Raw genomic sequence first — 53,939 nt, 5'->3', positions numbered from 1 at the left:
GACGCCCTCGGCCGCGTCGACGGCCTCCTCGACCGCGCGCGGATCGGTCAGGGAGCCCCGCGCCTCCTCGACGCCCACGACCCCGGAGGGCCGACGCTGGAAGGTGCGGACCTCGTGCCCCTGGGCGACGAGGCCCGCGGCCACCGCACCGCCGAGCAGGCCGCTCGCGCCGGTGACCAGGACCCTCACGGAGCCACCATCGGGCCGCCGGCGAGCACGCCCTCGGCCCAGCGCGAGAGCGCGGCCCGGTCGATCTTGGAGTTGTGGCGGATGTCGGTGGGCAGCGCCGGGACGACGAGCACCGCGGCGACGGGCCGGCCGACGGCCGCGCGCACCTCGGCGGCGAGGGCCTCCTCGGCCAGCACCACGCGGCGCGCGCCCGAGCGCAGCTCGACCACGGCGACCAGCTGCGCGACTCCGCGCGGGCCGGCTCCGACGATCGCGGCGCGGGCGATCGAGGCCACGCGCGCCTCGATCCGCTGCTCCGGTCCGACCGGCGTGACCACACCGTCGGGCGTGACGACGACGTGCGGCATCCTGCCCTCGACCCAGAGGCGGCCGGCGGAGTCGATCCGCCCGACATCCCCGGTGCGGTGCCAGCGCTCGCCCGGGACGGCGCCGACGCGGGCGGCGCGGTCGGTGAGCCAGAGGCGCTCGTAGTGGTCCTCGACGTGACCGGCCGAGACGACGATCTCGCCGGTCGTGCCGGTGATCTCCTCCGGCTCGTCCGCGGCGCGGCCGTCGGCGTCGAGCGGGGCGATCCGCAGCCGGACGCCCGCGGCGGGCACGCCCACGCAGACGCCTCCGCGCGGATCGTCGTCGGAAGCGGCCTCGCGGATGCCCTCCAGCGACGCGTCGGTGAGCAGCAGCCCCTCGGTCATGCCGTAGGGAGTGCGGGCGGAGGCGTTCGGCATGAGCGCCTGCGCCTCGCCGAGCAGTCCCGCCGAGACGGGGGCGCCGGCCGAGAGGAAGGTGCGCACGCCGGCGAGGGCCCGGTGGTCGTCGGCGTCGAGCGCGCCGGCGGTGGCCACGACGTTGGCCAGTGCGGCCGGCGAGAGGAACAGCACGGTCGCGTCGACCCGGGCGGCGGCCGCGGCGACGGCGGCCGCGGTGAGCGTCCGGGGCGCGGTGACGTCCATGTCCGGAGTCGCGGAGCGCGTGCCCAGCGCGGGGCCCAGCAGGGCGAACGGCGCGAAGCCCGCGACGAGGCCGGTGCCCGGTCCGATCCCGTACTGGCGGGCGAGCGCGTCGCGGACGCCGGCGAGCTGGCGGTGCGTGTAGACGACGCCCTTGGCGGGGCCGGTCGAGCCGGAGGTGAACAGGATCGCGGCCACGGCGTCGGCGGCGGGCGCCTCGCCCAGCGCCTCCGGGTCGGCGGCCAGCTCGGCGCGGCCGAGCTCGATCAGCTGCCCGAGCGAGGTGTCGACCCCGAGAGCCGAGGCGGAGGCGCGGGGCAGTGTCTGCGTCGAGACCCGGCCGCCGGGCCAGCGGAGGGCCCGCGCGACGGCGAGGCCGGGCAGGGCGCCGACCACCAGATCCGGCCAGGCGCCGCGGACCGCGCGGGTGAGACCGCGCAGGCCCAGGCCCGCGTCGGCCACGACCACGACGGCTCCGATGCGCAGGCACGCGTAGAGCAGCGCCGTCAGGTCGGCGCCGGGCGGCACGAGGAGCGAGACGCGGTCGCCCGGGGAGACGCCGGAGGCGCGGAGCCCGGCGGCGAGCTCGCGGACCCGCTGCGAGAGCAGGCGCCACGAGACCGAGCGGGGCCCGCCGCCTCCGGGAGGCGCCATCTCGACCAGGGCGAGCGAGTCGTCCTGCGCGTTGCGGTCGAGGTGCGCCCAGAGCGGCTCGACCGGCGCGGTCGGGCGGCGGACGTCGGGGGCGGGGTCGCCGCCGAACGGCTCCTCGCCGTCGGAGAGGTCGCCCAGCCAGGTGAGGACGGCGGACGCGTAGTCGACGTCCTCGGCCACCAGGTGGCCCGCTCCCTCGTAGCGGTGGACCTGCGCGTGCGGGAGGCGGTCGACGAGGTCGTCGAGGTAGCGGTCGGAGAAGATCGGGTCCAGCGGGCCCCAGAGCATCAGGGCCGGCGTCGTCAGGGCGCTGACGCCCTCGGCGATGCGCTGCAGCTCCGGGTCGCTCGCGTGCGCGGAGTCGACCGGGATGTCGGCGACGAAGCCGCCCACTCCGCCGCGGCGCGACGCGGACCGGTAGGGCGCGCGGTACCCCTCCTTCACCGCGGAGGGCAGCGCCGGGTGCCCCAGCGCGAGGGTCGTCTCGAGGAAGGCCGGCGTGCCGACCGTCGAGGCGCCGAGCACACCCGAGGCGAGCGCGAGCCGGAGCGGGGCCGGGATCGGCTCGTCGGCGCTCTGGTGGATCGCGGTGTTCAGGAGCATCGTGGCGCGCAGCTGCTCCGGGTGGTCGACCGCCCAGCCCAGCGAGACGACTCCACCCCAGTCGTGGCCGAGGGTGACCACGTCGTCGAGGCCGAGCACGTCGGTGAGGTTGGAGAGCTCGCGAACACGGTCCGCGAGCGTGTGCAGGGCGCCGGTCCGCTCGGAGAAGCCCATCTCGAGCTGGTCGACAGCGACCACCCGCCAGGCGGGGCCTCCGTGGCGGGCCGACTCGAGCGTGGCGGCCGCGAGGCGGCGCCAGAGGTACGACCAGGTGGGGTTGCCGTGCACGCAGAGGACGGTGCCGACGGGCTCCGTGCCGAGGGCCCCACCCGTGTCGAGCAGGTGCCAGCGACGCGGCACGCCCTGGGCGTCCGGAGCGTCGACGAGGCGCGACCACGCGGGATCGAGCCCGTCGAGCCCGGCCGGGGGCAGCTGCGCCGCGGCCGTGGAGCCGAGCGCTCCGCGGATCCGCTCAGCCGGGTGGGGCGCGGTCACCAGGCGATCTCGAGCATCGCGGTGTTGATGCCCGAGCCCACTCCGATGAGCAGCACCCGGTTGCCCGGCTGCAGGGTCTCGGCCTCCTGGGCCAGGGTGATCGGGATCGACGCCGGGCCGACGTTGCCGAGGGTGGGGTAGGTCGTGGGGACGCGGCTGCGGTCGATGCCGACGGCCTTCACCAGGGCGTCGGTGTGGACGTCCGACACCTGGTGCGTGATGTAGCGGTCCATCCCGCTCCAGTTCCAGTCGCGGGTGGCCTCCTTCCACGCCGAGAGGACGAGCTCCATGCCGCCCTTGAGCAGCGCCTTCGCGTCCGTGAACATGCCGTCGACGCTGCCGACGCAGAGCTCGTTGAACTGCGTGGCCGCGCGGGTGATGCCGCCGAGGATGCGGTGGCCCTTGGGGTGCTCGTCGGCCGGGCCGAGGACGGCCGCGGCGGCGCCGGAGCCGAGAGTCAGGCTCGCGAACTCGCTCATGAAGTCCTTGCGCTTGACGCCCTCGCGGCTCAGGCGCTCGATGGTGTTGACCTGGATCTCGTCGGCGTCCTCGCCGTCGATGATGAGCGCGTAGCGGATCTGGCCGGAGTCGATCAGCTGCGCGGCGAGGGTCATGCCGTTGACGAAGCCGAGGCACGCGTTCGCGATGTCGAAGTTGATGGCCGACGAGGGCAGGCCGAGCCCGTGGTGCAGGCGCACGGCGACCGAGGGCTCGAGGTGCTTGCGGGTCACCGACGTGTTGATGATCAGGCCGATCTGGTCGGCGCGGACGCCGGCCTCGGCGAGAGCGCGCTTGCCCGCGTCGATCGCCGCTCCGTCGAAGCCCTGCTCGGAGCCCCAGTTGCGGCGCTCGTGCACTCCGGCGACGCGCTGGAGGAGCCCGGTGGGGAGCCGCAGGCGCTTGAGCGCCGGAGCGAGCCGGGCCTCGATCTCGGCCGAGGTGGTCACGCGCGGAGCCAGCGTGGTCGCGACGGACAGCAATGCGACGTTGCGGTGCGTGGTCGTTGCGTTTCCGTCCAACGGAACTCCCTGTCGAGTTGTCGATCCTGGCATGTGCCTCCGTGATTTTACGCTGTCGTTCAGGCTGCGCTTCCTGGACGCCCGCTGGGCGGTCGCGGAACGCGTCCTCGGCGGCCCGGAGGGGGCTCCTCACCCGGAACGACGGGCGAGGAGCCGCCGAGGCCACACGCGACGCGCGGTGTCAACCCACCCGCAGGGGCGTCAGGTCCCCATCGCCCACGGCTCGCGATCGCCGCGGAGGCGGGCGGCGAGCGCCATCGCCTGCTCGTCGGTCAGGGTCGCGACGTAGTCGACCACACCGCGCCCCCGGCCGAGCCGCTGCAGCGCGGCCGGGTCGGAGGTCGGCCGGCCGCGCTCGTCCGCCGGGAGCCAGTCGGGGTGGTCGGCGCGCAGGCGGAAGTAGCCGTCGGTCGCGAGCTCGATCAGGTCGAGCAGCTTCTGCGGAGCCCGCGAGCCGTCGCGCGGGTCCTCGAGCCAGGCGTCGAGGTGGGTCACCAGCGTCTCGAGCACCTGCGACTGGCCGCGCTGGTAGGTGGCGAAGTCCGGCCGGTCGATCACGAAGCGGGTGTGCACGAACTTCAGCACGGCCACGTCGTGCCAGGCGTCGGGGAGGAGGGAGAGGTGGCCCGAGCGGACGTTCGGCTCGGCGAGCACCACCACGGAGCGCTGCAGACGGCCGATCCAGGAGGAGACGAACGCCTCGATCGCGCGCTCGGTGCGCGTCGATCCGTCGAACGGGAGCGCGAGGAGCCCCTCGACCAGCTCGGTCGACACCCGCTCCACGGAGGCGCGGAAGTGCTCGTCGCTCGCGATCCACGGGTCGCGGGCCACGAGCCTCCGGCGGAGCATCTCGAGCGAGTGCCCGGGGGCCCGCGCCCACAGCTCCTCGGCGTCGAGGGCGGCGAGCGCGTTCTGCTCGCGGAGGAACGCGCGGAACTCCACGGCGACGGCCGCCTGCTGCAGCACCCCCGCGCGGTAGAAGTCGTCGAGGTCGTGCAGCGAGTAGGCGATGTCGTCGGCGACGTCCATCACCGAGCACTCGAGGGTCTGCTGCCAGGGGGCGATCGCGGCGAAGCCGGAGCGGGCGTCGAGCAGGTCGTCGAGGTCGAGCGTGTACGCCGAGAACTTCGGCGGAGCGGTCTCCCACCGGCTGGCGGTCGAGCCGCGGGGCAGCTCGGTCGGGTCGGCGGAGTCGATGCCGGGGCGGTGGACCGTCCGCCCCCACGGGTACTTGAGCACGGCGGCACGGGAGGCGGCGGTGAGGTTCAGCCCCACCTCCACCGTCTCGCAGACGTCGAGCTCGGAGAGGATCCGGAACGACTGCGCGTTGCCCTCGAAGCCCTCCGCGAGCCCCAGCCGCTCGCGCGCGAGCCGGTCGAGCGCCTGCTCGCCGAGGTGGCCGAACGGAGGGTGGCCGAGGTCGTGCGCGCTGGCCGCGGCCTGCACGACCACCGGGTCGCAGCCGCCGAGCCGCTCGACCAGCTCGCGCTGGGCGGGATCGGTGGTGGTCAGCTGCATCGCGATCGCGCGGGCGACCGCGGTGACCTTGATCGAGTGCGTGAGCCGGTTGTGCACGACCTGGCCGACGCCCGAGGGCGAGATGACCTGGGTCACCGCGGAGAGTCGGGCGAAGTACGGCGAGAAGCGGATCCGCTCCAGGTCGACGCGGTACTCGGGGTACTCCTCGCCGGTGGCGAACCGGTCGACCGGCTCGGGGATGCGCCGGTCGCGGCGGTGGTCGTGCGGGGCCGAGGCCCGCGGGGCCGTCGTCTCGGGGAGTGCCGGCTCGCTCATGGCTTCACCCTAATCAGGGGCGCGGGGACGGAGGGACCGCGCCGCTCCGGCGGCCGGCGTCGCTCCTCCGCCGAGACACCGCGTCCGCCGGCGAGGCACCGCGTCCGCCGGCGAGGCACCGCGGGGACGGCGGCGCCTCGGGGAGCGCACGAACACCTCGGCGGTCCGGTGGGCGAGGCCGGCGCCTCGGCGGACGCCGGGACGCCCCGCGGCAGCCCGGCCGACGGGCGAACAGAAGACGGGGGGGCGCGGCCTCCCGTCAGGCGGACTGCTCGCGCGGAGCGACGGCGAGGTGCACGGCCGCGGCGACGACCGCGCCGAGGACGTAGGCCGCGATGTCGAGCCAGGAGAAGGTGGTGCCGACGACGAGGCGGAGCGGCGCCCACAGCTCGACCAGGCGCGCCGCGACTCCGATCGCCTGCAGCTGCTCCATCGCGATCGACCAGGCCAGCGCGATCCCGGCAGCCGTCACGCCCGGTATGCGCGGCAGGAGCACCGCGATCAGCAGCGCCACCAGCACGACGTAGGCCACTCCGCCGGCGAGGTCGGCGAGCAGCCCCGTGAGCACGAACCGCAGCGCCAGGCCCAGGCCGAGCACGGCGACGGCCGCGAGGGCGAAGCGGAGCCGCGCCCTCACCGGGCACGCTCCTCGAGGGCGCGCTGCAGGCGGTCGAGAGCGAGGAGGAACGTGCGGTCGTCGGCCACGCGCCAGCCGAGAGCGGCCGGGGCGGCGACGACCAGGGGCACGAGGACGGTGCGCGGGCGCCGCCTCGCCGCACGCAGGACGGCGGAGGCGGGCGGCGGCGCGAGGACCGCCAGGACCAGCGCGCGGACCCGGTGGGCACCCGAGGGCGAGGTGCCGACGCCCACCGAGACGATCCGATCCCACTCGGCGATGCGCAGGGCGTCCGCGCGCTCGGCGGCGAGTTCGAGTCCGTCGCGGCCGAGGGCCAGCACTGCGGCGGCGGCGGCCGGAGCGGCGGAGGCGGGTGCCGCGATCCGGCGCAGCGCCCGGGCGAGCTCGGGAGTGCGCAGGACGGTGAACCCCTCGGTGACCGCGGCGAGCGCCGCCAGCCGGCGCTGCCGCTCCGGGGCGGCCTGACGGACCCGGGCCCGGACGGCGGCCGGGGCGGGCAGGGGCGCGGCGAGCAGCGCGGTCGGCTCGAACCGCGTGCGCGGGGGCAGCGGGACCGCCGGCGGCGTGCGCGGCGGGGGCTCGCCCCAGTGCGGCGTCGATGCGGGATCCATGCGCCCCTCCCTCCTCGCGCGGCTCCGAGCCGCCCCTGAGATCATCCCTCCTCCGCCCTCCCGCCTTGCCGAGAGGGCTCGGCGGGCTTACCATGGAGTACCCCCCGGGGGTATGCCGCGACCGGCGTGCCGACCGGACGCCCACCGGGCCGATCGACCGGATCGGACCGGACGCACCACACAGGAGGACCCATGAGCACCAGGATCGACCTCGGCCTGACCGCGAGCGGATCGACGGGCGGCTGCGGCGGAGGCGGCGCCTGCGCGTGCGGCGGCCACGGCGGCGCCGGCCGCTCCGACGCCGGCCACGCGGCGCAGGGCTCCCTGTCGGCCGCGTCCGTGCAGAGCTTCGGCGTCGCGGGCATGACCTGCGAGCACTGCGTCCGCAGCGTCACCGAGGAGCTCGCCGCCTACCCCGAGGTCTCGGCGGTCGATGTGTCCCTCGCCCCCGACGGGGTCTCGACCGTCACGGTCGGCTCCTCCCGGCCGCTCGGCCGCGAGGAGATCGCCGCCGCCGTCGCCGACGCGGGCTACCGCCTCGCTCCCCTGAGCTGACGTGACCGAGACCACCGGCACCCCGCTCGAGCTCGCCATCGGAGGGATGACCTGCGCCTCCTGCGTCGCGCGGGTCGAGAAGCGCCTCGACGCGCTCCCCGGCGTCCACGCGACCGTCAACCTCGCCCTCGAGCGCGCGACGCTGACCCTCCCGCCCGGCACGACTCCGGCCGACGCGATCGCCGCCGTCGAGGCCGCGGGCTACAGCGCGTCGGTCCCCTCCATCGGCGAGGCGGCTCCCACGGAGGAGCAGGAGGAGCAGAGCGACGACGACCGCGAGCGGCGCGCCCTGCGCACCCGGCTCCGCGTCTCCGCGCTGCTCGCCGTGCCGGTGGTCCTGCTCTCGATGATCCCGCCGCTGCAGTTCGCGAACTGGCAGTGGCTGTGCCTCGCCCTCGCCTCACCGGTCGCGGTCTGGGGCGCGCTCCCCTTCCACCGCAACGCCTGGCGGGCGCTGCGGCACGGCTCCACCACCATGGACACCCTGATCAGCCTCGGTGTCAGCGTCTCCTTCGCCTGGTCGGTCTGGGCTCTGTTCCTCGGCGACGCCGGGCGGCCGGGCATGAGCATGCCGTTCGAGCTGCTGGGCAGCCGCTCCGGCCACGACGAGATCTACCTCGAGGTCGCCGCCGCCGTCCCCGTCCTCGTGCTGGCCGGCCGCTACCTGGAGGCGCGGTCGAAGCGCGACGCCGGTGCGGCGCTCCGGGCGCTCCTCCGCCTCGGCGCGAAGGACGCCGTGCGCGTCGCCGCCGACGGGCAGGAGGAGCGCGTGCCCGCGTCCTCGCTCGCCGTCGGCGACCTCCTCCGCGTGCGCCCCGGCGAGACCGTCGCCGCCGACGGCACCGTGCTCGAGGGCTCGAGCGCGATCGACGCGAGCATGCTCACCGGCGAGAGCGTGCCGGTCGAGGTCGGCCCGGGCTCGACCGTGACCGGCGGAGTGCTCAACGCCCACGGCCTGCTCACCGTCCGCGTCGACCGCGTCGGCTCCGAGACCACGCTCGCGCGGATGGGCCGCCTCGTCTCGGACGCGCAGGCCGGCAAGGCGCGCGTCCAGCGGCTCGCCGACCGCGTCTCCTCCGTCTTCGTGCCGGTCGTGGTGGTGCTCGCCCTGGCCACCCTCGCCGGCTGGCTGATCGCCGGCGCCGACCTCGCCGCCGCCGTCTCTCCCGCCGTCGCCGTCCTCGTCGTCGCCTGCCCGTGCGCGCTGGGCCTGGCCACCCCGACCGCCGTCCTCGTCGGCACCGGCCGCGGCTCCCAGCTCGGGATCCTCCTCCGCGGGCCGGAGGTGCTCGAGGCCGGGCGCCGGATCGACACGGTCGTGCTCGACAAGACCGGCACGCTCACCACCGGCGCCTTCCAGGTCGTCGAGTCCAGCGACGACGAGAGCCTGCGGATGCTCGCCGCCGTCGAGCGCGGGTCGGAGCATCCGCTCGCCGCAGCGATCGTGGCCGGGGCCGCGCACCTCGACGTCCCCGAGGCGACCGGATTCCGCTCCAGCACCGGGTTCGGCGTGCGCGCCCGGGTCGAGGGCCGCCTGGTCGTCGCCGGCCGGCTGCGCTGGCTGGAGGAGCAGTGGGGCTTCGCGCCGGGCGGTCTCGCCGAGCGCGCCGAGCGAGCGACCGCCGAGGGCGGCACCGTCGTCGGCGTCGGCTGGGAGGGGGCGCTGCGCGGCTTCGCGGTCCTCCGCGACGAGCCGAGGCCGGAGGCGTCCCGCACCGTCCGCGCCCTGCGCGAGCGGGGCCTGCGGGTGATGGTGCTGACCGGCGACAACCCGCGGGCGGCGCAGGCCGTCGCCTCGGCCGTCGGCATCGACGAGGTCGTCGCCGAGGTGCTGCCGGAGGAGAAGCTCGCGGTGATCGAGCGCCTCCGTGCGGAGGGCCGCCACGTCGCCTTCGTCGGCGACGGTGTGAACGACGCCGCCGCGCTGGCCGCCGCGGACGTGGGGATCGCGATGGGCGCCGGATCGGACGCGGCGATCGAGGCGAGCGACATCACCCTCGTCGGCGACGACCTCGGCCGGGTGCCCGACGCCCTGCGCCTCGGGCGCCGCACCCTCGCGGTCATCCGGGGCAACCTCTTCTGGGCCTTCGCCTACAACGTGGCCGCGATCCCGCTCGCGATGGCCGGACTCCTGGGGCCGCTCGTGGCCGGCGCCGCGATGGCGTTCTCGAGCGTCTTCGTCGTGCTGAACAGCCTGCGGCTGCGGTCGTTCCGCTGAGTCCCGGCGGGCCGTCCGGAGTTCCCTCGCGGAGCTCTTGACGGCCCGCCCGCAGGTGGCGAGGGTGAGCGCATGAGCCTCTTCATCACCTGCCCGGTCGACGACGTCGAGCGCGCCACCGCCTTCTACACCGCGCTCGGCTGGACCCTGAACGCCGAGATGTCCCGCGAGGACGTCTCCTGCTTCGGGATCGGTCCCGACACGTCCGTCATGCTGGCGAGCCGCGCGATGTACGAGAGCGTCGGCGCCACCGAGGAGCTGATCGGCGCCCCCGGCACCCCCTCGAAGGTGACCGTCTCGTTCGACCTCGACAGCCGCGAGGCCGTCGACGAGCTCGTCGAGCGGGCCGCCGCCGCGGGAGGCCGGATCGGCGACACCGACGACTACTCCTTCATGTACCAGCGCCAGTTCGACGACCTCGACGGCTACCACTACTCCCCGTTCTGGATGAAGCCGGGCGGCGACGCGGCGGAGTGACGGGGCCGCGCGGACTCACTCCGCGTGCCGCAGGCGGTGCCGCCGGACCGCGGCCCGGTTCGCGCAGCGGACGGAGCAGTACCGCTGCCGGCCGTTCCGCGTCACGTCGACGACGACGTTCCTGCAGTGGTCGCCCGGCGCCCGACCGGCCTCGCACCGCAGGAGGCGGCTCATCCCCCGGGTCGTCAGGTGCAGCGCCGTGCCGACCGCGATGACGGCGTGGAGGACGTGCGCCAGGGACTGGTCCTGGTCGCGGTAGTGCAGGTGCCAGCCCTCGTCGTCGTGGTCGGTCAGACGCGGATACGCGGCGATCGCGGCCATCTGGCGGTTCAGCGACGTCGCCCGGCCGCTCGGAGTCGGCGCGTCGACCACTTCCAGCCACTCGTCGATCACGTCGCGCGTCCGGGCGTGGTCGTCCGGGCCGGACTCGAAGGCCATCGTCATGCCGAACTCGCGCGTGCGCGCCTCGATGCCCGCGCGGTCGGACGGCCAGTCGTTCGCGAGGGAGGCGGCGAGCAGGACCGCGTACTCGCCGTAAGGGTTGAGCTGCATAAGACCATGACAGCACAGTGGCTCCCATGCGCACCTCCACCCCCTCCCCGCACCCCTCCGAGCCGCTCGCCCCCGCCGTCGATCCGCACGAGCACGGCTGGACGACCGAGTCGGCCCACCGGACCAGCGAGGGCGTCGTCGTGTACGTCCGCTGCGACGACTGCGGGACGCGGCGCGTGGACGTGCGGACCGGACGCCAGGATCCCCCTGCCGCTCTCAGCCGCGTCCTGCCCGCCTCCGACCACCGCTCGCGGGGTGGAGCAGCGAGCGGCCGCGGGAGGATGAGGGCATGATCGCCGACCTGACCCTCCCCTGCGACGCCGGCCCCGGGGAGAGGAGCCTCCTCCTCCGGCGTGCGGTGCTCGACGACCTCCCCGCGATCGTCCGGCTCCTCTCCGACGACCCGATCAGCGCCGGGCGCGGAGACGTCGCCGCCGAGGAGGACGGGGCCGCCTACGAGGCCGCCTTCCGGAGCATCGCGCACGACCCGGGCAACGATCTCGTGGTCGCGGTGGACGGCGCCGGAGCCGTGGTCGGCACGCTGCAGCTGACCGTGATCCCCGGGATGGCGCGCCGCGGCAGCTCCCGCCTGCTCGTCGAAGCGGTCCGGGTGGCGAGCGCCGAGCGGTCGGCGGGGATCGGCACGGCCCTGATGCGCTGGGTGCTGGACGTCGCTGCGATCGAGCTCCGCACGCCGCTCGTCCAGCTGACCTCGGACGCCGCCCGCACCGACGCCCACCGCTTCTACCTGCGCCTGGGCTTCGTCGACTCGCACGTGGGCTTCAAGCGCCGCGTCGAGCTGCCGGGCTCGTAGCGGCGGTGCGGGCAGCCCGTCCGGACGCCTGATCGGCGTGTCCCCGCAAGCACGACCGGCGCAGGAGGGGACGCCCCGAGCGGAGGCCCGGACGGCACTGCTCGCCTCTCCCCGGCCGACGTGATTGGCTGGCCCGATGAGAACCGAGACCCGTCAGGGCGTCCCCCTCCTGCTCGTCGACGACGACGGAGGCGCGCTCTCGACCCCGGACGACGCGATCGCGCTGATCGGCGAGACCTACGGCGGCGACGTCGAGACGATCGTGGTGCCCGTCGGCCGGCTCGACCCCGAGTTCCTCCGCCTGCGCTCCGGCATCGCCGGCGAGTTCGTGCAGAAGTTCGTCTCGTACGGCAAGCGGCTGGTGATCCTCGGCGACGTCAGCGGGCCGGTGGCGGAGTCGAGCGCGCTGCAGGCCTTCGTCGTCGAGTCGAACCGCGGCGACCACCTCTGGTTCGCCGCCGACCTCGAGGCGCTCGACGCCCGCCTCCGCAGCTCCGGGACCGCGACCGAGCCCGGTGCCGACGGCGGAGTGGAGCCGACGCCCGGCCCCGCCCGCTGATGCCCCTGCTCCAGCCCGGCCCCGACGGCTCTCCACCCGAGGTCGACGGTCCGGTCCGCCTCCTCCTGCTCGCCGACACGCACCTCCCGAAGCGGGCGAAGGCCCTCCCGGACGAGGTGTGGCGCGCGGTCGACGAGGCAGACCTGGTCGTGCACGCGGGCGACTGGGTCGACGAGGCGACGCTGGACGCGCTGGAGGAGCGGGCGGCGCTCCTGCTGGCCGTGTGGGGCAACAACGATCCGGAGCCGCTGCGCGCCCGCCTGCCCGAGGTCGCGCGCGCCCGCGTCGCCGGCCTCGACGTCCGCGTGGTGCACGAGACCGGAGCGGCGACCGGCCGCGAGACCCGCGCCGACGCCGCCCATCCGGGTGCCGACGTGCTCGTCTTCGGGCACAGCCACATCCCCTGGGACACCGTCTCCCCGGCGGGTCTCCGCCTGCTCAATCCGGGCTCCCCGACGGATCGGAGGCGCCAGCCGGCCTGCACCTTCCTGACCGCCGTCGCCGACGACGGAGCGCTCCGCGACGTGCACCTGACCGCCCTGCCGCTCCGGGCACGAACCATTCCCGGCGGCGGCGCAAGGGGGTCACAGAGCATTTAGGTCGGCCTAAGCTCACCTGGATGAGCAGCTCACACGACCACCCCGACTCCGCGCACCTGCGCCCGGAGGGTCTCGACGACGCCACCGTGGCGGCGCTCGGGAAGCTCTCGGAGGCGCTCGAGACGGTCGAGCACGCCCGCGGTCTGCTCTACGGCTTCCACCGGCTCACCGGCGCGGCCGACCTCGCTCTGGGCGAGGCCGTCGACGCGCTGCGCGAGGCCGGCCACGCCGCGACCGCCGAGCGGATCGAGGCCGAGCTCGTCGGCCGCAACGTCATCGAGGGGCGCTGGACCTTCCAGATCGTCGAGGACTACGACGACACCTACTACGCCGCGTTCCGGGAGCAGGAGCGCGCCGCGCGCGACGAGCTCGCCGGCGGACGCCGCCACCTCTTCGAGTCCGAGATGAAGGAGGACCGCCGCTCCGGCGGCCGCCGCCATCACGAGTCGCGCCCGGAGGCGGGCTCGTGAACGCCGTCATCCGGATGCACGCATCGTCGCTGCGGGTCAAGGCGGTCACGCCGGGCCGCGGCGGACGCGGCACGCCTCCCGAGCCCGAGGCGACGATGCGGCGCACCACGCTCAGCATCGACGGCCGCCGCTTCCTCCTCGCCGTCTCCCTCGACACCGAGGAGCTCGAGAAGCGCCTGGTCGAGGCCGTGCGCAACCGCGGCGACATGGTGAGCTTCACGGTCGCAGGCGAGCGCGAGGTCTGCGTGCTGGTCTCCCCGGGCGTCGCGGTCATCCTCGAGCACGAGGACGTCCCGGTCGAGGATCCGGACGCCGAGGACGCGCCGATCCTGTACGACGACGTCGAGTACCTGACCTGATCCGTCGGCGGCCGGTCCCGGCCGCCGGTCCGGGCGCGGCCTCTCGACTCGGGTCGTCCACCCGCTCAGACCGCTCCGGTGCTCGCCCACAGGTGGAACGCCGCGTGCGCCCGATGCGGCCGCCACGCCTGCGACGCCGCCTCCGCCTCCGCCGTGCTCACCCGGCCGAGCGCCTTCCGCAGCACCAGGTCGCCGGCGGGGAAGGCGTCCGGATCGCCGAGGAACCGGAGCGCGAGGTAGTCGGCCGTCCACGGCCCGATGCCGGGGATCGCGAGGAGCGCGCGCCGCTGCTCCGGCAGGTCGCCCGCGCGGTCGAGCACGGGTCCGGCGGCGAAGGCCTCGGCGACGGCCCGGACCGTCCGCGCCCGGGCGTTGGTGATCCCGATCGCCGAGCGCAGCGCCTCGAACTCCGGCGCGAGCAGGGCGGCGGGTGCCGGGAACGCCAGCAGACCGCGCTCCCCCGGGGCGCCGAAGGCCGCGGCGGTGCGTCCGCCGAAGGTCCGGGCCGCGGCGACGGACACCTGCTGGCCGAGGACCGCCATCACCGCCGCCTCGAACGCCTCCGGGTACTGCGTCGCGCGCAGCCCCGGCCGGGCCGCGACGGAGCGGGCGAGCAGCGGGTCCCGCGAGAGCTCGGCGCCGATCGCCACCACGTCGGAGTCGAGGTCGAACCAGGCACGGACGACCGCGGCCGCCGGCGTCAGCACGTCCGGCTCCGCCTCCACCCGCAGCCCGGTCTCCGTCACCTCGAGCGCGATCGGCCGCGGCGCCCCGTCGAGGGTGAGCAGGCGATCCAGGCGCCGGCCGTCGGCCGAGACCCGCTCCACTCCGGGGAGGGCGTGGTTGCGGAGGAGGCTCGCGGCGCCGGCTGAGTCGAAGGGCCCGAGGGCCGGCAGGTCGAGGGAGGACGTCTCGTTCAGGGGAGCAGGACCGTCTTGCCGCGCGCGCGGCCCGACTCGACGAGGGCGAGCGCGGCGGCCGCCTCGGTCAGCGGGAAGGAGGGCCCGAGCACGACCTCGAGCTCCCCGCGACCGGCGCGGTCGAGCAGGCCCGGCCGGGCGGCGTCGCGGAGCGCGGTGCCGGGATCGGCTCCCGGTCCGCCGCCGAGCATCAGGATCCCGCCGAGGCGGGCGGCGTGCTCGAAGCCGGCGACGGTGGCGATGTGCGAGCGGTCGGCGACCAGAGCCACCGAGGCGTCCAGCGCCTCGTCGGTGCCCGCCGTGTCCAGCGCGACGTCGACGCCGCCGGGGGCCAGGGCGCGCACGCGCTCCTCCAGCCCGGCGCCGTAGCGGACCGGCTCCGCGCCGAAGCGGCGGACGGCCTCCTCGCCGCGCTCGCTCGTGGTGCCCAGCACCCGTGCTCCGCGGGCGACCGCGAGCTGCACCGCGAGCGAGCCGACGGCCCCGCTCGCCCCGTGCACCAGGACGGTCTCCCCGGAGGAGACGCGGGTGGCCTCGACGAGGTGGTCGGCGGTCGTCCCGGCCAGCAGCAGGCCCGCGGCCGCCGCCCAGCCGAGCCCGGCGGGCTTGGGCAGGACCGCGCTCGCGGGCGCGACCAGCTCGGCGGAGTAGCCGCCGGAGACCCGGAACGCCACGACCTCGTCGCCCACTCTGATCGGGCCGAGCGGCCCCTCGGCCCCCTCGCCGACCGCGGTCACGACTCCGGAGACCTCGCTGCCCGGCCGGACCGGCACCCGTCCGCGCCCGAACATCCCGCGCAGGAGCTTCGCGTCGGCCGGGTTCACGCCCGCTGCGCGCACCGCGATCCGCACCCTGCCGGGCGCCGGCTCCCCTGGATCGACCTCGACGGCGCGCAGCGCCTCCGGCCCGTCGAATCCCTCGGCCTGCATCGCGACGACCATGCGTCCGCCTCCCGTTCCCGGGCGCCCGCGCACCCGAGCGCGACGCTAGCAGCAGCGTCCGACCCCCGGATCCCCTGCGGAGAGCGCGGCAGCCGACCGAGAACGCCCGTTCTGGTACCGCCTACCATGGAGGGATGTCCCCGATCCTCGACGAGCGCCCTCCCCGCGAGGCGATCCTCGCGGCCGCCGACCGGCTCTACTACGAGCGCGGCATCCAGTCCGTCGGGATGGACGAGCTCCGCACGGCCGCGGGCGTCTCGTTGAAGCGCCTCTACTCGGAGTTCCCGAGCAAGGAGTCGGTGGTGGTCGCCGTCCTGCACGGCCGGCACGAGCAGTGGACCCTCGGCGTGACCACCCGGGTCGCCGCGGCGGACGGACCTCGCGGCAAGCTGCTCGCGATCTACGACTTCCTCTTCGACTGGTTCTCCGAGGACTCGTTCCGCGGCTGCGGCTTCATCAACGCCTTCGGGGAGCTCGGCTCGTCGAACCCGATGGTCGCCGAGATGGCGCGCGACCACAAGGAGACGTTCCAGCGCTTCCTCGCGACCCTCGCCGAGGAGGCGGGTGGCGGCGCCGAGCTCGCCGCGCAGCTCGCGATCCTCGCCGAGGGCGCCCAGACCACCGCGGCCATCGCCGGAACCCCGGAGGCCGCCCTGCACGCGCGTCGCGCCGCCGAGATCCTCATCGACGCGGAGACGCGCCCCGTCTGAGGCACGCCGCGCGCGGGATCAGGCCTCGCCGCCCCCGGGCGGGCCGACCACCAGCAGCGCCGCGAAGACCACGGCGACCAGAGCCAGGACCAGCGCCCCGGCGAGCACGGGCCGCGCGAGAGCCCAGCGGAGGAGCCGGCTCGTTACGCGCCGGTCGCGCGGGTCGTCCGTCGCGTGCGTCCGCCACGGTCCCTCCAGCAGGCCGCGGCGCTCGAAGCCGCGCTCCAGCGGGACCGTCGCGTAGGGCACGACCGCGCTGACGACCGCGAGCGCCGTCGCGCCCGCCGACCACCGCTGGTTCACCGCGAGCACCAGGGCCGCGGCTCCGTAGGCGAGGAACGCGAACCCGTGGATCGGCCCGGCGACGCTCACCGGCCAGTCGCCGGCTCCGGCCGCGTACTTCAGCAGCATCCCCACGATCAGGAGAGTCCAGGTCACCGCCTCGACGATCGACAGCAGGCGGAAGAGGCGGCGGGGGCTCATGGGATCGGCTCCGTTCGGTCCGCGGCGACGCGGCTCGGGGTCGGTCGAGGGTCGCCCGGAGCCTACGGGAGCACGCTCGCGAGGAACCTGAGCGGACGAGGACCGCTCGGGGCGCTCAGCCCAGCCAGCCGGTGAGCGAGAGGGCCGTCACCGCGCCGACCAGGCCCGCGGCGACGAGGGCGACCGTGCCCGTGACTCCGCTGCGGGAGGGGGCTGCGGCGGGGCCGCCGGCCAGGCGCGCCCAGAGCCGGCGTGCCACCTCCTCGGCGGAGGGGCGGTCGGCCGGATCGAGAGCGGTCATCGCGGTCAGCAGCTCGCGCCACTCCGCCGGGACCGTGTCCGGGACGACAGGCGCGTGGTGGAGGCGCTGGATCGAGATCTCGAGCGTCGTGCCGGTGTAGGCCCTGCGGCCCGAGACGGCCTCGAGGAGGACCAGCCCGAGCGAGTAGACGTCGGACGCCGGTCCGACCGGGCCGGAGCCGAGGCTCTCGGGGCTGAGGTACGCGGCGGTGCCCACCAGCACGTCGGAGCGGGTGAGCCGGGCGTCGTCGACCGAGCGGGCGATCCCGAAGTCGCTGAGCTTGGCCTCGTGCGCGGAGAAGCCGGATGCGGTGGCGCGCGAGCGGACGAGGACGTTCTCGGGCTTCACGTCGCGGTGGAGGACGCCCTGCGCGTGCAGGTGCGCGAGAGCATCGGCCACCTGGGCGCCGACCTCCGCGATGAGTCGCTGGTCGCCGGAGGCGAACCAGTCGGCCGCCGGGTCGCTGCGGTCGAAGTACTCGAGGACGAGGAACGCGAGGTCGCCCTCCTCGCCGGGGATCTCGCCCTGGTCGAGGACGTCCACCACGGAGGCGTGACGCGAGTCGATCAGGAAGCGGATCTCGCGCTCGCGACGCGCCCGCTCGTTGGGGGTGTCCGGGACGTCGCGGTGGACCTTGACCGCGACCTGGCGGGCGAGGCGGAGGTCGCGGGCGCGGTAGACGACGGCGCTGCCGCCCTCCCCCACCCGCTCGAGCACGAGGTAGCGACAGGCGAGGGTGGAGCCGACCAGCGGATCCACGACGTCGGCGGGGAGCAGCTGCAGGCGGTCGAGTTCGTCCAGCACGTCCAGCTCCCTTCGCGAATGAGTCACTAGCTCGTCTAACTAGTAGTCCCTTCGTAGTGGTCGCCGCCCTTTCAGGCAAGCACCTCGGGGGAGGTTGGCTTGACTAGATGTTCTTGCTACAAGACTGTCTAGACTGTTCGGCATGGATGAGGTCACGCTGAAGCGACCCGGGGCCTTCTGGTTCTCGGGTGAGGCGACCGAGCCCGGAGCGGTGGAGGTCCTCGCCGCGATGCGCGCCTTCCGCACGGCGGAGGCCGCGATGCGCCGCCGGACCCGCGGATCCATGGGCATGGGCGAGAACGACCTGCTGGCCGTGCAGTTCCTCATGCGCCGCCAGCAGAAGGGCGTGCACGTCAGCCCGAAGGACCTGGCCTCCTACCTCGGCATCTCGTCCGCCTCCACGACCGTGCTGATCGACCGGCTGGTCAAGAGCGGGCACGTGGTCCGGGAGCCGCACCCGAGCGACCGCCGCGCCATCCGCATCGTCGCCACTCCCACCTCCCACCGCGAGGTGCGCGAGACGCTCGACGAGATGCACCGCCGCATGCTCGAGGCGGCCGAGACGCTCAGCCCCTCCGAGGCCGGGACCGTCATCCGCTTCCTGCAGACGATGCGCGACATCGTCGAGCGCCCGGCCGACTCCGAGACGGTCGACGCGGCCCAGGAGCTCGCGGGCGAGCCGATCGGCGAGTACGCCGACGGCGTGCTGGAGCAGCGCCGCGCCTGACCGGCGTCCCCGCGGCCGTGGCCGTGCATCCCCGGGAGTTCACTCCGAGGGTCTTCTGCCGTGCCCCGGATCCGTCGGAGAATCGAGGCGTCCGGCGGCGATGGACAGAAAACGCACTCCGCGACGTAAGTAGCTAGCTCAACTAGTAGGAAGTCTTTCTAGCGATATAGAGTGACGGACGTCAGCCACTCGCACGTCAGATCGGAGCACACCATGGGCAACATCCTTTACGGCACTCCCCCCGCCGCCATCGAGGTCGAGGACCGCGCCCTCGCCCACCTCCAGATCGTCATCATCAACAAGTTCCGCCGCGACGAGCGCTTCCTGCTCACCCTCGACGCGAGCCCCCAGGCCGGCACCGGCCGCCGCGGCGTGTGGATGCACCCGACCATCCCGATCCAGTTCGAGTTCAAGGGCAGCCGCCAGCCCACGATCAACCCGGAGTGGGTCGAGGCACTCATGGAGCGCGCCAACAGCGGCGCCGGCCTCCGCATCGTGCCCGAGCCGACGAGCAACGCCGCCGTCCCGCTGCGCCGCGCCGAGCCCGCCGCCTGACCCTCCGCGCCGGAGCCGCTCCCGATCAGGCTCCGCCGCCGTACACCGACACGACCCGCCTTCCCGCCCGGGAGGCGGGTTCCGTCGTCTCCGGGCCTGAGAACCCCGGGAGCGTGCTCGCAAGTGGTTGACATTCCGCGCCTCGGTCAGGGTCGCAGTCCTACACTGCTCCTGCGGCACGGGATCGTTCCGGCGGGCTCGTCCCTGCTGTCGCACGCATGACCGGCCGCCGGCCGCTCGGGCCCCCCTCTCGAGCGACCGGCGGACGGCTGCGCGGCGCACCCGAAGCGCCGTCCGCGAGGTCCGCCGGAACCAGGAGCGGCCAGATGACCCACGGAACGAACAGCCTCACCACCACCGTCGACGAGGTGCGCCCGGGCGACCTCTTCTGCGCCGTCGTCGCCCACGAGACCGAGCAGTGGCGCGTCGTCGCCGTCCTCGGCATCCGCGTCCTCGCAGAGCGGGTCTCCGGAGGAGACCGCCGCAGCTTCACCCTCCGCTTCGTGCGCCACCAGCTCTCGCCGGACGTGCTCATCGCGAGGGGCGCCGCAGCGAACCGCTAGGGGATCAGGCGCTCCGCGCGGTAGCGGTCGAAGAGCGCCGTGAACGAGTCGACCGTCCGGTGGAACGCCGTGAAGCCGGCGAGGCGGGACTTGCCGATGTCGGTGACGACCTCGAGGTTCCGGCCGAGGTCGGCGTCGGTGTGCCACCAGGAGGCGACGCGGGAGAGGTCGGGCTCGATCAGCCCGTGCTCGTCGACGAGGCGCCGCCAGACGGGCTCGGCACCGGCCATCTGCTGCTCGAGCGGCTGCGGCTCCTCCCCCGGGCCGACCGGCTCGACGCCGAAGTGCTCCGCGATCCGGGTCCACATCCAGCGCCAGCGGAAGACGTCGCCGTTGACCACGTTGAAGGCCTGGTCTCGGCCCGCCTCCGACGTCGACGCCCAGAGCATCTGCTCGGCGAGGATCGTCGCGTCGGTCATGTCGGTGAGTCCGTTCCACTGCGTGAGCGAGCCGGGGAACACGAACGGGGTGCCCTCGGCACGGTGGATCGACGCCGCGACCGCGAGGGTCAGCCCCATGTTCATCGCGTTGCCGACGGCGTGCCCGATGACCGTGTGCGAGCGGTGCACCGACCAGCTGAACCCGGCGCGCCCGGCCGCGGTGAAGAGCTCGTCCTCCTGCGCGTAGTAGAAGTTCGGGGCGTCGAGGCGCTCCTCCTCCTCGTGGAACGGGGTGTCGGGCATCGCGCCCTGCCCGTACGCCTCGAACGGGCCCAGGTAGTGCTTGAGGCCGGTCACCAGCGCGACGTGCTCGACGGGAGCGTGCGCGAGCGCGGCGAGGAGGTCGCGGACCATGCCGCCGTTGACCGCGATGTTCTCCTCCTCCGTCGCCTGGCGCGACCAGGCGGTGAAGAAGACGTGCGTGGGGCGCTGGTCGGCGAGCACGCGGGCCAGGTCCTCGGCGGAGCGCAGGTCGGCGGCGAGCGGAGTGACGCCGGGGCGCGCGTCGATCGGGCGGCGCGAGAGGGCGGTCACCGGCCAGCCCTGCTCGGTGAGCAGGTCGACGAGGGCGGAGCCGCCGATGCCGGTCGCACCGACGACGAGGGCGCTGCGGGGGTCGGACGGGGGGACGGGAGTGGTGGAGGACATCCCCTGGGCCAACAGCCCCGGGGGCGAGGCATTCCCCGATCCGGGCGTCACGGAGGGACACCGGAGGTCACGGAGGGACACCGGGCGTCACGGGCGGACCGCGGACCGGGCTCCTCCCCTACCGTCGAGCACGAGCCGCCCGGGGTGGGCGCAGCGGAACAGGAGCCGACGATGACCGCGACCGATCTGCGGGCCGTGCCCGAGGTGGACTACGAGGAGCTGGCGGGGCGGTTCCGGCCGCTGTTCGCCGAGATCGCGGCGGGAGCGGCGGCGCGGGAGAGCGCACGCGAGCTGCCGGTCGCGCAGATCCGAGCGCTGGCGGACGCCGGGTTCGGCGCGGTGCGCGTGCCGCTGGAGTCCGGCGGGGCCGGCGCGAGCCTCCCCCAGCTGTTCCGCCTGCTGACGGAGCTGGCCGCCGCCGACTCCAACCTGCCCCAGGCGCTCCGCGGCCACTTCGCCCTGGTCGAGGACCGGCTGCTCGCGACCGACGGGACCCGCGAGCGCTGGCTCCGGCGCTTCGCCGACGGCGAGCTCGGCGGCAACGCCTGGACCGAGGTCGGCACGGTCGCGATCGGCGACGTGCAGACGAAGGTCGCTCCGGTCGAGGGCGACCCGACGCGGTTCACGGTGACCGGCACGAAGTACTACTCCACCGGCAGCGTCTTCGCCGACTGGATCGACACCTTCGCCCAGCGCACCGACACCGGGCAGAAGGTGATCGCGATCGTCGACGCTCGCCAGGCGGGCGTCGAGCACGCCGACGACTGGGACGGCTTCGGCCAGCGCACCACAGGCTCGGGGACGAGCACCTTCACGGAGGCGGTGGTCGCGGCCGAGGACGTGATCGACTTCGAGACCCGGTTCCGCTACCAGACCGCGTTCTACCAGGCGGTGCTGCTGGCCGTGCTGGCGGGCTCGATCGCGGGGGCCGAGCGCGAGATCGCGGCCGAAGTGCGGACGCGGACGCGGATCTTCTCGCACGGGAACGCCGAGTCGTTCGCGGCGGATCCGCAGATCCTGCAGGTGGTGGGACAGGTCTCGGCCGCCGCCTATGCGGGAGCGGCGATCGTGGAGCGCGCGGCGGTCGCGCTGCAGCGGGCGCACGACGCGGCCCTCGACGGCGACCCGCTCGAGGACGAGCGGCAGAACGACCTCGCCGAGCTCGAGACGGCGCAGGCCCAGATCGTCCTGACGCAGCTGGCCACCCGGGCGACCTCCGACCTCTTCGACGCGCTGGGCGCCTCCGGGGTGAGCACCCGCAAGAACCTCGACCGGCACTGGCGCAATGCGCGCACGGCCGCGAGCCACAATCCGTGGGTGTTCAAGGCGCGGATCGTCGGCGACCACGCGGTCAACGGCACCGTGCCGCCGCGGGTCTGGGCGATCGGCGCGGGGCCGAAGCGGTAGTCGCCCCGGCGTCGGCCGGGGGCGGTGGACAGCCGGCGAGAGCGGAGGAGAGGATCGAGGGGGCGGCGACGCGGCCGCCGCGGACGAGGGGGCTCGCGATGATCCGGACGACGACCGCGAGGGGCGCCGGTGCGCTGCTCGCCTGCGCGGCGGGGCTGCTCGCGCTGAGCGGCTGCACGGGAAGCGCCGACGAGGGGACGGCCCCGACGACCGCTCCACCGCTGATCTCGAGCGCTCCGACGCCGAGCAGTGCCGTGCCGACCGCGAGCGCCGGCAGCGCGACTCCGCTGCCCACCGCGACCCCGGCCACCGCCCTGCTCCCCTGCGAGGACCTGCTCACCGCCGAGGAGGAGGCGTCGCTCGCCGAGGACGGTCTCGCCCTCTCGCCCGAGGCGACGGTCTACGACGCCGACTACCCCGTCGTGCAGGAGATCGCCGAGGACGGGGTGCTCTGCCGGTGGAGCGGCCAGGGCGACGTGTCGGTCGTGGTCGGGCAGCTGGCGGTCCCGGACGCGGAGTGGCCTGACCGGAGCGCCGTGCTCCTCGCCGACGGGTTCACCGCCGACGACACCGCGGCTCCGGGCTTCCTCGACGGGCCCGACGGACCGGACGAGAGCTACCCCGGCCGCGGCGTCCTCCACCGCGACGGCGTCCTCTACTACGTGAGCTACTCCGGGATCGTCGGCTCGATCGTGCCGCTCTCCGGCTGAGGCGGCGGATCGAGAGCCCAGGGCGGGCGCCCAAGGTCGGCGCTGCTCCCCGTCGTCAGCTGCTCGCCGTGGTGGTCGAACGACAGCGGGACTCCCGCCTCGGCGCACTCACGGCCGATCAGGTCCATGGCGTTCCAGAAGTACTCGCTCGCTCGTCGATCCCCGGAGATCGCGGAGAGCAGATTGCTCGTGGCGAGACGAGCAGCGTCGGACGCGATCGAGTTCGAGGAGCTCTCGTCGAAGCCCTCGAGGGCTTCGCGAAACGGTGGACGCAGAACGGGATCGAGTTCCGGCGCGTAGTCGTTCCACGTGCGCTCGAGCGGGACGCAGGGAGCAGCCTCGTGCACGCCTCCCGGCTTCCCGCACCCGGTCAGGAGGAGCGTGGCCGCCAGCAGGGCCGGCACAGCTGTGGTGCGTCTCACGGGTCTCCTGTCGGTCGAGGGCCCGTCCCGGTCCGCTCCCGGTGCACCGGTTCCTCCAGGACGGATCGAAGGACCGTATCCGGTCCGAGCTCGCCGACCGGCGCCGCGGCGCGGTACGGCTCCGACAGGCGCGTCCGGCGTGCTGCCCAGTGGGTTCCCGTCCGGGGTCGGGTGGGGCCTGCGGCAGGGGGTAGCGTCGACAGGTGCGATTCCCGTGGCGTTCCCGAGACAGCGAGCGACTGCCGCGGGACGTGCTCGTGCTGGGGGTCGTCGCCTTCTTCGTGATGCTGGGGTTCGGCGTCGTCGTGCCGGTGCTGCCGACCTACGTGCGCAGCTTCGGCGTCGACTACACGGCGGTCGGCGCGGTCGTCTCGGCGTTCGCGCTGATGCGGCTGGTCGCGAATCCGTTCGTGGGGCCGCTCGTCGACCGGTTCGGCGAGCGGGTCGTGCTCGCCGTCGGCATCGGCATCGTCGCGCTCTCCTCGGCGCTGGTCGGCTTCGCCTCCGACTACCCGCACCTCCTCCTGCTGCGCGGAGCCGGCGGCATCGGCTCCGCGATGTTCTCCGTCGCGGCGATGACGCTCCTCCTGCGCACCGCGAGCCCGGAGCGGCGCGGCCGCTCGATCGGCTTCTACCAGGGCGGCTTCCTGCTCGGCGGCATGGCGGGCCCCGCGGTGGGCGGCGTGCTCACGGCGATCTCGCTCACCGCCCCCTTCTTCTTCTACGCCGGCACGCTCGCGATCGCGGGGCTCGTCGGGCTGATCCTGCTGCAGCGGCCGGAGCGCGACGCGGCACCGTCCGCCGCGGCGAGGACGAAGCCGCTGCGCGAGGTGGCTCGCGACCGCCGGTACCAGAGCGCGGTGCTGGCGAACTTCGCCCTCGGCTGGTCGGCGATGGGCGTCCGCGCGACGCTCGTCCCCGTGCTCGTCGTCGAGGGGCTCGGCGGGCAGCCCGCCTGGACCGGCATCGCGTTCGCGATCGCCGCGGTGGTGCAGACGATCGCGCTAGCGCCCGCCGGCCGCTTCGTCGACACGGTCGGCCGGCGCCCGGCGCTGATCGGCGGATTCTCCGTCGCGGCGGTGGCGATGCTGGCGATGCCGTTCGTCTCGGAGCTGTGGCTGCTCGTCGTGCTGCTCTGCGTCTACGGAGCGGCGGCCGCCTTCATGGGCACGGCCCCGGGCGCGCTGGTCGGTGACGCCGCGGGCGAGCGCGGCGGCAAGCCGGTCTCGGTGTTCCAGGCCGCGTCCGACCTGGGCGGCGTGATCGGGCCGCTGCTCGCAGGCGCTCTCGCCGACGCCGCATCGCCGACCGCGGCCTTCGCCTCCGCCTTCGTGCTGCTGGCGGCGAGCGCGCTGCTCGGCCTGCGGATCCCGCGCTCGCGGATCGCCTAGCTGTTCCGCCCGCGGGCGTCGACGGGCCAGACGGCGCCGCCGCCGTCGCGGAGGAGGACGCGGTACTCGTCGGCCAGGTTCACCGCGACGCAGACGTGGTTCGGCGCGATCCGCACCCGCGTCCCCACGGGCAGGTCGACACCGGTGATCGTCGCATGGTGCTCCGAGAGCACCGGGATGCGCGCCTCCGGGTGCTCCGGGAGGCGGCCGAAGCCGCTCGAGGCCGCGCCACGATCGGAGGAGAGCACCTTGCTGCCCGCGTCGGCGATCAGGTGGTCGCCGCGGCGGGACACGATCGTGGCGAGGACGGTGACGGCGATGTCCTCGGGCGTCATCGTGCCGATCTCCCACTGCTGGGCGTCGCCGAGGGCCGAGACCCCGGGGCGCAGCTCCGTGAGCACCGAGGAGTCGGCGAACGCGGCCGAGGGGGTCGAGCCTCCGCTGACCACGCGGGCCTCGACTCCGGACGCCGCGAGCGACGCGACCGACTCGGCGAGCGCGCGCGCCTCGTCGCGGGCGGCCGCCGCTCCGTTGCCGGCCGCGTAGCTGTGGCCGGGGAAGGTGAAGACGCCGGCGACGTCGAGCCCGGCGGAGACGGCGGCCGCGGCGATCGCGCCGGCTTCGGCGGGGAGCACGCCGCTGCGGTGGTGGCCGGAGTCGATCTCGACGACGACCTCGAGCCCCTCGCGCTCGGGCAGGGCCGCGGCCAGGCGCTCGGCCGACTCCGCCGAGTCGACGCCGACCCGCACCCGGGCGCTCGCGAGGACGTGGCGGAGCCGCCCGGCGCGCTCGGCGTCGAGCCAGAGCGGGTAGGCGATGAAGAGGTCGCGGATCCCTCCCGCGGCGAAGACCTCGGCCTCCGAGACGGTCGCGACGGTGAGCCCGACGGCCCCCGCGGCGAGCTGGCGCCGGGCGATCTCGAGCGACTTGTGGGTCTTCGCGTGGGGGCGGAGCGCCAGACCCCGCTCGCGGGCCGCCGCGGCGACGGCGGCGATGTCGCGGTCGAGCACCGCCTCGTCGAGCACCAGCGCCGGAGTGGCGAGAGCGTCGAGCACGGCGGAGCGGGCGGAGGAGTCGGCGGCGGCGGTATCGACGGTCACGCGCCGAGCCTAGGCCGCACCACCGGCCCGCGTCCGGCCGTCACGGCGGCCTCGCGCCGGACCGCCGCCGGTCATCGCGCCCCGAGGAAGGCCCCGCGGAGGGATCCCGTCGAGCACGACACCGCGTCGACCTCGGAGGCGGCCGCGCCGCTCCGACACCGTCTTCCGGATCGCCCACCTCTCCGCCGGGACGCTCTCGACGACGCTCCTGGGCTTCGGCGTGGTCGGGCTGAGCACTCTCGTCCACTGACCGTTCATCCTCCGCGGGATGCGGGGAGGACCCCGGCGCTGCCAGGCTGAGCGGATGACTCCGCAGTCCTCCCGCCTCCGGCCCTTCGGCCCGTCCGGCGCCACCGTCACCCGGCTGACCCTCGGCACCTCCTGGCGCCCCGAGCGCGTCGCCGACCTCGACCGGGTGCCGGCCCTCGAGCGCGTCCTCGACTCCGACGCCGCCACCCGCGCCGTCTCCGTCGTCGACACGTCCAACGAGTACGCCGGCGGCCACAGCGAGCGCCTGATCGGCGAGGCCCTGCAGGCCCGCGGCGGCGTCCCCGAGGGGATCACCGTGGTCACCAAGCTCGACCGCGACCCGAGCACCGGCAGCTACTCGGCCGAGCGGATGCGCCGCAGCCTCGACGAGAGCCGCGAGCGCCTCGGTATGGACGTCCTCCCCCTGCTCTACCTGCACGACCCGGAGCGCATCTCGTACGACGAGGCCTTCGCCGAGGACGGCCCGGTCCGCGCGCTCGTCGCGATGAAGGAGGCGGGCGTCGCCCTCTCGATCGGGATCTCCGGCGGACCCGCGCCGATGCTGCGCCACTACGTCGACACCGGCCTGTTCGACGCCGTGATCACCCACAACCGCTTCACGATGGTCGACCGCTCCTCCGAGGAGCTGATCGACGCGTCCGTCGACCGCGGCGTGATCGTCGTCAACGCGGCGGTCTACGGCGGAGGCGCCCTCGCACGCTGGCCGGAGCCGGTCGCCTCCTACGCCTACCGGCCGGCGCCGCGCGAGATCGTCGACGCCGTCGCGGCGATGGGAGCGGCCTGCGAGCGGGCGGGCGTGCCGCTCGCCGCCGCCGCGCTGCAGTTCTCGACGCGCGACCCCCGCGTGACGACGACGGTCGTCGGCGCCACCTCCGCCGAGCACTACGACTCCTTCGTGGCCGACGACGCGCTCGAGATCCCCGACGCGCTGTTCGAGGAGCTGGAGTCGCTCGCTCCGCCGAGCACCGTCTGGCAGGACGCGCCCGGGGCGACCTGGCCGCGCTGATCCGGGCATAGCCGGGCTCTCCTCCCGGTTGGAGCACGTGACCCCCTCCGCGAGATGCCGCCGGCGTGCGCCCTCACCGGCGTATCCCCTACCGAAGCGGCGTTCCGCGGAGAAGCACGACAGGAGAGACATGACCGACACCGCCTTGTTCCAGCCGCTGACGCTCCGCTCGAGGACCGCGCGCAACCGCCTCTGGGCGGCACCGATGTGCCAGTACTCGGTGGAGGCGCAGGACGGCGTGCCCACCTCGTGGCACCTCGTGCACCTCGGCGGGCTCGCGCGCGGCGGATCGGGCGTCGTCATCGCGGAGGCCACCGCCGTCGTCCCCGAGGGGCGGATCAGCCCCTGGGACACCGGGCTGTGGAACGACGAGCAGCGCGACGCCTGGGCTCCGATCGTCGAGTTCGTGCACGGGCAGGGCGCGCTCGCGGGCGTGCAGCTCGCCCACGCGGGCCGGAAGGCGTCGACCTACCGCGAATGGAGCGGACGCGGATCCGTGCCGCTGGAGGACGGCGGCTGGCCGACCGTCGCTCCCTCGGCCGTCGCGTTCGAGGGCTATGCGGAGCCGCGCGAGCTGGCGGCGGACGAGCTGCCCGGCGTCGTCGAGGCGTTCCGCGCCTCCGCCCGCCGCGCCGCGGACGCCGGCTTCGACGTGATCGAGCTGCACGCCGCGCACGGGTACCTGCTCCACCAGTTCCTGTCGCCGCTCTCGAACACGCGCGAGGACTTCTACGGCGGCTCCCTCGAGAACCGGGCGCGCCTGCTGCTCGAGGTCGTCCGCGCGGTCCGCGCCGAGATCGGGGAGCTCGTGCTGCTCGTCCGCTTCTCCGCGACCGACTGGGCCGAGGGCGGCTGGACACTGGAGGAGACGATCACCGTCTCGGAGTGGGCGCGCGCCGAGGGCGTGGACCTCTTCGACGTGTCGACCGGCGGACTCGTGCACGCCAGCATCCCGGTGGCGCCGCTCTACCAGGTGCCGTTCGCGCGCGACCTGCGGAAGGCGACCGGTGCGCTGGTCGGCGCCGTGGGACTCATCACCACGGCGGAGCAGGCGGAGGGCGTGGTCGCGAACGGCGATGCCGACGTCGTGCTGCTCGCCCGCGAGCTGCTGCGCGACCCGAACGCTCCGGTGCGGATGGCGCACGAGCTCGGCGCGGACCTGCCGGTGCCGCCGCAGTACACCCGGGCCTGGCGCTGAGCCTTCAACCGCGAGATGCCACCTGTGCGCGTGCCTCGCGGCGTGTCGTGTGCACAAGTGGCATCTCGCGGAGGAGAGCGGTCGGGCTCCCCGGAGGAGAGCGTCAGCTCTCGGAGGGCTCCTCGGGAGCGTCCTCCTCGGGGTTGAAGTGCGAGTCTCCGGAGACCCCCACCGCCAGCCCGTCCTCGGAGTGCGGGATGGTCTCGTCGTCGCCGAGACCGTTCGCCTTCTTCTCGCCCTCGGACGAGGTGGCTGCGTCGGTCACGGCTCAGGCCTCGACGTCGCCGCGCCAGGCACCGTCGGGGGTGCCCTGCTTCTCGATGTACTCCTTGAAGTTGTTCAGGTCCTTCTTCACGGCGTGGCTGCCGGCGCCGACGAGCGAGCCGAGCGTCTCGAGGAAGCCCTTGGGCTCCCAGTCGAGCTGCACGGTGACGCGGGTCTCGGTGTCGGAGAGCTTGTGGAAGGTGACGACGCCGGCGTGGTCGGTCTCGCCGCCGGTGCTGTTCCACGCGACGCGCTCGTCGGGGTGCTGCTCGGTGATGTTCGCCTCGAACTCGCGCTCGACGGGGCCGACCTTCACCTTCCAGACGGTGAGGGTGTCGGTGACCTGCTGGATCGACTCGACCTCGTCGAGGAAGCGCGGGAACTCCTCGAACTGGGTCCACTGGTTGTAGGCGACGGACACGGGGACGTTGACGTCGACGGTCTCGATGATCTGCGGCACGGTGGTGCTCCTTGCTGTCTCACTCGGTGTGCGGCGTTCCGCTGCTGCGGTCGTCACGCTCGACGTTAGGCGGGAGCCGCCTGGGAGCGCACCGGGTTGCGGACTGCCCCGAACGTGGTAAGCGGAGGCGGTGCTGCGGTGCGCGCGCCGGGACAGCTCCGGCGGGCGCCCGAGACGCCGCCGCGCGCGCCGGGACGTCCGCCGGAGGGCGGCGTCCGGACGGCACGGCGGCGTCTCGGGAGCGGCAGGACGGAGCAGGCCGCGGTCAGCGGTCCTGCGGGTCCCCGCCGAGCTGGCCGATGGCGGGGAGGGGGCCGCCGTCGTCGGCGCCGGTGCGGCGCCAGCGGGCGATGGCGTTGCCCAGGTGGTAGATCACGAGGGCGGCGCCGGCGCCGAGGACGATGCCGCCGAGCTCGAAGCCGCCGGAGGAGAACGAGAAGCCGGCGATCGCGATCACGAGGGAGACCGCGGCGGTGTACTGGTTGACCGGGCGCGAGAAGTCGACGCGGTTGTCGATCCAGATCTTGATGCCGATCACGCCGATCAGGCCGTAGAGCGCGGTGGTCGCGCCGCCCAGCACTCCGGCCGGGATCGAGTTGAAGACGGCGCCGACCTTGGGCGAGAGGCTGAGCAGGATCGCGGTGACGCCGGCGACCCAGTAGGCGGCCGTCGAGTACACGCGGGTGGCCGCCATCACTCCGATGTTCTCGCCGTAGGTCGTGGTGCCGGAGCCGCCGAAGGCGCCGGAGAGGGTGGTCGCCACACCGTCCGCGATCAGGGCCCGGCCGGTGCTGGCGTTGGCGGAGGCGTCGGTCATCGTCGCGACGCCGCGGACGTGTCCGACGTTCTCGGCGATGAGGACGAGCACGACCGGCAGGAACATCGCGATGCCCGACCACGTGGATCCGGAGGCGAAGTCGGGGAAGGTGAACGGCGGCAGCCCGAACCAGTCGGCCGCACCGACCGCGGAGTAGTCGATCTCGTTCCGCAGCAGGGCGACGACGTAGCCGATGACCACGCCGAGGAAGATCGAGACGCGGCCGAGGAAGCCGCGGAGGAAGACGCTCGACAGGATGATCGCGGCGAGCGTGATCGTCCCGGTGATCGGCGCCTGCTTGAAGCTGAGGTACGCGGTCGGAGCCAGGTTGAACCCGATCAGGGCGACGATCGCGCCGGCGACGACCGGGGGCATCAGCCTGTCGATCCAGCCCAGGCCGACGACCTGCACGAGGACGCCGACGGCAGCCAGGAGGAGGCCCACGGCGACGACTCCGGCGAGCGCCGACCCCGTCCCTCCGACGGCGGTCGCGGCTGTGACGGGCGCGATGAAGGCGAAGCTCGAGCCGAGGTAGCTGGGGAGCCGGTTGCGCGTGATCAGGAGGAACAGCAGCGTCCCGACTCCGGAGAAGAGCAGGGTCGTGGCGACCGGGAACCCGGTGAGCACGGGCACGAGGAACGTCGCTCCGAACATGGCGACGACGTGCTGGATTCCGATGGCGATCGTGGCCGGCCAGGCGAGCCGCTCGCCGGGGGCGACGACGGCGCCGGGCTCGACGGTGCGGCCGTCTCCGTGCAGGGTCCAGATGGGCATGGGGCTCCTCGGCGGGGAAGGGAGGCGGGGGTCGACGTTCACAGTAGCGAGGGGTCTGGCCGTGCCGCGGCACCCGACCTACGATCGGGCCATGGACGGAGCGCGGCGTCTCGGCGAGGAGGAGTTCTCCGCGCACCTCGCCGAGCGGGTCGCGCGGATCCGCGGGTCGTTCGGCGACCTCCCGCTCTGGGCGGTCTCGGGCTGGAGCGGTCCGCGGCTGCTGGCTGAGTGGACGCTGACGGGCGGCCCCCGGGGGCTCTCGTTCCTCGCCGACGACGCGGTCCCGGGCGGGCCGGGGCCCTCCGTCGAGATCCGCACGACCCTCGGCGATCCGCGGCACGACGTCGCGCTGCTCTGCTGCCGGGAGGAGGCGCCCGTCTCGTTCGTGCAGCCGGAGGCGCTGCCCGCTCCCACGCGGATCGCGGAGATCGCGGTCGACGGGGCTCCGGAGCCCTTCGAGGTGTGGGAGGGAGCCGGGGCCGTGCGCGCGGCCGCCTGGGTGCGGGGGCACGTCCTCACGCTGGAGTGCCGCGGAGTCGATCTGGACGCTCTCGCGCTGGACGAGGTGGACGACATCGAGCCGTTCGTGGCCGGCTGGCTGGAGTTCGTGGGCGCCTCGCGGCGTTGAGCGCCGACCCGCGCTCCCGCGCTGCTGGGAGAGCGCGGAGTCCCGCTCGGCGCGCCGGTGAAAGATGTGCGCCGATCCCGGACAGGAGGGAGCATGAGGCACATGCCAGCTCCCCTCGCGGGTCCCGACCGGTTCGCCGCGGTCGCCGCCGCGGTCGCCGATCCCGTCCGCCGCTACCTCTGGCGGCGCACCGACTCCGCCACCGCCGACGACGTGCTCGCCGCGACGCTCTCGGTGCTCTGGCGCCGCAGCGCCGACGTCCCCGAGGACGACCCGGTGCCGTGGGCGATCGGCGTCGCCCGGCTCCAGCTGCAGAACGCCCGGCGGATGCAGCGCCGCCAGGTCATGCTCGCCCAGCGGATCGCGGTCGTCGATCCGCCCCAGGTGCAGATCGACGAGGGCGAGGCGTCGGGCGCGGAGGAGACCGTGCGCCTCGTGCTCGCCCGGATGCGCGAGCAGGACGCCGAGCTGCTGCGCCTCTGGGCGTGGGAGGAGCTCGACGTCCGCGGGATCGCCGCGGTCCTCGGAGTCACGGCGAACGCCGTCTCGATCCGCCTCCATCGCGCGCGGCGCCGCTTCGCCGAGCTCTACGACTCCACCGACCCGCATGCACCCGAAGGGGGACTCCGATGACCGGAACCGACGACGAGGACGTCCGCCGTCTCCTCCGCACGGTCGACCCCGCGCGGAGCCTCCCCGCGCTCGACCGCGACGAGCTCGCCGAGCAGATCGCCGCCGCGACGGGCGAGGGCACGCGGACGGTGCACTCCCGCCGCCGCTCCCCCTGGCTGATCGTGGGAGTCGGCGCGCTGAGCGCCGGGGCCGCCGCCTCCCTCCTGCTGCCCTTCGCGCTCGGCGTGGGCGGGGGCAGCACCTCGACGCTGATCCTGCCGAGCACGGGCGGGCCGATGGCCGCGTGCTCGCCGGTGACGGCCGCCGCGCTGGCCCCCGCTCAGCTCGCGTTCCGGGCCGAGGTCCGCTCGATCGACGGGAGCACCGTCACCCTGCACGTGCTCGAGCGCTACGCGGGCGAGGTCGGCGACGGCGTCACAGTCACCCAGGGCAGGGAGACGGCGGTGGACGGGGCCCCCATCGTCTTCGAGACCGGGGTCGACTACCTGGTCGCGGCCGACGGTGACACGATCCTGACCTGCGGCCTCAGCGGTGAGAGCTCCCCCGAGCTCGCGGCGCTGTACCAGGAAGCGTTCTCGCGGCAGTAGGCGGAGGCGGGTAGCGGCCCGCGCGGGCGGTGGCAAGGGCCTCCCCGATCGGGGGGAGCGGCGCGCAGGCTGAGGCATGGGCCTCCCGGCCCTCCCCCTCCGGTCGCCCGGCGGCGCCCGCGGGCCCTCGGCGACACCGCCCCGCCCGCCCCGCAGGAGGCCCGCATGCCGGTGTTCCGGCTCCTCGAACCGCTCCACGCCGCCGGTGTCGCGCTCGCCGACCTCGCGAGCGATCGGCTCCGCCTCCACGGCGACGGCTCCGACGTCCGCATCACCGCGGTGACCGTCGCGCACACCGAGGCGGGCCCCGGCGCCCTCTTCGCCGCGCTCCCCGGGAGGAGGAGCCACGGCGCCCGGTTCGCGGCCGACGCGGCGGCGGCAGGAGCGGTCGCCGTGCTCACCGACGCGGGCGGGCTCGACGAGGCGCGCGCCTCCGGACTGCCCGTCCTCCTCAGCGACGACCCCCGCACCGCCCTCGGCCCGGTCGCCGCGCAGGTGTACGGCACGAGGAGCGGACCGGTGCTCCTCGGCGTGACCGGCACCAACGGCAAGACCAGCACCGTGCACCTCCTCGACGCGGTGCTCCGGCAGCTGGGCGTCGTCTCGGGGCTGAGCTCCACCGCCGAGCGCCGCAGCGCCGACCACGTGGTCGCCAGCCGCCTCACCACGCCCGAGGCCTCCGAGCTGCACGCGCTCCTCGCCCGGATGGCGGAGGACGGCGTCGAGGCGGCGGCGATCGAGGTCAGCGCTCAGGCGCTCGTGCGCTCCCGGATGGAGGGGATCGTGCTCGACGTCGCCGGGTTCACCAACCTCAGCCACGACCACCTCGACGACTTCGGCGACCTGGACGAGTACCTCCGCGCCAAGCAGCGCCTGTTCACGCCCGAGCGGAGCCGCCGCGGCGTCGTGGTCGTCGACACCGAGGCGGGGCGCCGGGTCGCCCGCGAAGCCTCTGTCCCGGTCGTCACGCTCTCGGCCGGGGACGGAGCCGACTGGCGGATCGACGTGCTCGAGACCGCGGTCGACCGCACCCGCTTCCGGCTCACCGCCCGCGACGGCTGGTCGACGACCACCTCCGTCCCGCTCCTCGGCCGCCACATGGCCTCGAACGCGGCCCTCGCGCTGGTGATGCTGATCGAGGCGGGCCACGCGCGCGACCGGGTGGCCGCGGCGGTCGGCTCCGGGATCGACGTCACCGTGCCCGGGCGGACGCTGCTCGTGTCCGGTGCCGACGGGCCGCGGGTCTTCCTCGACTTCTCGCACACCCCCGACTCGGTCGCGCGCACCGTCGACGCCCTCCGCGAGGTGACGCCCGGCCGCGTGCTCGTCCTCCTCGGCGCCGACGGCGACCGCGACCCGAGCAAGCGCGCGCCGATGGGCCGGGCCGCCGCCGAGCGCGCCGACCTGGTGATCGTCACCGACCACCACCCGCGCTTCGAGGACCCGGCGCGGATCCGCCGCGCCCTGGTCGACGGCGCGCGCCGCGTCGAGCGCTGCGAGGTGCTCGAGATCGCGGAGCCGGCCGACGCCGTCCGCGCCGCGCTGCACCGGGCCGGCCCGTCCGACTCCGTCCTCTGGGTCGGCCCCGGCGACACCGACTACCGCGTGGTCGGCGCCGACGACCTCCCCTACTCCCCCCGCGCCGACACGGCCCGCGCGCTGGCCGAGGCCGGCTGGAGCGTCGACCTGCTTGACTGACCGGGTGTTCTCGACCCTCCCGGTGCGCCGCGTGCAGGCCCGACCCGAGCACCCCGCCGACCTCGCGCGGTGGCCCGCGACGCTCGCGCCCGTGCGGCAGGTGCTGGCCGAGGGCTGGGATCTCGGCCAGGTGACGGTGATCACCGGCGAGAACGGCTCGGGCAAGTCGACGCTGCTCGAGGCGGTCGCCCTCGCCTACGGGCTGAACGCGGAGGGCGGATCCACGGGTGCGATGCACTCCTCCCGCGCCTCGGAGTCGGACCTGGCCGAGCACCTCCAGCTGGTCCGCGGGGCCGGGGCGTCCAAGCGCGGCTTCTTCCTCCGCGCCGAGACGATGCACGGCTTCTTCAGCTACCTGGAGGAGGTGGGGATCGACGGCGGGTACCACGAGCGGAGCCACGGCGAGTCGTTCCTCGACATCGTGGCGAACCGCTCCCGGATCAGCGGGCTGTGGCTCCTCGACGAGCCTGAGTCGGCCCTCTCGGTGTCGGGCTGCCTCGCCCTGATCGGGCAGCTGCGCGATCTGGTCGCCGGCGGCTCGCAGGTCGTCCTCTCCACGCACTCGCCGATCCTCGCGGCCCTCCCCGGAGCCGACCTCTACGAGCTCGACGAGACGGGCCTGCGCCCCTGCCGCTACGACGACCTCGACCTGGTGCGGACCTGGCGCGGCTTCCTCGACCAGCCGGCCCGCTTCCTGCGCCGGTTGGAGTAGGTCGGAGGGCGCTCGGCCGCGCCGGAACGGGCCGTTCGTGTTCACCACGAAGGGAAGTACGTCGGCAGGCAGTCCCGTTCTCGCGGATCCCGAGCCGCCAGGGCGAAAGTCTCCGCCGGCACGAGCACTGTCAGGCCGCGGAGGCCGCCGCCGGCCGGGCGACTCGGGGCGCCCAGCCCACCGCGATCGCGACGCCGGCGAGCGCGAGCTGTCCGAGCGGCGGCAGGATCGCCGAGACCAGGGAGCCGTCGCCGCCGGAGGTGACGAAGGTGTCGGCGACCGACATCCCGAAGCCGAACCCTGCGAAGAAGCGGAAGACGACGGCGCCGGCGACCAGGGCGAGCATGAGCACAGCGATCCGCCGCGGAGTGAGCGGCGACCTCCGGCCGACGAGGGCGCCGGCCGTCACGACGATCGCGGCGGCCGTCCAGAACGCGGCCCACCCGGTGACCCAGATCGCGTGGGAGCCGAACACGAAGCCGTCGCGCTCGGACATGGTCGCGTAGATCTCCGCCAGGGCCACGCCGGGGACCTTCGCCTGCGGATTCCAGACCAGCAGATCCACCGCGCCCACCACCGTGACGCCCGCCACGAGCGCGAGGCCTGCGAGGGCGACGGGGAGGCGCTGAGCGCGGGTCGCCGTCCGCGGTGCGAGGGCGATGGTCCGCGAGCCGCCGAGGACGATCGCCCCGCAGACGAGTCCGGCGAGGGAGACGGGCAGGCCGACGAGGGCGAGGGGTCCGGGGAGGAGGAGGCCGGCCGCGGTGAGCACCGGGCCGACGACGGCGGCGACCAGGGAGATCCGCGCGAGCACCGTGCGGGCCGACGCCGCAGCGCCGAGGAGGTGGACCGCGCCGAGGACCGCGACCGCGACGGCGGCGACGAGCACCGCGGTCTGCACGGCGCCGACGGCGGCGAGGGCGGTGTCGGAGGCGGCACCCGGCTCGGGGACGATCCCGCCGCCGGTCAGCGCGATGCCGCTGAGCATCAGCGCTGCCGCGGCGAAGAGCGCGAGTCCGCGGCGGGCGAGGCGGCGCGGAAGCGTGCCCCGCGCTTCGCCGGTGTGCGCGGGCAGGTCGCGGTCGACGCTCACCAGCAGGGCGAGCGCTCCGAGGACGACGCCGCGCCGGGGCAGTCCCAGCTCGGCGGCCCCGGCCAGGTCCGCCCGCCACTCCTCGAGGTAGCGCTCGCGGGCGAGCGGGGGCAGCAGCAGCGACAGGAGCCGCAGGAGCGCGCTCACGCGGTCGCCTCCGCCGCTCGCGGCGCCGTCCGCGCGGTCGACCTCATCCGCTCGACGGCGGCCCGGGCTGCCGGGGCGCCCTCCGCGGTCAGCTCGTAGAGCCGGCGACGCGGGCCGCTCCGCTCGCTCGCGGCCTCCCACTCCGAGACCGCCCATCCCGCTCCCTCGAGCCGCTCCAGGATCGGGTAGACGCTGCCCGCCGGTCGCCCGGTGGCCTTGATCACGACCATGCCCCAGGTCGGGCCGTCGGCGTCGAGGAGGGTCCGGAGGACGTCCGCCGTGGCGGGCGTGAGGCGAGGGAGTGGCTGCACACGGATGACGCTACCTATGTAGAGATAGCGGGGTCAATCGGATCGCCTCCGTGCGTCCGGGCGATACCACTCCACTCCCCGGCCGCGGTCGGGCCCTCAGTCGTGCGACGACTTCGCCGCCGCCGTCCGAGGAGGACCGGAGTCGGTTCCGGCCCCGCTTCCCTGATCGGCGGGATCGGCGCCTTGAAACTCCCATGACCAGGGCGGGATCAGCTGCCGCATCACCCTTCACGGCGGGGTGGTCGCCGAGCAGATCAGCACAGGCGCGTCCGCCTCGGCGATCCCCACGGCGACCCCGCAGCAGCCGCGGACACTGCCGCTAGCCGGACCCAGCGCGCAGAACGTCGGCCGAGAGCAGCCGCCCTCCACCCTCGGGGGACGGCGGGCACTCTCAGCCGACGGTCTGCGCGCGAGCGCGGGGACTACTTGCGGAACATCCGCGCCGTGGTCTCGAAGAGGCCCTTCACGGGGCGCTGCTGCTCGCCCTGCTGGGCGCCGAGGACGATGATGACGGCGGTCAGCACGGGGATGGCCCACTGGGTGACCTTCTGCACGCGGAGGGCCGTGGTCAGCTCCTGCGAGTTGTGCTCCGACGCCTCGGTCACGCCGGGGGCGCCCTCGTCGGCGTGCTTGGCCTGCGTCGCTCCGGCGACCGCGGCGATCACCGAGGCGGCACCGGCGAGCCCGGTCACGACGGTCTTGACGACGGTGTTCGTGCGGCTCTCCTGCTGGTTGGCCAGGCGGGTCTTGTTGGCGAGGACGAGTCCGATGCCGCCGACGCCGTGGGCGGCGATCGCGGCGAGCTGCACAGGGGTCCAGCGGGCCCAGCCGTTCGAGGAGAGGCGGAGGCGCTCCGCCGGGTCGGACGAGGTGGACGCGGCGCCGTTCAGGCCGACGGCGCCCATGAGCGAGCCGCCGAACCAGGCGGCGGCTCCGAGGTCGTGGAGACTGCGGACGAGGGTGTTGCGGGAGGGCATGTGGGCCTCTTCTCTGCCGGCGGCGGACGCCGGCGGTGGTCGGCTGGTGCGGACTCCTCCGACGCTACGCGCGCCCTGGAACCGCGCACGGGGCTTGACCTCTCCCCTTCCGACAGGCTCCGCTGGAGGTCACCGACCGACCCGGACCGACCGACCCGAGGAGCCCCGCGATGCCCACCGACGACGAGAAGCGGACGACCCGCGACGAGTTCCACGACGCCGTGAACATGACCGCGAAGGAGCTCGAGGAGTGGCTCGGCACCGACGAGTCGAAGGAGGTCGGCCAGAAGCCGGAGGGCGGCGGCGAGTCCGTCGGCCACGAGAGCGGGCGCCGCATCGTCGAGCTGCTGGGCACGAAGCAGGCCGACCTGAGCGAGGACGACTACGCCCACATGACGAAGGTCGTCGGCTACGTGCACCGGCACGCGAAGCAGCGTCCCTCGGGCGATGTCACCGAGACGAAGTGGCGCTACTCCCTGATGAACTGGGGCAACGACCCGCTGAAGGGCTGACCCGGTCCGAGAGCTGCGCTCAGCACATCCCGAAGAGGTTGCAGAGGGCGCCGCGGTCCTGGATCGACTCCATGCCGCCCGGCTTCTGCACCTTCGGCAGCTCGTAGGAGGCGGCGACCGTCTGCACGCCGGCGGACGAGGCGGCCTGCACGGGAGCGGCGGCAGGAGCAGCGGCGGGAGCGAGAACGGCTCCGAGGGCGAGGGCGGCGGCGGCGAGGATCGGGGCCATGGTCGTTCTCCTGTGATCGAGGGGTGCGATCGGCTCGACCGCTCCATAAGCATGGCGACGCCCCGTCGCACCGCTCCTGTACGAAAGACCAGTCCGCCCTTGTACGGAAGGCCGACGGGGCTCGGGGGAGGCTTCGGTACCCTGGTCCCGTGGTGGGGACGACGCGGTGGACGAACGACGTGCGGACGCTGCCCGGCGGGTGGATCACCCGGTCCCTCCTGCTCGGCTCCTTCACGCTCCTCGTCGTCATCGACCTGATGGGCGGCAGCGTCGACCTCACGTCGGTCCGCGGCTGGATCGAGCTGGCGCTCCCCTACCTGCCGCTCCTGGCGCTGCTCGCCGGCGCGATCCCCGCGGCGGTCTCGCTCTACCTCGTCTACGCCGTCGTCCTGATGCTCGGCGCCCCGCCGCTGCTGCTCGCGGCGCTGATCTTCCCGACCATCGTGGTGGTCGGCTTCGTCACCTTCCTCCTCCCCTGGCGCGCGGGGCTCGTCTTCGTGCTCGGCACCCTCGTCCTCCTGCCCGCGGTGCTGCTCGTCGACCGCGCCATGGGCACGGCCGTCTACGTCCTGGGCGCGTTCGTCCTCTTCGGCGGCACCGCCGGGCTGGGCCTGAACGCCTTCCGGGGCCGCAGCGAGCGGAGCGAGCGCCGGGCCGACCGCATCCAGGAGGAGCAGGCGCGGATCCGCAACGAGGAGCGGACCCGGCTCGCGCACGAGCTGCACGACATCGTCGCGCACGAGGTGACCATCATCGCCATGCAGGCCCGCCGCGCGACCTCGGTCGAGGACCCGGCCAAGACCGAGCGCATCCTCGAGAGCATCGGCGACGCGGCGCAGCAGGCGCTGCAGGATCTGCGGAGCCTCGTGACGCTCCTCCAGGACGAGGACGAGGCAGGCGCTCCCGCCCGCGGCGACTCCGACCTGCTCGGGACCCCGGAGGTCTCGGGCGCCACGACCACCGCCGTCGGCTTCGTCCACGACGTGCGGAACGTCGCCGACGCGATCGAGCGCGCGGGCTTCCGAGTCCGCCTCGACGTGGCGGGCTCCGTGGCGCAGGTGCCCGCGAGCCTCCGCCAGGTGCTGCGGCGCACGGTCCGGGAGCTGGGCACGAACGTGCTCAAGCACGGCGACACCGCCGGTGAGGTGCAGCTCCGGCTCGAGGTGTCGGGGGGCGAGGTGCAGCTGAGCTCCTCCAACGCGATCGCCTCCGCGGCTCCGATCGTCTCCTCGCACCTCGGGATCGAGGCGATGTCGGCCCGCTGCGCCGTCTTCGGCGGGCGGCTGGATGCGGGAGCCCGCGGCGGCCGCTGGACTACGACCATGACCATCCCCCTCGAGGGCCGGGCGTCCGGTGCGCTCGTCGCGGGGGCGACCGACGAAGGACGAGAGCGATGACCCGCGTGCTGCTGGTGGACGACGAATCGATGACCCGCGAGATCCTCCGCGACTACCTCTCGCAGGACCCGGCGATCGAGGTGGTGGGCGAGGCCTCCGACGGGAGGATCGCGGTGCAGCAGGCGGCGACGCTCCAGCCCGACCTGATCCTGATGGACATGCAGATGCCGGTCATGAACGGCGTCGCCGCGACCGAGCGGATCCACGCCGAGCACCCGGGCATCGCGATCCTCGGGCTCAGCACGTTCACCACGGACCGCTACGTCGTCGACCTGCTCCGCGCGGGCGCCTCCGGCTACCTCGTCAAGGACACGAAGCCGCGGGAGATCATCGCGGCGGTGCACGCGGTGCTCGCGGGCGAGTCCGTGCTCTCCGCCGAGGTCACGCGCCACGTGGTGAAGGGGCTCGAGGAGTCGGTGCCGGCGGAGACGGTGCCGGACCCCGATCTGCTCGAGGCGCTCACCGAGAAGGAGCTCGAGGTGATCCGCCTGCTCGCCCGCGGGATGAGCAACCGCGAGATGGCGCAGGAGCTGTTCGTCACCGAGTCGACCGTGAAGGCGCGGTTCGTGAAGGTGATGGAGAAGCTGGGCGTGCGCGACCGGGTGCAGATCCTGGTCTCGGCGATCGAGCACGGGCTCGTCGACCTGGGGACGCGTCCCGGCCGGAGCTGATCGAGCCCGCCGGATTCAGCCCCAGCCGACCACGTCGGCGACGGGCCGCAGGAGCCCCGCGACCGCCCGCTCGAGCGCACTCTCGTCGACCGCGGCGAGCGCCGACTCCGGATCGAGCACCAGGGCGCCGCCCCAGCCCATCACCTCGTACTCCACCAGGGTGCGCGCGAGCGTCTCGGGCGACCGCCAGGCGCGGAGGAGGTTCGCCCGTCCGAACGCGTGCGCGGCGCGTGCTCCCTCCCCGTGCGCGGCGCGGCCGTCGAGGACGGTGCGCAGCACGGTCTCGAGGGTCGGGATGCCCTGGCCGGCCGGGGAGACGACCTGCCAGGTGAGGGAGGGGCGGCTCGAGCGCAGGCCCCGCGCGACCTGGGCGACCGCATCGCCGCCGGCGGAGCGCAGTGCGGCGGGGACGAGCGGCTCGGCCCCCGCGGTGAGGCGGCACAGCGCCAGGAACGTCGCAGCGTGGCCGACTTCGCCGGACGGGTCCGCGCCGGTGACGATCGTGCTCTCGTAGCCCTGCTCGCGGGACTGGTGCAGAGCGCTCGGCAGCGGAGCCGCGGCGGGCACGGAGACGGGCCGGGACGTCTCGCGGACGGCGCGTTCGGGCCCGACCACGGCGAGCACCGGATCCCCGGCTCCCTGGGCGCGCTCGAGCGTCAGGGCGGTCCAGGCCGCGGCGCCCTCCGGAGGGAGCACCGCGGTGAGGCTCTGCGCCCCGGCCGTCGCCGTCCACGCGAGCGAGACCGCTCCGGGGGGAACGGCCGAGCGGAGGCGGGCAGCGCGGTCGGGCCCGTCGTCTCCGGCCGGGTCGCGCCAGCCGAGGGCGACGACGGCGAAGCGGGAGCGCTCGTCGACGACGGCGAGCGGGGGTGCGGCGGTCATGGGCTCCTCCTTCCGGGACGGGTGGAGGCGGCGGGAACGCCCAGTGCGGCGAAGGGCTGCTCGGCGAGGCGGGCCGCGGCGTCCGCGAGCAGCGGGCGCGGCGGCCGCGCGGCGAGGGAGTCGACGAGCTCGCCCGCGAAGCCGGGCGCACCGCGCAGCAGGGCATCCCGGGCGACGGTGCGGGCCAGACGCTCGTCGTCGTGCACCAGCCGCTCCGCACGCAGCACCGCGCGATGCCGGGCGTGCTCGAGGGCGGAGTCGTCGCTCACCGCGAGGGCGCGGAGGCGGTGCCACGGATCGACGGGCACGGCGGTGTCGTCGACCAGCACGAAGAGGTCGTCGGCGACGGTGTCGCCCGGGCCGAAGAGTCCGGCGCTCGCGTCGAGTCCGGCCTGCGCAGCGAGCGCCTCGGCGGCGATCAGGTCGCCGAGCAGCTCGTCGGAGACGCGGGTCGACGGCGCGGCGGCGGTCGCGGCGAGCCGGCGGGCGGCGGGCTCGGCGCGGTACTCGGGGCGGGCCGTCCCAGGTGGGACGGCGACCGGTCCTGCCGCGCGATCGGGCGCCTCCGCGAGGGCCGCGACCAGGCGGTCCAGGAGCCGGGCGGGGTCGTCGGCCGTGACGCCGACCAGCACGGAGCCGGCCGGGCTGTAGTGGCGCCGGTGCAGCGCGCGCAGGACGGGCTCGGTCGCGCGGCCCTCGAGGTCGAGGTCGCCGCTGCCGTCGTGCGCGTTGGGGGCGTCGGCCCAGTAGCGGGCGGTCAGGTGCGGCCACGGCAGCACGCCGCCCGGAGCGGGGGCGAGGCGCGCGGCCCGCTCAGAGGCGACCGCGCGGATCTGCTCCGCGATCTGCTCCGGCAGGAAGGCGGGGCGGAAGACCTGCTCGACGAGCCGCTCCGCGATCACGGCGGCCGACCCGGGAGAACCCGTCTCGAAGAACTCGGAGTAGTCGAGGTGCGTGTGACCGCCGAGGACGCCGCCGCTCTCGGCGACGCGGGTCTGCCGGACGAGACCGGCGACCCCCTCACTGTCCTGGTAGACGAGGTGCTCGATCAGGTGCAGCATCCCCTCCTCGCCGTCGCGCTCGTGGCGCATGCCGGCGGGCACGGCGAGGGCGACCGAGTCGTTGCGGACCTCCGGCCGGTGCACGACGAGCGCGCGGGCGCCGGAGGGCAGGGCGGCGGACAGGGTCGGGACGTCGCGGGCGCTCATTCCGCCCGCTCCCCCAGCTGTGCGGCGGACAGGCGCAGCAGCAGCCGCGCCTGATCGCTGCTGGCGCCCCCGGAGCGGTGCCAGTCGACGGCGTGCTGGGCCAGCCGGAACGCGGTGCCGACGCGCAGCAGCTCGGCGTCGTGGTCCTCCTCGAGCGAGAGTCCGCGGCGGAGCGCGTCGAGGGCCGGGCGGAGCGCGGGGTGGAAGGCGTGCAGCTCTGCGAGCTCCCCGAGCACCCAGGCGGCGTCCCAGACCGGGTCGGCGAGCCCGACGTCCTCGCCCGTGAGCAGAGCGACGCGGGTCCCGTCGACGACGAGGTGGGCGAGGCCGGGGTGGCCGTGGACCACGACCGCGGCCGGCGAGGCGACGACCGCCTCCGCCCAGTCGGCGAGCTCGAGGAGACCGCCGGCGCCGAGCTCCTCGGCGGCGGGCGCCCAGCCACCGGCGAGCCAGCCGCGGGCGCGCTGCAGCGGACGCGGAGGGAGCGGCTCCCCGGCGGGCCGGGCGCCGTGGAGCGCGTCCAGCGCGCCCTTCCACTCGCGGCCGACGGAGACGAGCGCCTCCTCCGACAGCTCGTGGAGGAGCGCGGGCAGCAGGGCGCGGGCGGTGGTGCGGTAGCGGCGGATCGACGGGTCGGCGCCTCCCGGCACGATCCGGGGATCGGGCGCTGCGAGGCGGACGGGCACCGGCGAGAACGGCAGCGGCGCCTGCTCTCCGAGGCGGCGGGTCCAGACGGTGGTCCCGTCGGGTCCGGCCGAGAGCTCGGTGACGAGCAGCCCGGTGACGAGGGCCCGCGGAGGGGCAGTGGTGCTCACGCCGACCTCGCCTCCTCCGCGGCAGCCGGTGCCGTGCGCAGCGACTCCAGGTGGCGCAGCACCGCGGGGAACGCGGGCGGCACCCAGGCGAGCGCCGTGTCGCTGGACTCGCTCGGCCCGGGCACGGGGTCGATGACGGTGAAGTTGGCCGGCTCGCGCAGCAGCGCGAGGGTGGACTCGACGACCGGGTTGCCGAGCGCCCGCGGCGGGAGCGACGGAGCGATGCACACCGGCGCCTCCGTCGTGAGGGCCGCGAGCAGCGACGGGGAGTCGGTGATGCCGTGCGCGAGGCGCGAGGCGTAGTCGAGGGTGGCCGGGTAGATCAGGATGAGGTCGGCCCACTCGGCGAGGTCGACGTGGGCGACGACGATCTCGTCGTCCCAGCGGTCGTCCTGGATCCGGCCGCGCAGTCGCGACTCCAGGTTGTGCCGGGTGGTGAAGCGGTAGGCCGAGTCGCGGACGAGCACGCGGAACTCGGTGGCCGGAGCGGCGGCGCGCGCCCACTGGATCCAGTAGGGCATGACCTGGGTCATGGCGGAGCCGGTCAGGACGAGGGCCACCCGGGAGTAGCCGAAGCGGCCGAGCGAGAGGTCGGAGAGTGCGGCGCTCTGCGCACCGGGCGGGGTGGTCATGGCGGTCTCCTCAGAGGGCGGCGGGCGGGAGGGCTGATCGGGTCACGGCCGGCGGTGAGGACGGCGGCGGACGGGCGGACCGTGCCCGCGGAAAGGGCGGACGGGGATGGGCGGACGGCGCGAGCGGACGGCACGCGCCCGGGAGGGGCCGGGGCGACGCGGTCGAGGACCGGTCGCCCCGTGCCCGTCAGCACCCTGCGGTGAGGGTGACGCCGATGATGACGCCGGCGCAGAACGGGGTGGTGGCGGGCGCCTCGGAGGCGGCGTCGGTGCCGATCTCGTCGGCGGCGGTGAAGGTGTCGTGGGCGGTGGCGAGCTCGGCGAGGTCGGCGGGCTGGACGGTCTGGGCGGTGATGGTCGACATGGTGTTCTCCTTGGATGAGTGGTGGCGGCGGATCCGCCGGGTCGTGCGGGGAGTGGTGCGGGTGGTCCGGCCGGAGGGCCGGGGAGCGGGTGCTGCGGGAGCACCCGGGCGGGAGGAGGGCCGGGTCAGCAGCCCGCGCCGAGGGTGGCGCCGACGATGATGCCGACGCACAGGGGCGTGGTGGCGGGCGCCTCGGTCGCGGCGTCCGAGCCGAGCTCGTCGACGGTGGCGAAGGTGTCGTGCGCTCCCGCGAGGGCGGTGAGGTCGGCGGACTGGGCGTCGGTGGAGATGGTGGTCATGATGTGTCCCTTTCGTGGAGTACCTCGGGCCGAGGTGGTGGTCCCCTCGGGATCGAGGGGAGGTTCGTGGGGCCCTAGCGGGCGGTGAGTCCCGGGCGGTCCGGGTCGATGCGCGCGGCGCGGGCGGCGTCGGCCCAGGCGTCGGCGGCGGGGATCGTCTCGGCCGAGGAGCGCAGGAGCGCTTCGGCGAGGACGCGGGAGCGGTGCTGGCCGAAGCTCAGTCCGCGGTAGGAGGAGCGCTCGTCGGCCGGGTCCTCGGCGTAGGCGAGGCCGTCGGCGAGCCTCTCGGCGAAGGCCGAGACGGCGGTGCGGGGCGAGGGCCGGGCATCGAGCAGCGGAGTGATCCTCCGGGCGACGTCGTCGGCGGAGTCGGCGGGCAGGTAGACGACGAGGGCGTCGGAGCGGGGGAAGGCCCGCGGGTCCGAGAGCGCCTTGGCCTGGTGGCGGGCTCCGGAGGCGGCGAGCGCCTCCAGGAGCGGGCCCCACAGGGCGAGCGCGTCCTCCGCGGAGTCGGCGACGAGCGAGAGGCGCACGACCCGGTCGGCGGGATCGAGTCCCATCGGGCCGAGGGCGAGGAGGTAGCCGGGAGTGGTGCGGGTGCGCCAGCTCGGCAGCCGGACGCCGGCGACGGCCCCGTCGGCGGAGCGGACGAGATCGACCTCGGGCACGAGGACCCGGACGCGGCCCAGCTCGACGACCCGGCGCTCCTCCCCCTGCACAGTGGCGGAGCCGAGCACCCCGGAGGGAGCGGGCTGCAGGACCGTGCGGTGCGGGATCGCGTCGATCAGCCGGGGGGCGAGGTCCTGGCCGTCGCCTCCGGCGGTCTCGCCGAGCAGCGGGTTCCGGAGGTGCAGGTGGGTGTAGAGGGTGGCGGCGAGTCGGGCCCGCAGCTCGATCGGCCCGGTGGCCTCGATCACGGTCCCGTCGACCTCGGCCCGCAGCCGGGCGGCGTCGACGCTGATCACGGCCTCGTCGAGGACGGAGCGGGTGGTGAGGGCGGTCATCGCGGGCTCCTGTCGAATCCGAGGGCGGTGGAGTAGGCGGAGGGGGCGAGCAGGACGCGGCGGCCGATGCCGGCGGCGGCCCGCTCGATCCCGGGGAGGCGGGAGACCATCGAGGCCCGGGCGAGGGTGCGGTCGACGAGGTGCCAGCCCAGGTGGGCGGTGGCGCGGACGGCGAGAGCGTCGTCCGCGCCGGCGGTCTCGGCGGCGTAGGCGAGCCACATCCGCCGGATCCTCGGGACCAGTGCCGCCATCCGCTCCGCGATGCGGGCGTCCGCGGCCGCGGTGTCGAAGGCGAGGGGAGGAGCGGAGGCGCCCTCCCGGGTGGTCACGGTGTCGAGCACCGCGCGGTGGATCCACTCCCCCGCCAGCGTGCCGAGGTCGCGGGCCGGATCCCCGATCCCGAACTCCTCCCAGTCGAGCAGCTGGAGGCGCCCGTCGCGGAGGTGGAACTGGTCGAGGCGGAGGTCGCCGTGGATCGGGGCCGTGCGGTTGCCGCTCTCCCACTCGCGGAGATCCTCCGTGGCCGAGACGAGCTGCTCGTCGTGCTGCAGGTCGCCCCAGAAGGCGAGCTCGGCGAGGGTGAGGTCGACGTAGCGGGTGTGCGGGATGCCGACGCGCAGCATCTCGACGGGAGGGCTGGGGTGCGAGGTCGCGGTGAGGCCCGCCACCGGGCCGGCGTGCAGCCGGGCCAGGAGCCGGCCGGCCTGTTCGGGGAAGTCCGCGGGGACGCGCTCCTCCACGAGCAGGAGGGCCAGGCTGGTGCCGGGGCAGTGCTCGAACACCAGCAGGGAGTCGTCCTCGTCGGCCGCCAGCAGGCGGGGTCCGGCCGGGGCGTGCTCGGGGCTCCGGGCGGCGAAGCCGGCGAAGTCCCTGGAGCGGCGGAAGGCCGCGGGGCCCGCCGTCCGGGGCGAGACGTGCTTGACGAAGACGCGGGCGCCGTCGTCGAGGGTCATCGTCCACGACGCGTTCCGGCCGGCGAAGGCGGGGCGGTCGATCGCGGCGACGCGGTGGCGTCCGCCGCCGAGCAGCCGCTCGGTCGAGGCCGCCGCCCGGAGGGCCGCCGGATCCGCGGGGCGGTGCCCGGGGGTCGCGGGGCGGAGCCCGGGAGTCGCGAGGAGAGTCACGATCGTGTCCTTCGGTCGGTCGAGCGGATCAGAAGAGGTAGGTGACGACGAGGTAGGCGCCGCCCGCTCCCCCGACGAGGAGGGCGGTGTTGACGAGCAGCTTCTTGAGGGGCGAGGGGCGGGTCGAGGCGGTGCGCGAGGTGGTCATGGTGGTGTCCTTCCGAGGGGTGGTGGTGGTGGATATCGGGAGCCGGGCCTAGGAGGCGTCGGCGGCCTTGAGGGAGGCGCGGAGCGAGACGCGGGAGCCGGTGCGGAGCGCGTTGTTGCGGTAGACGCGGACGACCAGGCGGAACAGCAGCGGCACCGTGATCGCGGCGACGACGGCGGCGATCACCATCTCGGGGGTGCCGACCGAGTCGAGGCCGAAGCGCATCGGCATCAGGTAGGAGGAGAAGAGGGGGACGAAGGAGAGCGCGTGCACCCAGGCCTCGTCGAGGTTCGCCGGCACCACGTAGAGCGCGATGATCAGCAGCGCCATCTGCACGACGGAGAGCGGCATGGCGGCGGTGCCCAGGTCCTCCTGCCTCGACACGGTCGAGGCGAGCAGGGTGCTGAGGAGCGCGAAGAGCACGTAGCCCTGCAGGAACCAGACGAGGAACCAGACCAGGCTCGGGCCGAGCTCGATCTCGAGGACCGACCACCCGCCGACCACGCTGAACCCGCCGACGACGGCGCCGCCGATCACGAGCAGCTGGGCCAGGGTCACCAGGCCGACGCCGATCATCTTCCCGGCGAGCAGCGGGGCGACGCCGATCTTCGTCAGCAGGATCTCGACGATCCGGGACGACTTCTCCTCGACCACCCCCGAGGCCAGACTCGACGAGGAGTAGACCATCGCGGCGAGCAGGGCGCTGATCATCGCGGTCGCGAACAGGATCCGGGTGTCGAGGACCACGGTCCCCGCCTCCCTCGTCGCGTCGACCAGGAACCAGCCGCCGATCCCGGCGCCGAGGCCGGCGATCGCGGCCAGCGCGAGGGTCGCGGTGAGGATCGTGCGGTTCCCGGTGCGGGTCAGGATCTCGCGGCGGACGATCGTCGCGGCTCCCCGGGCCGGCGTCGGAGGAGCGGAGCTCTCGGCGGTCCGGGCGTGGGCGGCGCGGGGGTGCGTGGTGGTCATCGTCCTGCTCCTTGGATCTCGAGGCGGCGCTCGGCCGCAGGGGTGGAGGCGGCGGTGAGCCGCTCGGACAGCAGCTCGGTCAGCGAGCGCTGCGCGGTGCGGATGCTCCGGAGGCCGCCGTGGCGGGTGAGGGTCGCGAGCACCTGCTCGGGGACGTCCCGGCCGCTGCCCTCGATCGAGACGAGCAGCGACTCCGGCTCACCGGGGACCGGCTCGGCCGACAGTCCCGGTGTGACGCCGAGCTCGGCGACGAGCAGGTCGTCCAGGGGGCGGGAGAACTGCAGCTGCCAGCGGCTGCGGCCGTCGTCCTGCAGCTCGGCCACCGCTCCGCTCGCGGTCACACGGCCGGAGTCGAGCACGCAGACGGTGTCGCAGAGGCGCTCGACCAGGTCGAGCTGGTGGGAGGAGAAGAGCACGCCGACGCCGCGGGCGGACTGCTGCCGGATCAGGCCGGCCATCGTCTCCACGGCGACCGGGTCGAGCCCCGAGAAGGGCTCGTCCAGCACCAGGAGCGACGGATCGCCCACCAGGGACACGGCCAGCTGCACGCGCTGCTGGTTGCCGAGCGAGAGGTCCTGCACCAGCGTGTCGGCCCGCTCGGCCAGGCCCAGCGCGTCGATCACCTCCTCGGCGGTCTCACGGGCTCCCCGGGCGTCGTGCCCCTCGAGCAGAGCGAAGTGGATCACCTGCTCGCGGACCCGCATCTGCGGGTAGAGGCCGCGCTCCTCCGGCATGTAGCCGATCGAGCGGCGGTCCTCGGCGGTGATCGGCGCGCCGTCCCAGGTGATGGTCCCCGTGTCGGGGGTGAGCAGGCCCAGGATCAGCCGCATCGTCGTGGTCTTGCCGGCGCCGTTGCCGCCGATGAAGCCGACGATCTCGCCGCGGCCCACGGACAGGTCCACGTCGTGCAGGACCCGGTGGCCGCCGAATGCACGGCTCACGCCGCTGAGCTGAAGCCCTCGCATGTCATCTCCTCGAAGTCATTTCTCTTGACTCCTCAGACGCTACGGACGCTCTCGCGACGGGCTCCTGTACTTCGGTACAGCGCCGAGGTGGCCGAAAGTGCAGGTCCCGCATCACCGGACGTGCAGGTCCCGAGGCGGCCGCGCGTGCAGGTCCGGGGGCGGCCCGGGTGCGGGCCGCCTGCGTCCCGAGCACGACGGACGCCCCCGTGCTCGTCCGGTCGGCGACCGGAGCGCACAGGGGCGTCCGTGGAGGAGGAGGGGCGGGGTCAGGCCGTCGCGCAGCTCCCGTCGACCTCGCCGATGACGCCGTCCGTCACCGACACGACCGCGCAGTTCGGGTAGCCCCGCTGCGGCCGGTGCGCGGGGTGGAGCGCACGGAGGATGCTCCCGAGCACCGCTCCGTGCGTCACGACCAGCACGTCCCCGTGCTCCGCCGCCGGCGCGAACCGCGCGATCGCGGCCTCCACGCGGGCGCGCACGGTGGCACCGCTGTCGGCCCGGCCGGAGGGGTCGTGGCGGTGGATCGCGTCGAGCACCGAGTCGAGACCGGCGTCGGTCATCCGCGGCCAGTCGGCGGAGGAGGGCACGTAGGAGTAGCCGTGATCGGCGAACACCGGCTCCCAGAGCGAGGCGTTCGGCTGCCCCTCGAAGGCGCCGAAGTGCCACTCGCGGAGCTCGACCATCGGCTCGGCCTCGAGCGACGGGTGCCCGGCGAGCGCCGCCGCCGCCGTGGTGCGGGCGCGGGTGAGGTCGCTCGTGAACGCCGCGACGAGCGGCACGCCGCGCATCCGCTCGCCGAGGGCCGCCGCCTGGCGCTCGCCGCGCTCGGTCAGCGGCGAGTCGCACCAGCCCTGCAGCTGGCCGGCGACGTTGAAGAGGGTCTCGGCGTGGCGGACGAGGTGGATCGTGCCGCTCACGGGCGCGCGCTCGCGGGCGTCGTCGGGCGGGCGGGGGTGGTGCGGTGCATGCGGTTCTCCGGGGTCAGCGCGCTACTCCGGAGCGGCGCGCGCGATGTGGAGGGCCAGGAAGGCGACCTCCTCGTTGGGCAGGGCGGCCTGGTACTCGGCCGCCACGAAGGAGCGCACGCGCTCGGCGGAGGCGATCGCGCGCGGGTAGCGGGCGCTGAGGCTGGTGAAGAGGAAGTCGTCCTCGCTCTCGAGCAGGCCGCCCGAGAAGAAGCGCTCGGCGAAGTACTGCAGGTGCGCCACGAAGCGGGCGGAGCGGAGGTCGTCGCGGTCGAGCGCGGCTCCGCTGGAGTGCTGGATGATCGCGGTCACCGAGCGGATGAGCTGCACGATCCGGAGCGAGTCGATCCCGACCTTGCCGAGCTCCGCGTTGGCGAGATGGAAGGCGACGTTCGCGGCCTCGTCGGCGGGCAGCTCCACGTCCAGGCGCTCGCGCATCCGCTCGACCGCCCGCTCCCCCACCGCGTACTGCACGGGGTAGACCGTCCGCATCTCCCAGGCCAGCCGGTTGGCGACCGAGAGCCCGCGCCGCTGCCGCTCCACCGCGAAGTGCAGGTGGTCGGTGAGCGCGAGGTACACGTGGGGGTCGAGCTTCAGCCCCTGCTCCTCCGCATCGGCGACGACCGCGCGGGTGAGCTCGACGAACTCCGGCGGGATCTGCGCCAGGAGCTCGACGAGGTTGCGCTGATCCGAGTCGTCCAGCGCCACGAACACCTGGTCGACGCTCGAGGGCTCGATCGCCTCGCCGGCCTTCGCTCCGAAGCCGATCCCCCTGCCCAGGAGCACGCGCTCGACGCCGCGCTCGTCGACGACGAGGACGACGCTCGAGTTGAGCACCTTCTTGATGGTCTGCATGCGTGTCTCCGTCGACGGCCGCGTCAGGGCTGGGGTGGGGGTGGCGGGGCCTCTGCCCGGAGAGCCGGACGGCGCCTCCGGGCAGAGGAGGATCATCCCAGATCCGCGCCGTTGGAGGCGATGACCTTCTGGTACCAGAAGAACGAGTCCTTCCGGTAGCGCTCGGTGCTGCCGTGGCCGAGGTCGTCCATGTCGACGAAGACGAACCCGTAGCGCTTCGAGATCTGCGAGCTGGAGGCGCTGATCAGGTCGATCGGCGCCCAGCTCACGTAGCCGAGCAGCTCCACGCCCTCGTCCACCGCCTGGATCATCTGCTCGAAGTGCGCGCGGAAGTAGTCGATCCGGTACGGGTCGTGGACCCGGCCGTCCTCGGTCAGCTCGTCGCGCATCCCGAGGCCGTTCTCGACGATGAACAGCGGCTTGCCGTAGCGGTCGTAGAGGTCGATCAGCGAGATCCGCAGGCCGACGGGGTCGATCTGCCAGCCCCACTCGCTCGACTCGAGGAACGGGTTCTTGACGCCGAGGACCGTGTTGCCGGGGGTGCGCTCGGCGTCGGGGCGGACGGACTCCGTCATCGACATGTAGTAGCTGAACGAGATGAAGTCGACCGGGTGCTCGCTCAGCAGCTCGACGTCGCCCGACTCGAACGGGATCTCGACCCCGCGGCTCTCGAGCGCCCGCAGCGCCAGGCGCGGGTAGGCGCCGCCCGCCTGGACGTCGGTGCAGAGGTAGAGCATCCGCTCCTTCGCCTGCGTCGCCGCGACGTCGTCGGGGTGGCAGGTGTTGGGGTAGGTGGTCAGCATCGTGAGCATGCAGCCCATCCGCGACGCGGGCCACAGCTCCTTCAGCGTCCTCGTGACCGAGGCGGAGGCGACGAACTGGTGGTGCAGCGCCGTGTAGCAGGCCTGCTCCACGCTGCCCTCGACGGTCTCCTCGATGATCCCGCCCGAGGTGAACGGGTGGCGGATGATGCCGTCGATCTCGTTGAACGTCAGCCACATGTCGACGAGGTGGCCGAAGCGCTCGAAGCAGGTGCGGGCGAAGCGCTCGAACAGCCCGATCGTGCGGCGGTCGACCCAGCCGTTGTGCTTCAGCGCGAGCGCGAGCGGCGGGTCGTAGTGCGAGAGCGTGACCAGCGGCTCGATCCCGAGGCGCCGCATCTCGGTGAAGAGGGCGAGGTAGTAGGCGATGCCCTCCTCGAGCGGCTCCGCCTCCTCCCCCGTCGGGTAGAGGCGGGTCCAGGCGATCGAGACGCGGAGGGTGGTGAAGCCCATCTCGGCGAACAGCGCGAGGTCGCCGGGGTAGCGGTGGTAGAAGTCGATGCCGCGGCGCTTGGGGTAGTACTCGGTGTCGTCGTCGGACATCGCCGCCGTGATGCTCTCCACCGTGTTGCGGTGGTGGATCGCGTACTCCTTCGGGTCCGCCTTCGGCTTGTAGGAGGCGACGTCGCTGACCGCCGGGCCGCGCCCGCCCTCGCGCCACGCGCCCTCGACCTGGTTGGCGGCGAGGGCGCCGCCCCATCGGAATCCGTCAGGAAGCGCCATCGGCGAGCTCCTTCTCTCTCTGCGTCACGGTCATGATCCGGTCGCCGGCGGTGATCCGCTCGGCGGCCTCGACGAGCACGGTGTACTCGGCGGAGTTGGTCACGAGCACCGGGGTCGTGGTGTCGTAGCCGGCCGCGGTGATCGCGGCCAGGTCGGCGGTGAGGAGGAGCTGCCCGGCCTCGACCCGGTCGCCGACCGCGACGTGCGTCTCGAACGGCGCGCCGTCCAGCTGCACCGTGTCGATGCCGACGTGGATGAGCACCTCGACGCCGTCCGCGCGGCGGAGCCCCACGGCGTGGCGGGAGGACAGCAGTGCGATGACCTCGCCGGCGAACGGCGCCCGGACGGCTCCGTCGGTGGGGCGGATCGCGAGCCCCTCGCCGAGCACGCCGGCCGAGAACACGGGGTCCGGCACCTCCGAGAGGGGGATGACGGAGCCGGTGAGCGGCGCCTGCAGCGCGAGCGGGCTCCCGGCGGCGGCCGCCACGTCGCCGAGCGCCTGGACGCTGGCGGAGGCGTCGTCGCGCCAGATGACGAAGGAGACGACGAACGAGACGGCGACCGAGATCAGCAGGCCGATCACGGCGTTGAGCAGGTTCCAGGGGTTCAGCCCGTCGATGAACATCGAGATGCTCGCGACGCCGGGGCTGACCAGCGCGAACGCGGCGACCTGGGTGGCGCCGATGTAGGCGCCTCCGACCACGCTGCCCGTGATGACGGAGACCAGGGCGCGCTTGTTCTGCAGCGTGACGCCGTAGAGCGCCGGCTCGGTGATCCCGAAGAGGGCCGAGAGGCCGCCCGAGAAGGCGGTGGCGCGGAGGGTCGCGCTCTTGGTGCGCAGGGCGATCGCGAGGCTGGAGCCGGCCTCCGCCGCGTTGTGGGCGAGCGAGGAGGCGAGGTAGAAGGTGTCCTTGCCCGCGCTGGCCATCGTCGCGATGGTCGGCGGGATGAACGCCTTGTGCATGCCGACCGAGATGATCAGCGGGAGCACGCCGGCCAGCAGCGCGACGGCCACCCAGCCGAGCGCCCCGTAGAGGCCGATCATCGCGCCGGTGAGCATCGAGCCGAGCCAGTAGCCGAGGGGGCCGAGCAGGAAGATCGTGGCCGGAGCGACGATCACGAGGCACATCAGCGGCACGTAGAACGTGCGGATCGGGCCCCACGAGTGCTTCGTGAAGAAGCGCTCGACGACCGAGAGCAGCAGCACGGCCAGGATCGCCGGGAACACCTGCGCGTTGTAGGCGATGACCGGCACCGGGATGCCGAAGAGCGCGACGCCGCCCTCCTGGTTGAGCAGCGTCGTGAACGCCGGGAAGACCAGGACGCCGACGAGCCCGAGCGCCAGCGGCCGGTTCACGTCGAGCTTCTTCGCGCTCGTGTACGCGACCAGCAGCGGCAGGAAGCCGAACACCGCGTCCGGGATGGCGGACAGCAGCTTGAAGTCGTCGGAGGCCGGGTCGAGCCAGCCCAGCGCCGAGGCGAGGACGAGGAACGACTTGAAGATGCCGGCGCCCGCGATGGCCGGGATGATCGGCGTGAACACGCTGACCACGAAGTCCATGATCGTCGCGCCGAGGCGCTTGAGGGACCGCGGCTGCTTCGCCTGCTCTGCGGATGCGGTGGTGCCGCCGCGCAGCTTCTCGACCGCCGCGTACATCTCGCTGACGCCGCTGCCGACGATGACCTGCGTCTGCGGGCCGGTGACGACGCCGATCACGCCGGGCACCGCCTTCAACGCCTCGACGTCGGCCTTCGCGTCGTCCGCCAGCGCGAACCGCAGACGGGTCGAGCAGTGCTGCAGCTTCGCCACGTTGGCGGCGCCGCCGACGTGCTCGAGGATCGCCTTCGCGCTCTCCTGGGTACTCATCGGTACTCCTCCGGGTGTGTGGGGACGCGCGCTTCCCTGCGCTGTGCTGCCCGGCCGTCCGTCGCCGTCCCCGCCCCCTCCGGCACCGTCATCGGTGCTCCGGCGGAGCGTCAGGAGGCGTCCGGGCACAAAAAAAGGACCCGACGACGCTCAATACGCGTTTCGTCGGATCCTGCCTGCACGACCAGTCACATGTCCGGGAGCGACGCTAACACGGGGGTGGGTGGGGCGTCAAAGAGG

61 protein-coding genes (1 of these 61 running past the window's edge) are annotated in these 53,939 nt (G+C 74.4%); 26 read left to right on the top strand and 35 right to left on the bottom strand.

The features are described 5' to 3' along the window. The 6 genes from C5B92_RS03890 to C5B92_RS17155 form a co-directional block, all read right to left on the bottom strand. Positions 1–189: the start of an NAD(P)-dependent oxidoreductase gene (locus C5B92_RS03890; RefSeq protein WP_104350088.1), read on the bottom strand. 774 nt of this gene lie to the left of the window's left edge; only the first 189 of its 963 coding nucleotides appear in the window; the start codon lies at positions 187–189; its stop codon lies beyond the left edge, outside the window. Further along, the gene (locus C5B92_RS03885; RefSeq protein WP_258061251.1) at positions 186–2,888 is read right to left on the bottom strand and encodes an alpha/beta fold hydrolase; all 2,703 of its coding nucleotides are present in this window, start codon (positions 2,886–2,888) and stop codon (positions 186–188) included. Before C5B92_RS03885 ends, C5B92_RS03890 begins: the two co-directional genes overlap by 4 nt. Further along, positions 2,885–3,940, bottom strand: coding sequence for a 3-oxoacyl-ACP synthase III (locus C5B92_RS03880; protein WP_104224183.1), 1,056 nt, complete (start codon positions 3,938–3,940; stop codon positions 2,885–2,887). Before C5B92_RS03880 ends, C5B92_RS03885 begins: the two co-directional genes overlap by 4 nt. Positions 3,941–4,108: 168 nt before the next feature. Next, the gene (locus C5B92_RS03875) at positions 4,109–5,701 is read right to left on the bottom strand and encodes a deoxyguanosinetriphosphate triphosphohydrolase family protein (RefSeq protein ID WP_104233447.1); all 1,593 of its coding nucleotides are present in this window, start codon (positions 5,699–5,701) and stop codon (positions 4,109–4,111) included. A 259-nt stretch (positions 5,702–5,960) separates the two neighbouring features. Continuing rightward, the gene (locus C5B92_RS17160; RefSeq protein ID WP_181027128.1) at positions 5,961–6,338 is read right to left on the bottom strand and encodes a DUF2809 domain-containing protein; all 378 of its coding nucleotides are present in this window, start codon (positions 6,336–6,338) and stop codon (positions 5,961–5,963) included. After that, positions 6,335–6,949: a hypothetical protein gene (locus C5B92_RS17155; protein WP_181028728.1), complete on the bottom strand. Its 615-nt coding sequence runs from the start codon at positions 6,947–6,949 to the stop codon at positions 6,335–6,337. The genes C5B92_RS17160 and C5B92_RS17155 overlap by 4 nt, the downstream gene beginning before the upstream one ends. A gap of 192 nt (positions 6,950–7,141) precedes the next feature. On the opposite strand from C5B92_RS17155, the gene C5B92_RS17600 reads away from it, so the two are divergent. The 3 genes from C5B92_RS17600 (at position 7,142) to C5B92_RS03855 (ending at position 10,199) form a co-directional block, all read left to right on the top strand. Then, complete coding sequence (locus C5B92_RS17600) at positions 7,142–7,504, top strand: heavy-metal-associated domain-containing protein (RefSeq protein WP_104350087.1); 363 nt, start codon at positions 7,142–7,144, stop codon at positions 7,502–7,504. 1 nt (position 7,505) lies between these two features. Next, positions 7,506–9,722: a cation-translocating P-type ATPase gene (locus C5B92_RS03860; RefSeq protein ID WP_258061250.1), complete on the top strand. Its 2,217-nt coding sequence runs from the start codon at positions 7,506–7,508 to the stop codon at positions 9,720–9,722. A gap of 72 nt (positions 9,723–9,794) precedes the next feature. Then, positions 9,795–10,199: a VOC family protein gene (locus C5B92_RS03855; protein WP_104233450.1), complete on the top strand. Its 405-nt coding sequence runs from the start codon at positions 9,795–9,797 to the stop codon at positions 10,197–10,199. Positions 10,200–10,214: 15 nt separating this feature from the next. Here C5B92_RS03855 and C5B92_RS03850 read toward each other — a convergent pair whose 3' ends face one another. Next, positions 10,215–10,751: a CGNR zinc finger domain-containing protein gene (locus C5B92_RS03850; RefSeq protein ID WP_104350086.1), complete on the bottom strand. Its 537-nt coding sequence runs from the start codon at positions 10,749–10,751 to the stop codon at positions 10,215–10,217. Positions 10,752–10,777: 26 nt separating this feature from the next. Between C5B92_RS03850 and C5B92_RS03845 the strand changes: the two genes are divergently transcribed. From C5B92_RS03845 to C5B92_RS03820, 6 genes are all read left to right on the top strand, one after another. Next, the gene (locus C5B92_RS03845) at positions 10,778–11,044 is read left to right on the top strand and encodes a hypothetical protein (RefSeq protein ID WP_104254873.1); all 267 of its coding nucleotides are present in this window, start codon (positions 10,778–10,780) and stop codon (positions 11,042–11,044) included. Beyond that, on the top strand, positions 11,041–11,565 hold the full coding sequence (locus tag C5B92_RS03840; RefSeq protein WP_104254874.1) for a GNAT family N-acetyltransferase: 525 nt from the start codon (positions 11,041–11,043) through the stop codon (positions 11,563–11,565). The genes C5B92_RS03845 and C5B92_RS03840 overlap by 4 nt, the downstream gene beginning before the upstream one ends. A gap of 136 nt (positions 11,566–11,701) precedes the next feature. Next, positions 11,702–12,124 carry a DUF4180 domain-containing protein gene (locus C5B92_RS03835; RefSeq protein WP_104247004.1) on the top strand — a complete coding sequence of 141 codons (423 nt, stop codon included), beginning with the start codon at positions 11,702–11,704 and terminating at the stop codon, positions 12,122–12,124. Then, positions 12,124–12,723: a metallophosphoesterase gene (locus C5B92_RS03830; RefSeq protein WP_104224174.1), complete on the top strand. Its 600-nt coding sequence runs from the start codon at positions 12,124–12,126 to the stop codon at positions 12,721–12,723. Before C5B92_RS03835 ends, C5B92_RS03830 begins: the two co-directional genes overlap by 1 nt. Positions 12,724–12,743: 20 nt before the next feature. Beyond that, positions 12,744–13,193 carry a hypothetical protein gene (locus tag C5B92_RS03825; protein WP_104224173.1) on the top strand — a complete coding sequence of 150 codons (450 nt, stop codon included), beginning with the start codon at positions 12,744–12,746 and terminating at the stop codon, positions 13,191–13,193. Then, on the top strand, positions 13,190–13,552 hold the full coding sequence (locus C5B92_RS03820; RefSeq protein WP_104224172.1) for a hypothetical protein: 363 nt from the start codon (positions 13,190–13,192) through the stop codon (positions 13,550–13,552). Before C5B92_RS03825 ends, C5B92_RS03820 begins: the two co-directional genes overlap by 4 nt. Positions 13,553–13,617: 65 nt before the next feature. On the opposite strand, the gene C5B92_RS03815 is transcribed toward C5B92_RS03820, so the two are convergent. Both C5B92_RS03815 and C5B92_RS03810 read right to left on the bottom strand, forming a co-directional pair. Further along, on the bottom strand, positions 13,618–14,448 hold the full coding sequence (locus C5B92_RS03815) for a DNA-3-methyladenine glycosylase (protein ID WP_258061256.1): 831 nt from the start codon (positions 14,446–14,448) through the stop codon (positions 13,618–13,620). A gap of 20 nt (positions 14,449–14,468) precedes the next feature. Then, positions 14,469–15,413, bottom strand: coding sequence for an NADP-dependent oxidoreductase (locus tag C5B92_RS03810; protein WP_258061249.1), 945 nt, complete (start codon positions 15,411–15,413; stop codon positions 14,469–14,471). Positions 15,414–15,547: 134 nt separating this feature from the next. Between C5B92_RS03810 and C5B92_RS03805 the strand changes: the two genes are divergently transcribed. Next, positions 15,548–16,123, top strand: a complete 576-nt coding sequence (locus C5B92_RS03805) for a TetR/AcrR family transcriptional regulator (protein WP_104224170.1) — start codon at positions 15,548–15,550, stop codon at positions 16,121–16,123. Between the two features lie 18 nt (positions 16,124–16,141). Here the strand turns inward: C5B92_RS03805 and C5B92_RS03800 are convergent, their stop codons facing one another. Next, positions 16,142–16,606 (bottom strand): DUF3817 domain-containing protein, encoded by a 465-nt coding sequence (locus C5B92_RS03800; protein ID WP_104225947.1) that lies wholly within the window; start codon positions 16,604–16,606, stop codon positions 16,142–16,144. 115 nt (positions 16,607–16,721) lie between these two features. Then, positions 16,722–17,711 (bottom strand): serine/threonine-protein kinase, encoded by a 990-nt coding sequence (locus C5B92_RS03795; protein ID WP_181028727.1) that lies wholly within the window; start codon positions 17,709–17,711, stop codon positions 16,722–16,724. A gap of 142 nt (positions 17,712–17,853) precedes the next feature. Between C5B92_RS03795 and C5B92_RS03790 the strand changes: the two genes are divergently transcribed. The 3 genes from C5B92_RS03790 to C5B92_RS03780 all read left to right on the top strand — a co-directional run bounded on the left by C5B92_RS03790 (position 17,854) and on the right by C5B92_RS03780 (position 19,556). Continuing rightward, positions 17,854–18,438 carry a MarR family winged helix-turn-helix transcriptional regulator gene (locus tag C5B92_RS03790; protein WP_104350083.1) on the top strand — a complete coding sequence of 195 codons (585 nt, stop codon included), beginning with the start codon at positions 17,854–17,856 and terminating at the stop codon, positions 18,436–18,438. A gap of 213 nt (positions 18,439–18,651) precedes the next feature. Then, the gene (locus C5B92_RS03785; protein WP_104224199.1) at positions 18,652–18,993 is read left to right on the top strand and encodes an ATP-dependent DNA ligase; all 342 of its coding nucleotides are present in this window, start codon (positions 18,652–18,654) and stop codon (positions 18,991–18,993) included. A gap of 326 nt (positions 18,994–19,319) precedes the next feature. Beyond that, positions 19,320–19,556, top strand: a complete 237-nt coding sequence (locus C5B92_RS03780; protein WP_104225949.1) for a hypothetical protein — start codon at positions 19,320–19,322, stop codon at positions 19,554–19,556. Here the strand turns inward: C5B92_RS03780 and C5B92_RS03775 are convergent. After that, the gene (locus tag C5B92_RS03775; protein ID WP_104350082.1) at positions 19,553–20,644 is read right to left on the bottom strand and encodes an SDR family oxidoreductase; all 1,092 of its coding nucleotides are present in this window, start codon (positions 20,642–20,644) and stop codon (positions 19,553–19,555) included. The two genes, C5B92_RS03780 and C5B92_RS03775, sit on opposite strands and share 4 nt — an antisense overlap. Before the next feature lie 171 nt (positions 20,645–20,815). On the opposite strand from C5B92_RS03775, the gene C5B92_RS03770 reads away from it, so the two are divergent. Together C5B92_RS03770 and C5B92_RS03760 are read left to right on the top strand one after the other, a co-directional pair. Next, positions 20,816–22,051: an acyl-CoA dehydrogenase family protein gene (locus C5B92_RS03770; protein WP_104254880.1), complete on the top strand. Its 1,236-nt coding sequence runs from the start codon at positions 20,816–20,818 to the stop codon at positions 22,049–22,051. Positions 22,052–22,149: 98 nt separating this feature from the next. Next, on the top strand, positions 22,150–22,761 hold the full coding sequence (locus tag C5B92_RS03760; protein ID WP_104254881.1) for a hypothetical protein: 612 nt from the start codon (positions 22,150–22,152) through the stop codon (positions 22,759–22,761). Here C5B92_RS03760 and C5B92_RS03755 read toward each other — a convergent pair. Further along, positions 22,719–23,183, bottom strand: a complete 465-nt coding sequence (locus C5B92_RS03755; protein WP_146079252.1) for a hypothetical protein — start codon at positions 23,181–23,183, stop codon at positions 22,719–22,721. The genes C5B92_RS03760 and C5B92_RS03755 overlap by 43 nt on opposite strands. Before the next feature lie 203 nt (positions 23,184–23,386). Here C5B92_RS03755 and C5B92_RS03750 point away from each other — a divergent pair, with 203 nt between their 5' ends. Further along, positions 23,387–24,574 carry an MFS transporter gene (locus C5B92_RS03750; protein WP_258061248.1) on the top strand — a complete coding sequence of 396 codons (1,188 nt, stop codon included), beginning with the start codon at positions 23,387–23,389 and terminating at the stop codon, positions 24,572–24,574. On the opposite strand, the gene C5B92_RS03745 is transcribed toward C5B92_RS03750, so the two are convergent. Beyond that, the gene (locus C5B92_RS03745; RefSeq protein WP_258061247.1) at positions 24,571–25,674 is read right to left on the bottom strand and encodes an alanine racemase; all 1,104 of its coding nucleotides are present in this window, start codon (positions 25,672–25,674) and stop codon (positions 24,571–24,573) included. The two genes, C5B92_RS03750 and C5B92_RS03745, sit on opposite strands and share 4 nt — an antisense overlap. 304 nt (positions 25,675–25,978) lie before the next feature. Between C5B92_RS03745 and C5B92_RS03740 the strand changes: the two genes are divergently transcribed. Then, positions 25,979–26,950 (top strand): aldo/keto reductase, encoded by a 972-nt coding sequence (locus C5B92_RS03740; RefSeq protein WP_181028726.1) that lies wholly within the window; start codon positions 25,979–25,981, stop codon positions 26,948–26,950. 130 nt (positions 26,951–27,080) lie between these two features. Further along, the gene (locus C5B92_RS03735; protein ID WP_104350080.1) at positions 27,081–28,148 is read left to right on the top strand and encodes an NADH:flavin oxidoreductase/NADH oxidase; all 1,068 of its coding nucleotides are present in this window, start codon (positions 27,081–27,083) and stop codon (positions 28,146–28,148) included. Between the two features lie 103 nt (positions 28,149–28,251). Here the strand turns inward: C5B92_RS03735 and C5B92_RS17150 are convergent, their stop codons facing one another. The 3 genes from C5B92_RS17150 to C5B92_RS03725 form a co-directional block, all read right to left on the bottom strand. Beyond that, positions 28,252–28,413, bottom strand: coding sequence for a hypothetical protein (locus C5B92_RS17150; RefSeq protein WP_167299017.1), 162 nt, complete (start codon positions 28,411–28,413; stop codon positions 28,252–28,254). Between the two features lie 3 nt (positions 28,414–28,416). Continuing rightward, on the bottom strand, positions 28,417–28,872 hold the full coding sequence (locus tag C5B92_RS03730; protein WP_104224157.1) for an SRPBCC family protein: 456 nt from the start codon (positions 28,870–28,872) through the stop codon (positions 28,417–28,419). Positions 28,873–29,137: 265 nt separating this feature from the next. After that, positions 29,138–30,463 (bottom strand): uracil-xanthine permease family protein, encoded by a 1,326-nt coding sequence (locus tag C5B92_RS03725; RefSeq protein WP_104225956.1) that lies wholly within the window; start codon positions 30,461–30,463, stop codon positions 29,138–29,140. A gap of 91 nt (positions 30,464–30,554) precedes the next feature. On the opposite strand from C5B92_RS03725, the gene C5B92_RS03720 reads away from it, so the two are divergent. The 5 genes from C5B92_RS03720 (at position 30,555) to C5B92_RS03700 (ending at position 34,721) form a co-directional block, all read left to right on the top strand. After that, the gene (locus C5B92_RS03720) at positions 30,555–31,091 is read left to right on the top strand and encodes a hypothetical protein (RefSeq protein ID WP_104350079.1); all 537 of its coding nucleotides are present in this window, start codon (positions 30,555–30,557) and stop codon (positions 31,089–31,091) included. Between the two features lie 102 nt (positions 31,092–31,193). Next, entirely contained in the window at positions 31,194–31,724 is a 531-nt protein-coding gene (locus tag C5B92_RS03715; RefSeq protein WP_160033683.1) for an RNA polymerase sigma factor, read from the top strand. Beyond that, positions 31,721–32,311: a hypothetical protein gene (locus tag C5B92_RS03710; RefSeq protein WP_104237812.1), complete on the top strand. Its 591-nt coding sequence runs from the start codon at positions 31,721–31,723 to the stop codon at positions 32,309–32,311. The genes C5B92_RS03715 and C5B92_RS03710 overlap by 4 nt, the downstream gene beginning before the upstream one ends. 165 nt (positions 32,312–32,476) lie before the next feature. Continuing rightward, positions 32,477–34,009, top strand: coding sequence for a Mur ligase family protein (locus tag C5B92_RS03705; protein ID WP_104323588.1), 1,533 nt, complete (start codon positions 32,477–32,479; stop codon positions 34,007–34,009). A gap of 4 nt (positions 34,010–34,013) precedes the next feature. Continuing rightward, positions 34,014–34,721, top strand: coding sequence for an AAA family ATPase (locus C5B92_RS03700; RefSeq protein WP_104268547.1), 708 nt, complete (start codon positions 34,014–34,016; stop codon positions 34,719–34,721). A 130-nt stretch (positions 34,722–34,851) separates the two neighbouring features. Here the strand turns inward: C5B92_RS03700 and C5B92_RS03695 are convergent, their stop codons facing one another. The 3 genes from C5B92_RS03695 to C5B92_RS03685 all read right to left on the bottom strand — a co-directional run bounded on the left by C5B92_RS03695 (position 34,852) and on the right by C5B92_RS03685 (position 37,249). Beyond that, entirely contained in the window at positions 34,852–35,961 is a 1,110-nt protein-coding gene (locus tag C5B92_RS03695; protein WP_104350078.1) for a hypothetical protein, read from the bottom strand. Further along, positions 35,958–36,272 (bottom strand): PadR family transcriptional regulator, encoded by a 315-nt coding sequence (locus C5B92_RS03690; RefSeq protein ID WP_219814339.1) that lies wholly within the window; start codon positions 36,270–36,272, stop codon positions 35,958–35,960. The genes C5B92_RS03695 and C5B92_RS03690 overlap by 4 nt, the downstream gene beginning before the upstream one ends. A 422-nt stretch (positions 36,273–36,694) precedes the next feature. Further along, the gene (locus C5B92_RS03685) at positions 36,695–37,249 is read right to left on the bottom strand and encodes a hypothetical protein (RefSeq protein ID WP_104225963.1); all 555 of its coding nucleotides are present in this window, start codon (positions 37,247–37,249) and stop codon (positions 36,695–36,697) included. Between the two features lie 170 nt (positions 37,250–37,419). Between C5B92_RS03685 and C5B92_RS03680 the strand changes: the two genes are divergently transcribed. Further along, on the top strand, positions 37,420–37,761 hold the full coding sequence (locus tag C5B92_RS03680) for a DUF3140 domain-containing protein (RefSeq protein ID WP_104249733.1): 342 nt from the start codon (positions 37,420–37,422) through the stop codon (positions 37,759–37,761). Between the two features lie 19 nt (positions 37,762–37,780). On the opposite strand, the gene C5B92_RS03675 is transcribed toward C5B92_RS03680, so the two are convergent. Beyond that, on the bottom strand, positions 37,781–37,990 hold the full coding sequence (locus C5B92_RS03675; RefSeq protein WP_104225965.1) for a hypothetical protein: 210 nt from the start codon (positions 37,988–37,990) through the stop codon (positions 37,781–37,783). Positions 37,991–38,139: 149 nt separating this feature from the next. Between C5B92_RS03675 and C5B92_RS03670 the strand changes: the two genes are divergently transcribed. Together C5B92_RS03670 and C5B92_RS03665 are read left to right on the top strand one after the other, a co-directional pair. Beyond that, the gene (locus C5B92_RS03670; protein WP_258059356.1) at positions 38,140–39,387 is read left to right on the top strand and encodes a sensor histidine kinase; all 1,248 of its coding nucleotides are present in this window, start codon (positions 38,140–38,142) and stop codon (positions 39,385–39,387) included. Beyond that, positions 39,384–40,058, top strand: coding sequence for a response regulator transcription factor (locus C5B92_RS03665; RefSeq protein WP_104225096.1), 675 nt, complete (start codon positions 39,384–39,386; stop codon positions 40,056–40,058). The genes C5B92_RS03670 and C5B92_RS03665 overlap by 4 nt, the downstream gene beginning before the upstream one ends. A gap of 15 nt (positions 40,059–40,073) precedes the next feature. Here C5B92_RS03665 and C5B92_RS03660 read toward each other — a convergent pair whose 3' ends face one another. The 14 genes from C5B92_RS03660 to C5B92_RS03605 form a co-directional block, all read right to left on the bottom strand. Then, positions 40,074–40,940 (bottom strand): hypothetical protein, encoded by an 867-nt coding sequence (locus C5B92_RS03660; protein WP_104350077.1) that lies wholly within the window; start codon positions 40,938–40,940, stop codon positions 40,074–40,076. Continuing rightward, complete coding sequence (locus tag C5B92_RS03655; protein ID WP_104350076.1) at positions 40,937–42,148, bottom strand: pitrilysin family protein; 1,212 nt, start codon at positions 42,146–42,148, stop codon at positions 40,937–40,939. The genes C5B92_RS03660 and C5B92_RS03655 overlap by 4 nt, the downstream gene beginning before the upstream one ends. Then, on the bottom strand, positions 42,145–42,963 hold the full coding sequence (locus C5B92_RS03650) for a hypothetical protein (RefSeq protein ID WP_104225099.1): 819 nt from the start codon (positions 42,961–42,963) through the stop codon (positions 42,145–42,147). Before C5B92_RS03650 ends, C5B92_RS03655 begins: the two co-directional genes overlap by 4 nt. Beyond that, on the bottom strand, positions 42,960–43,595 hold the full coding sequence (locus C5B92_RS03645) for a flavoprotein (protein ID WP_104225100.1): 636 nt from the start codon (positions 43,593–43,595) through the stop codon (positions 42,960–42,962). The genes C5B92_RS03650 and C5B92_RS03645 overlap by 4 nt, the downstream gene beginning before the upstream one ends. A 187-nt stretch (positions 43,596–43,782) precedes the next feature. Next, the gene (locus C5B92_RS17145; protein ID WP_181028725.1) at positions 43,783–43,959 is read right to left on the bottom strand and encodes a hypothetical protein; all 177 of its coding nucleotides are present in this window, start codon (positions 43,957–43,959) and stop codon (positions 43,783–43,785) included. Positions 43,960–44,084: 125 nt separating this feature from the next. After that, positions 44,085–44,258: a hypothetical protein gene (locus C5B92_RS17140; RefSeq protein ID WP_181027122.1), complete on the bottom strand. Its 174-nt coding sequence runs from the start codon at positions 44,256–44,258 to the stop codon at positions 44,085–44,087. A 74-nt stretch (positions 44,259–44,332) separates the two neighbouring features. Next, a complete protein-coding gene (locus C5B92_RS03640) occupies positions 44,333–45,262 on the bottom strand; it encodes a T3SS effector HopA1 family protein (RefSeq protein ID WP_104237819.1) in 930 nt (309 codons plus the stop codon). Next, a complete protein-coding gene (gene lxmK / locus C5B92_RS03635) occupies positions 45,259–46,386 on the bottom strand; it encodes a class V lanthionine synthetase subunit LxmK (protein WP_258059357.1) in 1,128 nt (375 codons plus the stop codon). Before lxmK ends, C5B92_RS03640 begins: the two co-directional genes overlap by 4 nt. Before the next feature lie 196 nt (positions 46,387–46,582). Continuing rightward, a complete protein-coding gene (locus C5B92_RS03630; RefSeq protein ID WP_104225127.1) occupies positions 46,583–47,503 on the bottom strand; it encodes an ABC transporter permease in 921 nt (306 codons plus the stop codon). Next, complete coding sequence (locus tag C5B92_RS03625) at positions 47,500–48,444, bottom strand: ABC transporter ATP-binding protein (protein WP_258059757.1); 945 nt, start codon at positions 48,442–48,444, stop codon at positions 47,500–47,502. The genes C5B92_RS03630 and C5B92_RS03625 overlap by 4 nt, the downstream gene beginning before the upstream one ends. Before the next feature lie 290 nt (positions 48,445–48,734). Then, on the bottom strand, positions 48,735–49,385 hold the full coding sequence (locus C5B92_RS03620; protein ID WP_104350075.1) for a histidine phosphatase family protein: 651 nt from the start codon (positions 49,383–49,385) through the stop codon (positions 48,735–48,737). Positions 49,386–49,457: 72 nt separating this feature from the next. After that, positions 49,458–50,288, bottom strand: a complete 831-nt coding sequence (locus tag C5B92_RS03615; protein WP_104225973.1) for a PRD domain-containing protein — start codon at positions 50,286–50,288, stop codon at positions 49,458–49,460. Between the two features lie 92 nt (positions 50,289–50,380). After that, complete coding sequence (locus tag C5B92_RS03610; RefSeq protein WP_104350074.1) at positions 50,381–51,832, bottom strand: glycoside hydrolase family 1 protein; 1,452 nt, start codon at positions 51,830–51,832, stop codon at positions 50,381–50,383. Then, complete coding sequence (locus C5B92_RS03605) at positions 51,819–53,699, bottom strand: beta-glucoside-specific PTS transporter subunit IIABC (protein WP_104350073.1); 1,881 nt, start codon at positions 53,697–53,699, stop codon at positions 51,819–51,821. The genes C5B92_RS03610 and C5B92_RS03605 overlap by 14 nt, the downstream gene beginning before the upstream one ends. Between the last annotated feature and the right edge of the window lie 240 nt (positions 53,700–53,939).

The sequence above is a fragment of the Rathayibacter sp. AY1A4 genome (assembly GCF_002930955.1).
Classification (GTDB): Bacteria; Actinomycetota; Actinomycetes; order Actinomycetales; family Microbacteriaceae; genus Rathayibacter.
This window is presented reverse-complemented; position numbering and strand designations above follow the sequence as displayed.

Bases quoted from the DNA above. Each gene is read 5' to 3' on its own strand.
- C5B92_RS03630 (WP_104225127.1), bottom strand. From the start codon at position 47,503: ATGACCACCACGCACCCCCGCGCCGCCCACGCCCGGACCGCCGAGAGC.
- C5B92_RS03705 (WP_104323588.1), top strand. From the start codon at position 32,477: ATGCCGGTGTTCCGGCTCCTCGAACCGCTCCACGCCGCCGGTGTCGCG.
- C5B92_RS17140 (WP_181027122.1), bottom strand. From the start codon at position 44,258: ATGACCACCATCTCCACCGACGCCCAGTCCGCCGACCTCACCGCCCTC.
- C5B92_RS03720 (WP_104350079.1), top strand. From the start codon at position 30,555: ATGGACGGAGCGCGGCGTCTCGGCGAGGAGGAGTTCTCCGCGCACCTC.
- C5B92_RS03655 (WP_104350076.1), bottom strand. From the start codon at position 42,148: ATGAGCGCCCGCGACGTCCCGACCCTGTCCGCCGCCCTGCCCTCCGGC.
- C5B92_RS03685 (WP_104225963.1), bottom strand. From the start codon at position 37,249: ATGCCCTCCCGCAACACCCTCGTCCGCAGTCTCCACGACCTCGGAGCC.
- C5B92_RS03875 (WP_104233447.1), bottom strand. From the start codon at position 5,701: ATGAGCGAGCCGGCACTCCCCGAGACGACGGCCCCGCGGGCCTCGGCC.
- C5B92_RS03880 (WP_104224183.1), bottom strand. From the start codon at position 3,940: ATGCCAGGATCGACAACTCGACAGGGAGTTCCGTTGGACGGAAACGCA.
- C5B92_RS03645 (WP_104225100.1), bottom strand. From the start codon at position 43,595: ATGACCACCCCGCCCGGTGCGCAGAGCGCCGCACTCTCCGACCTCTCG.
- C5B92_RS03640 (WP_104237819.1), bottom strand. From the start codon at position 45,262: ATGACCGCCCTCACCACCCGCTCCGTCCTCGACGAGGCCGTGATCAGC.
- C5B92_RS03760 (WP_104254881.1), top strand. From the start codon at position 22,150: ATGATCCGGACGACGACCGCGAGGGGCGCCGGTGCGCTGCTCGCCTGC.
- C5B92_RS17155 (WP_181028728.1), bottom strand. From the start codon at position 6,949: ATGGATCCCGCATCGACGCCGCACTGGGGCGAGCCCCCGCCGCGCACG.
- C5B92_RS03850 (WP_104350086.1), bottom strand. From the start codon at position 10,751: ATGCAGCTCAACCCTTACGGCGAGTACGCGGTCCTGCTCGCCGCCTCC.
- C5B92_RS03785 (WP_104224199.1), top strand. From the start codon at position 18,652: ATGGGCAACATCCTTTACGGCACTCCCCCCGCCGCCATCGAGGTCGAG.
- C5B92_RS03790 (WP_104350083.1), top strand. From the start codon at position 17,854: ATGGATGAGGTCACGCTGAAGCGACCCGGGGCCTTCTGGTTCTCGGGT.
- C5B92_RS03710 (WP_104237812.1), top strand. From the start codon at position 31,721: ATGACCGGAACCGACGACGAGGACGTCCGCCGTCTCCTCCGCACGGTC.
- C5B92_RS03845 (WP_104254873.1), top strand. From the start codon at position 10,778: ATGCGCACCTCCACCCCCTCCCCGCACCCCTCCGAGCCGCTCGCCCCC.
- C5B92_RS03835 (WP_104247004.1), top strand. From the start codon at position 11,702: ATGAGAACCGAGACCCGTCAGGGCGTCCCCCTCCTGCTCGTCGACGAC.
- C5B92_RS03810 (WP_258061249.1), bottom strand. From the start codon at position 15,413: ATGGTCGTCGCGATGCAGGCCGAGGGATTCGACGGGCCGGAGGCGCTG.
- C5B92_RS03680 (WP_104249733.1), top strand. From the start codon at position 37,420: ATGCCCACCGACGACGAGAAGCGGACGACCCGCGACGAGTTCCACGAC.
- C5B92_RS03800 (WP_104225947.1), bottom strand. From the start codon at position 16,606: ATGAGCCCCCGCCGCCTCTTCCGCCTGCTGTCGATCGTCGAGGCGGTG.
- C5B92_RS03605 (WP_104350073.1), bottom strand. From the start codon at position 53,699: ATGAGTACCCAGGAGAGCGCGAAGGCGATCCTCGAGCACGTCGGCGGC.
- C5B92_RS03610 (WP_104350074.1), bottom strand. From the start codon at position 51,832: ATGGCGCTTCCTGACGGATTCCGATGGGGCGGCGCCCTCGCCGCCAAC.
- C5B92_RS03840 (WP_104254874.1), top strand. From the start codon at position 11,041: ATGATCGCCGACCTGACCCTCCCCTGCGACGCCGGCCCCGGGGAGAGG.
- C5B92_RS17145 (WP_181028725.1), bottom strand. From the start codon at position 43,959: ATGTCGACCATCACCGCCCAGACCGTCCAGCCCGCCGACCTCGCCGAG.
- C5B92_RS03855 (WP_104233450.1), top strand. From the start codon at position 9,795: ATGAGCCTCTTCATCACCTGCCCGGTCGACGACGTCGAGCGCGCCACC.
- C5B92_RS03615 (WP_104225973.1), bottom strand. From the start codon at position 50,288: ATGCAGACCATCAAGAAGGTGCTCAACTCGAGCGTCGTCCTCGTCGTC.
- C5B92_RS03715 (WP_160033683.1), top strand. From the start codon at position 31,194: ATGCCAGCTCCCCTCGCGGGTCCCGACCGGTTCGCCGCGGTCGCCGCC.
- C5B92_RS17600 (WP_104350087.1), top strand. From the start codon at position 7,142: ATGAGCACCAGGATCGACCTCGGCCTGACCGCGAGCGGATCGACGGGC.
- C5B92_RS03675 (WP_104225965.1), bottom strand. From the start codon at position 37,990: ATGGCCCCGATCCTCGCCGCCGCCGCCCTCGCCCTCGGAGCCGTTCTC.
- C5B92_RS03665 (WP_104225096.1), top strand. From the start codon at position 39,384: ATGACCCGCGTGCTGCTGGTGGACGACGAATCGATGACCCGCGAGATC.
- C5B92_RS03780 (WP_104225949.1), top strand. From the start codon at position 19,320: ATGACCCACGGAACGAACAGCCTCACCACCACCGTCGACGAGGTGCGC.
- C5B92_RS03660 (WP_104350077.1), bottom strand. From the start codon at position 40,940: ATGACCGCCGCACCCCCGCTCGCCGTCGTCGACGAGCGCTCCCGCTTC.
- C5B92_RS03825 (WP_104224173.1), top strand. From the start codon at position 12,744: ATGAGCAGCTCACACGACCACCCCGACTCCGCGCACCTGCGCCCGGAG.
- C5B92_RS03735 (WP_104350080.1), top strand. From the start codon at position 27,081: ATGACCGACACCGCCTTGTTCCAGCCGCTGACGCTCCGCTCGAGGACC.
- C5B92_RS03725 (WP_104225956.1), bottom strand. From the start codon at position 30,463: ATGCCCATCTGGACCCTGCACGGAGACGGCCGCACCGTCGAGCCCGGC.
- C5B92_RS03770 (WP_104254880.1), top strand. From the start codon at position 20,816: ATGACCGCGACCGATCTGCGGGCCGTGCCCGAGGTGGACTACGAGGAG.
- C5B92_RS03830 (WP_104224174.1), top strand. From the start codon at position 12,124: ATGCCCCTGCTCCAGCCCGGCCCCGACGGCTCTCCACCCGAGGTCGAC.
- C5B92_RS03775 (WP_104350082.1), bottom strand. From the start codon at position 20,644: ATGTCCTCCACCACTCCCGTCCCCCCGTCCGACCCCCGCAGCGCCCTC.
- C5B92_RS03740 (WP_181028726.1), top strand. From the start codon at position 25,979: ATGACTCCGCAGTCCTCCCGCCTCCGGCCCTTCGGCCCGTCCGGCGCC.
- C5B92_RS03805 (WP_104224170.1), top strand. From the start codon at position 15,548: ATGTCCCCGATCCTCGACGAGCGCCCTCCCCGCGAGGCGATCCTCGCG.